The sequence below is a fragment of the Rhizobium sp. P2_G9 genome, from assembly GCF_056403475.1.
The window spans coordinates 1-53,421 of sequence record NZ_JBFUFK010000050.1 but is presented as its reverse complement, the minus strand read 5'-3'; the positions used below and the strand labels follow the sequence as shown (position 1 = coordinate 53,421).

Sequence of the window (53,421 nt, the reverse complement as noted above, 5' to 3'; positions counted from 1 at the left end):
CCTCTGGGGCCAGGCCGGCGCCGACGTTTTCAGCTTCGGAACGGGCAATGGGCGCGACGACATCATGGACTTTTCTCTGCGCCAGGGAGACCGTATCGATTTGTCGCAGGTCAGCGGCATCACCGGGTTCCAGGATCTCGTGCAGCATCATCTCTACGACTCCAACGGCAGCGCCTATATCGTCATTGATGGCAAGGACGACATCCTGATCCGCAATGTCGATCCCAACCACCTGACCGAGGCCAATTTTATTTTCTGAGGTCGTTTGATCTCAATCTCGGTTCTCGCACGGTCGCAGCCTTGCGCGGTTTTTTCTCGCGCGAGAAACTTAGCTATTGATCTAAGTGTTTTCTCACTCTATAGTTAGCCATATGGATAACTATGGTGCCAATCTCGATTCCGTCTTTCACGCGCTTGCCGACCCGACACGCCGGGCCGTCATTCAGCGGCTCGGCGCGGGTGCGGCAACGGTGAGCGAACTGGCGGAGCCATTCGACATGGCTTTGCCGTCGTTCATSAAACATATCGGGGTGCTCGAAACATCCGGATTGATCCTGTCCAAAAAGATCGGCCGCGTCCGGACCTGCACGCTCGAACAGAAGCGGCTGGCAGCGGCCGAACGCTGGTTCAACGAGCAGCATGCGCTCTGGAAGAGCCGATATCAGAATCTCGACAACCTCCTCGAAACATTGAATGGAACAGACAATGAAAGCTGACCTGCAATTCGACTTTCTCCCGAACCCGGAAATGAGCGTCCTCACCGTCAAGCGTGAATTTGCCGGAAAACGGCAGCTCGTCTGGGATTGTCACACGAAGAGCGAATTGCTCGACCGGTGGTTCGCGCCGAAACCGTTGACCACGAAAACAAAACATATGGATTTCCGCGAGGGCGGATATTGGCTCTATGCGATGGTCGAGCCGGGCGGTCAGGAATATTGGGGACGGTTGGATTACCAGGCAATCCGCCCGATCGACAATTACCAGGCGCTCGACGGATTTTCCGACGAGACCGGGGCGTTGAACCCCAATCTGCCGAGGGCGCGTTGGGATGTGACCTTCACGGATGCACCGGTCGGCACGCTCGTCTCCACGGTCGTGGCCTATAACTCGCCAGAAGACCTGCAGAAGGTAATCGACATGGGCATGAAGGAGGGCTTGACCTCCACCCTCGAACGCCTGGACGAATTGCTGCTGGTACTTAACCCGCAGGCCTGACTGGTGCTCATCCCGCGACTTCGAGGCCGGCACTGTCCGGCCTCATCGACATCATCAATGTCAATGCAAGCCGGTTTGAATGCGGCTGCCTACCACCCCTCCTCCAGCACCTTCGCCAGCATGTCGGCGAAGAAATCGGCGCTTTCGCGTGTCAGACACATGGGCGGCTTGATCTTCAGTACGTTGAGGTGATCGCCGGTCGGCTGCATGATCACACCGAGGTCGAGCAGGCGGTTACAGATCGCCTCGGTTTCCTGCGTCGCCGGCTCCAGCGTGGTCCGATCGCGGACGAATTCAAGGCCGAGATAGAGGCCCATGCCGTGCACCGCGCCGACCAGCGAAAAACGCTGGCCGAGCGCTTCGAGGCGGCCTTTGAGATAGTCGCCGACTTTGCGGGCATTTTCCTGCAGGCCTTCTTCCATGATGGCGTCGAGCACGGTCAGGCCGACGACACAGCTCACCGGGCTACCGCCGGCAGAGGAGAAGAAATAGCCTTCTCGCTCCAGCGAGTCGGCGATGGCGCGGCTGGTGATGACAGCGCCGAGCGGGTGACCGTTGCCCATGCCCTTGGCGATGGTGATGATGTCGGGCACCACGCCCTGCTCGTCGAAACCCCAGAAATAATGGCCGAGCCGGCCATAACCGACCTGCACCTCGTCAGCGATGGCTACACCGCCGCGGTCGCGTACCAGGCGGTAAACTTCCTTGAGATAGCCTTTCGGCAACGGGATGCCGCCGGAATTGCCATAAACACTTTCCGCTATGAAGCCGGCTAACTTCTCGCCTTTCGCGTCAATCTTGTTCAGCGCCGCCTCGACGTCGGCGATATAAGCGGCGGCCGAATCCGGTCCGCGATGCGGGCCGCGATAGGTATTGGGCGACGTGACCGGATGAACCCAAGCCGGCCGCGTGGTCCGCGCCTGCGGGTTATCGGCGATCGAGGTCGAAACCGCGTCGCTTGCCACGGTCCAGCCGTGATAGGCCTCGAGCAGGCTGACGGTATTGCGGGCGCCCGAATGCGCCCAGGCGAGGCGAAGCGCCAAATCATTGGCTTCGGAGCCGGAATTGACCAGGAAGACGGTGTTCAGCCCTTGCGGCGCCAAGTCCGCAAGGCGCTTGGAGAATTCGGCGATGCCGGCATAGTGGAAGCGCGAATTGGTGTTGAGCAGACTCCATTGCCGGCCGACTGCCGCCGCGAGCTTTTCGTGACCATGGCCGAGGATCGCGACATTATTGACCATGTCGAGATAGGTACGGCCGTTCATGGCATACATTTGCTGGCGCCAGCCGCGCTCGATCTGCGGTGGATTCTTGTAATAGTTCTTCTGCGGCCGGGCGAAATACGCCTGGCGGGTTTCGAGCAGCGTGTCGCTGTCGAGCGGTAGCGCATCGAAATCGGCGCCGAAAAGCGCTGATGGCGAAGGGCAGATCGCCGACCAGGCGCGCGCATGGTGCGGAGCGGCGAAGCGCGGCGGCGTCAGGCTCTTGTTGCGGCAGAATTGCACCTTGAGCACGCCACCGACCGCCACCGTGCCGATATCGGCGCCGGCATCGAGCATGTGGCCATCGTCGCCGGCTATGTCGATGCCGTCGATTACAAGCGAAAGCTCCCTGCCATCGATCCTGAGCCGATTGCCCTCGCCCTGCGCCACGCCGGCGAAGGGCGCGAACAGCATCACGCCTTCGGGCAGGCGCGCCTCGATATGCAATGCATAGCTGGTCGGCGCCGTCGCCGAATGATGCAAGGTGCGTGACAGGCGATATTCGCCATAGCGGGTGATGGCGCAGCCGGTGCGCCGGGCCGCTTCCTGCAGGAGCGTGGCATCGATGTCCGGCTCCAGCCAGTTGCCGCTCTGGAAATGCGGACCGAGCGGATCGAGGCGCACGATCTCGAACAGCGTGGGGACGATCTCCGGGATCAGCCGCTGCATTGCCGGCAGCGGCTTGTTTTCCGCCATGCCGAGCGCATCGAGTATGGCGGCCTGCATGACGACCATCGGCAAGGAAGTCGCGACGTCGAAGATCATCCGCTCATGGGCGATGTTGCCCGCGGCATAGTCATTGTCCGGTTCCAGGGCGACCTGATATTCGCCCGAACCCACCAGCACGCCGGCGCGCTCGACGATCAGCGGCCACAGCGCCTTTGCCTCGGCAATGGTCAGCGGATGAACGGCATGGAAAGCGCGAACCGCCGGCAGGATATAGAAAGCGTCGCCATCGGAATGATGCAGCAAGGCGGCGCAGCAGACCGCGAGATCGGCCACCAGCCAGCCTTGCATCAGATCGCCGAAATCGATGACGCCGACGGGGATCGGATTGCCCTTGGCATCCGCCAGAGCCACGACATTGTCGTCGGTAATGTCCTGATGGATCGGCTGCAGCCGCAACTCGTCGCGCAGCGGCGCCACAATCCGCTCCGCTTCTTCCATTGCCGCCATGACCCGAGCGGCCACCATCCCATCCGGAACGGCGGCAAGGAGCTTGTCGGCAATTGGCAGCGCCTGCCGCAAATCCCACTGGATCTGGCGGTCGAGGCCCGGATGGCTGAAGCCATGCAATCCCCGCGCCATGCGGCCGCAGATATCGCCGAGCGCTGCCACCGTGACTTCGGGCAGGAATTTTCGCTTCGTCAGCGGCTCGCCATCGAGATAGTCGAGAAGCCTGACCTGGCAAGGCTGGCCGGCAATGTCGAGGCTGAGGATTTCGGTACCGGATTTCGCCGCATGGACCTGCGGCACGAGAGGGGCACCTTTTGCCCCGGTGAGATGCTGCATCGCGGCGTTCTGCGCTTCCAATTCCGTTGGGTCATAGGCGGCGTGGCAGATCTTCAGCACATAGCGGCGATCGCCGGTATCGATGCGGAAGTTGCGGTCCTGATTGCTGCCGAGCTCGACGATCGTGCCGCTCAAGCCATATTGGTCGCGAAGAATTGTCTCTACGTCGCCAATTACGACGTCCGGTCTCGGCAAATCCGCGCGGCCCACAGCGCTCGTTTCCAGCATGACACGATTTCCCCATGTTTCCCGGGTGAAATTCATAGTGCGTGGCGATGTGGAGAGCAACCTCTCTGCTGCGGGTGCGAAGGCCGGCTTGCAAGCCGGGCGCACTGGCAATAAATTTACGAAATGCGCGGTAGTTTCGCGCTTGGGCAGCCCAGTCAGAAAGTTCATGGAAGCAAAGCCTCGGCGCAGACTTGGTATCCTGATCTTCTGCTTCGTCTTTCTGGCGGTTGCGGGCGCTATCGGCGCGACCGTATTGCTGGCCAACAATGGCCGCCACCTGCACACGCTGATGCGCTCCCTGGGCATCAAAATCGTGCAGCCGCAGCCGGATTCAATCCCGGAGCCGCCGCGTGTCGTCGACAAATTCCGCGGTCATCGGCTGAAGGACATTCCCGTTGAGCTCGACGCCTATCTCTTCCAGCATGTCGTGAACGGCCGTGAGAGTACGCTGCTGCGCAACATGCGGCGCAATGGCGAGACACTTTGCGGGCTCTTCGACCGGCTGGGTTTCAAAATGTCGAGTTGGCAGCCAGGCAGCTTCGCCAAGACGCTGAACGAATGCTATAGCGAAGTCGACATGCCGAACAGTGCCGACCCGAACAGCCCGTCCTCCTTCTTCCTGATGATCAAAGGCGAGCAGGACGGCACACTGGTGTCGGCGCGGGTGAAATTCATCTTCAACGATGCAGCAAGCCGCACCAAGCTGACCGAAATGACCGCGCGGGTGCTCGAGGAATTCGCCAAGGCGACGGCCTGGGGCGAGATCGAGGCGGAGAAGAACAAGCTGATCGCGCTGAAGCCCTTCACCAGCGACTTCAATGGCGTCAACATCCGCTTCTCCCCGGAATTCGGTGGCGTCGGCCGTTACAATCTGATCTTCAGCCGCGCGGGCAAGCTCACGCCGGCAGAAAAGCGTACACAGAACTATTTCGACCGGTCGTCCTTCTTTCCGCTGACGCCGGAATTTGGCGGCCCGGCGATCAAGGACGAGCCGAAGCCGGTTCCGGCCGCCGCAGACACGGATGCGGATACCGAGCAGAAACCCAATTGAGCCTGGGCGTCATCCGTGCATCCTGGCGCCCTTGCTGACCTTGTCGGCAATTTTCTTCGGCGCGCGGAAGGCGATGCCGACGAGCCTGGCGTCTTCGGGTGCGAACTGGCCGAAGACCTCGCGATTGGCCACGTCGTGGCCAGTGGCAAACATTTCTTCGACATAGGCCGAAGCGGTGAGCTCCTGCTCCAGGCAGCGGCGCTGGGCATTAGCGAGTACCGATTGATCGCCGGCCAGCACCACGACCGGCTGAATGCTCATCGGATTGTAGAGATGGCCGGCGCGGTCGCGATAGGGCTCGCCGATCAATCGCGGATTCTGGGCGATGATGCCACTCATCAGGAAAGCGGTCACGTTCAGCTCTTGCCAGGCCTGCAGGTTGTCCCGCAAAATGACGACGATCTTGGTATCGAACACAAATGCACCTATTTCAAATCGATGAACGATCCCAGAACTAGACAAGAGGGCGAGACCGGTCTTGAACGTTTGTGCAAGGCGTCGGAACGCGAGCACATCGTGCATGACGCGTCGCTGCCCGGTTTCGAGCGGATGGAGGCGGAATTCGAAGGTGCTGCCTTCGCACCGCACCGGCACGACACCTATGCGTTGGGGATCACGCTCAAGGGTGTGCAGACGTTTCAGTACCGCGGCGAACGGCGCGTCAGCCTGCCGGGCAATGCCATCATCCTGCATCCCGACGAAGTGCATGACGGCGGCGCCGGCAATGAGGAAGGGCTGAAATACCGCATGCTCTATCTGGAACCCTCGCTGCTGGCACCGGCGCTGATGCAATCCGGCCAGCCCCTGCCCTTCATCGGCAATCCTGTCGTTGATCATCCGCCCCTGACCCGGTTGCTGCTGTCGGTGTTGTCGAGCATGGGCGACCGGCTCGACGCGATGGAGATGGATGGTTTTCTGGCGCTCGCGGCCCCGATCCTGTCGGAACTTTCGACTGGGATGACGAAGCCAGCGGGCACACTGCCGATCCGGGAAATGCAGCGCGTTCGAGACTTCCTTGCCGCGCATTGGGACGAGAACATTTCCTCAGTGCGCCTCGAAACCATTGCCGGTCTGGATCGCTTCGCGCTTGCCCGGCATTTCCGTTCGCTTTACGGCACCACGCCGCACAGGTTCCTGGTCATGCGGCGGCTGGCGGCGGCGCGAGAGAAGATTTCCGCCGGGTCGACGCTTGCCGATGTTGCGGCCGATACCGGCTTCGCCGACCAGGCCCATTTCAGCCGCCATTTCAAGAAGGCATTCGGGCTGACACCGGGGCGCTGGGCGGAGCTGGCGCGGGCCGGGCAATAGCGCGGACAGCGTTGCAATCTCCGCTTCCCTTTCCGGCGAAAACCGCATAAGAACCCGCAGCATGACACATTCGCGGCTTTGGATCATATTCCGAATTATCAGCCCGGCCTTTGCAGCCTGATCGGCTCAGAGCAAAGGTCCGGGCCTTCTGGCGTTTTGCCATACGAAGCCGAAAATCCCGATTTCCAAAATCATTGCGTGTCGTCTGAACACGCTTCATCCACGGTATGACCATGAACGACGCTGCCGAGAAGAACGACTATTCCTCGACCCTCTACCTGCCGCAGACCGATTTCCCCATGCGTGCCGGCCTGCCGCAGAAGGAGCCGGAGCTGGTTCAGCGCTGGCAGAAAATGGACCTCTACAAGAAGCTGCGCGCCTCTGCCGCCGGCCGCGAGAAATTCGTGCTGCATGACGGCCCGCCCTATGCCAACGGCAATATCCATATCGGCCATGCGCTCAACAAGGTGCTGAAGGACGTGATCACCCGCTCCTTCCAGATGCGCGGCTACGATGCCAATTACGTACCGGGCTGGGACTGCCACGGCCTGCCGATCGAATGGAAGATCGAGGAGGCCTATCGCGCCAAGGGCAAGAACAAGGACGAGGTGCCGGTCAACGAATTCCGCCAGGAATGCCGCGAATTCGCACAGAACTGGATCACCACCCAATCGGCTGAGTTCCGCCGGCTTGGTGTCGAGGGTGATTTTGAGCGCCCCTATACGACGATGAATTTCCACGCCGAAGCGCGCATCGCCGGCGAACTGTTGAAGATCGCCATGGTGGGCCAGCTCTATCGCGGCTCCAAGCCGATCATGTGGTCGGTGGTCGAGCGCACGGCGCTGGCCGAAGCCGAGGTCGAATACCAGGAATATGAGAGCGACACGATCTGGGTGAAATTTCCGGTCATGGCCGGGCCGGAAGGCTTTCTCGGCACCGCCGTCGTTATCTGGACGACGACGCCCTGGACGATCCCCGGCAATCGGGCGGTCTCCTATTCGTCGCGCGTCGAATATGGCCTTTTTGAAGTGACTGCCGCAGAGAACGATTTCGGCCCCCGGCCGGGTGAAAAGCTGATCTTCGCCAAACGCCTGGCAGAGGACTGCGCAACCAAGGCCAAGCTGACGCTGTCGCTGAACCGAGATGTCAGTGCGGCGGAGCTTGCGGCGATCACCTGTGCGCACCCGTTCAGCGGTCTGGGCGGCGGCTATGAATTCGCTGTTCCGCTGCTCGACGGCGATCATGTCACCGATGAAACCGGTACGGGCTTCGTCCACACCTCGCCCAGCCATGGTCGCGAAGACTTCGATATCTGGATGCACAATGCCCGCGCGCTCGAAGCACGCGGCATCTCGTCCAAGATCCCGTTCACCGTCGACGATGGTGGTTTCTTCACCGACGATGCTCCCGGCTTCGGTCCCTCTGCCGAAGGCGGTGCCGCGCGCGTCATCGACGACAACGGCAAGAAGGGCGATGCCAACAAGCGGGTCATCGAGCAATTGATCGCCCACCACGCCCTCTTCGCCCGCGGCCGCCTAAAGCACGAATATCCCCATTCCTGGCGCTCCAAGAAGCCGGTGATCTTCCGCAACACGCCTCAATGGTTCGTCTACATGGACAAGGATTTCGGCGACGGCACGACATTGCGCAGCCGCGCGCTGAAAGCCATCGACGACACCCGCTTCGTGCCCGCCGCCGGCCAGAACCGCCTGCGCGCCATGATCGAGCAGCGTCCGGACTGGGTGCTGTCGCGCCAGCGCGCCTGGGGTGTGCCGATCTGCGTCTTCGCCGACAAGGAAGGCAATGTGCTCAGGGATCCGGAGGTCAATGCCCGTATTCTCGAAGCTTTCGAGAAGGAAGGCGCCGACGCCTGGTTTGCCGAAGGCGCCAAGAGCCGTTTCCTCGGCAATGCGCATGACCACGAAAAGTGGATGATGGTGCGCGACATCCTCGATGTCTGGTTCGACTCGGGCTCGACGCATACGTTTACGCTCGAGGATCGCCCGGACCTGAAATGGCCGGCCGATGTCTATCTCGAAGGCTCCGACCAGCATCGCGGCTGGTTCCATTCGTCGCTGCTCGAAAGCTGCGCCACGCGCGGCCGCGCGCCCTACAACGCCGTCATCACCCATGGCTTCACCATGGACGAGCATGGCCGCAAGATGTCGAAATCGCTCGGCAATACGGTCGTGCCGCAGGACGTGATGGCCCAGTCGGGCGCCGATATCCTTCGGCTTTGGGTGATGAACACCGACTATTGGGAAGACCAGCGGCTCGGCAAGACGATCCTGCAGACCAATATCGACAACTACCGCAAGATTCGCAACACGATCCGCTGGATGCTCGGCACGCTGGCCCATGACGGCGGCGACGAGATCGCTTACAGCGAGTTGCCGGAACTGGAAAAACTGATGCTGCACAGGCTGGCCGAACTCGACCAGGTGGTTCGCGACGGCTATGACGAATTCGACTTCAAGAAAATTGCCCGCGCATTGACCGATTTCGCCAATGTCGAATTGTCGGCCTTCTATTTCGACATCCGCAAGGATTCGCTTTATTGCGACGCGCCGTCGAGCCTGCGCCGCCGTTCGGCGCTTTACGTGGTGCGCAAGCTGTTCGACTGCCTGGTGCTGTGGTTTGCGCCGATGATGCCGTTCACCATGGAAGAGGCCTGGCTGTCGCGCGATCCAAAGGCGGAATCGGTGCATCTCGAACAGTTCCCGACAATTCCGGCGAACTGGAAGAACGAAGCTGTTGCCGAGAAGTGGCGGAAGATCAAGGCGATCCGTCGTGCGGTCACCGGCGCGCTCGAAATCGAACGTGCCGCCAAGCGCATCGGCTCGTCGCTCGAAGCAGCCCCCGTCGTCCACATCACCGACGCCACTTTGTTCGAGGCGCTGGAGGATGTGGATTTCGCCGAAATCTGCATCACCTCCGACATCACGGTGACGCTGGGCGAAGGCCCGTCCGAGGCCTTCCGCGCCGATGACGTCGCCCATGTGGCCGTGGTGCCGGTGCTCGCTGAGGGCAAAAAGTGCGCCCGCTCCTGGCGGATCACCAGCGATGTCGGCTCCGATCCGGACCATCCCGACGTGTCGGCCCGTGATGCCGCGGCACTGCGGGAACTGGCGAAACTCGCAGCCGCGTGAGCAGAATCTGGGAATAACCGCTATCCAGAGCCATAAATCGGGCCTGAAAACGGCCCGATTGTTACGCCTCATAGGATTTATGATCCGCGGCGAATTGCGTTTTTTCCCCATCTCGGGTAAAAGGCTGCCTGAAAATGGCCGGATTTCTGCGGCAACCGCAGGATTGGGACATTAACTATTTCACGATTTGCCGGAAGGGCTTTGGCGGAATGAGCGAAAAGTATCGCGTGGCAGGCACAGTGATCGTGCTTTCGGCTCTGGCTCTGAGCGCGTCAAGCTGCATGGGCCCGAGATACGGTACGGACAAGACCGCCACGGCGCAGCTGGTGGACGACATTGGCGATGCCGCATCGCTCTCGCCGACGAAGAAGCCGGTGGCGCTCGCCTACCAGCCGCGCGGCGCGCTGGTGAAGCCATCGGACGACACACTGGTCGTGCCGGAAAAGAACATGGCGAGCAAGGACAATCCGCAATGGGTGGAGAGTCCCGAGGAAACCCGGACACGACTGAAAGCGGAAGCCGACGAGAATGCCAGCAACGGCAATTATCGCTCGCCGCTCTCGACCTCCGTGACTGAGGGCAAGGTGCTGTCACCCGAACAGCAGCGGACCGCCTTTCGCGAAGCGCGTAAGATTCAGCAGGGCCGTTATTCGGACCGCCGCCTGTTCATGAGCGACCCGCCGCTTGACTACCGCCAGGTCGAGCCGGACAAGCTGACCGACCTCGGCAGACCGGAGGCCGAGAAGGAAAAGGAGCGGCAGAAGCAGGCCGCAATTGCAGGCACCGGCGTCCATTGGTGGGAAGTCTGGAAGTGATGTTGCGCGGCCGCCGCAAGCTAGCGGCCGCATCCATCGCTTTCCTGTTGCCTGTCTATATCGGCGCGGCTCGCGCCGAGCCGCTTTCTCCGCGAAAATATATCATTCAGATGTCGAGCAGTCAGGTCGACAGCGGCTATGCGTATTATCTCGTGCCGCCGCTCGCCAAGGTCTTCGACGATGCCGGCTTCACCGCAATGCGCGGGCCGGGTGCCGACGTCGCGGTCAATATCCTCACCAATTCAGATGTCGGCCAGTGGATGAGCACCGCCAAGGGGCGGGAATGGCTCTATACCGTGAAGATTACTGTCGGCATCAGCCCCGAAAGCTATGACATTCCCTATGAGGGCACGCCGCAATTCGGTGCGGAAATTTCGCTCATCACGCCGAACGGCGACCGCGAAGACGAGCTTGCCTGTCTGATCACTCTTGCCGCCAGAACCGCGATCGCCCAGTACCAGCCGAAAGGCCTCTACAAGAGGTCCGGGCAGGAATGCCTGCGCAAGCAATGATGACGCAGGCCACCGATCTATTTGATGATTCTCTACTTTGGTGATGACCTGTTAACGGACTGTGCTTAGCGTGCGGCCATGTTCGGAATTAGCAAGAAAACGGCGATCAAGGCGAGCGTTGCCGCATTCGTGTCGATGGCGATTTCGCTTTCGGCGGCGCTGATTCTCGTGCCCATTCTTGGCGGTCATCCGGATGGTCCCGGCTTCTGGATGAGCGTCGTCTGTCCGCTGGCGATCGCCTGGCCGGCCAGTGCCYACCAATTCCATCAGAATGAAAACATGCGTGCCGCGCGCGATGCCGTCGCCGTCATGCCTGCGGAACTCGAGCGCCTGCACCTGGAACTGACCGCCGCGCATGAAGAACTCAGGCAAAAATCGCGCATCGATGCGCTCACCGGCGGGCTCAACCGCGAAACTTTCCTGGCGGAGTTGGAAAAACGCAGCGCGTCAGCCCAATCCTCGGCGCTGCTGATCGCCGACGCCGATCATTTCAAACGCATCAACGACACGTTCGGCCATCAATGCGGCGATGCCGCCTTGCGCGGTATCGGCAACGCCATCGCCGCGACACTGCGTCCGAGGGATTTTTGGGGCCGCATCGGCGGCGAGGAATTCGCCATATTCCTGAGCGGCACCGACGCCCAAACGGCGCTGGCGATCGCCGATATGATCCGGCTCGCCACACTCGCCGTCGACCTCCAGGCGGATGGTGAAAAAGTACCGCTGAGCATCAGCATCGGCGGTGCCTTTGCCGCCTCCGGCTTCGAAAGCCGCACGCTGATCGCCAGCGCCGACCGCCGCCTCTATCGCGCCAAGCGCGCTGGGCGCAACCGCATCGCCTTCGAAGACGATACCGAGGAAGAGGCGGCCTGACCGGACTCAGTCGCGCCGGTTGCGGAAGAAATCCTTGAGGATTTCGCCGGCCTCGATCTCGGAAAAGCCGGAATAGACCTCAGGGACATGATGGCAGGTCGGCGAAGCATAGAATTGGACGCCGCTTTCGACGGCGCCGCCCTTGGGATCGGAGGCGCCGTAATAGAGCCGGCGAATGCGGGCAAAGGAAATCGCCGCCGCGCACATGGTGCAAGGTTCGAGCGTCACGTAGAGATCGCAGTCCACCAGCCTTTCGCTGCCCAGCATCTTGGAGGCTTCGCGGATCACCTCGATCTCGGCATGCGCCGTGGTGTCGTTGGCTTGCCGGGTGCGATTTCCAGCGCAAGCGAGCACGGTTCCGTCACACACCACAACTGCGCCGACCGGCACTTCGCCGCGCTCGGCGGCGGCCCGCGCCTCGGCTATTGCGATCTTCATGAACTGATTTGGCAGCGCCAAGCCGTATTTCCTCTTAACCCGGTGTCAATCACCTGATAGGAGACGAACAAATAAGAGGCAATAGAAATGAAAGACACCAGGAAACAGGGCGATCGCGACCGTAAGTCCGCAAGGACGGACGGCAAGCCCGCGAGGTCAGGCAAACCGATCAAGAAGAAGGCGTTTGCGGCCAAGCCGCGCGAAAAAAACCCTGCCCATGAGACTGTCGTTGGCGAAGGCGAGCGCATCTCCAAGATCATGGCGCGGGCTGGCGTCGCGTCACGGCGCGACTGCGAGCGGATGATTCTCGCCGGACGCGTTTCGCTCAACGGCACGGTGCTGACCACGCCGGCCATCAACTGCACGGTCGCAGACAAGATCGAGGTCGACGGCAAGCCGATCAGTGCCATTGAGCGCACGCGGCTGTGGATCTACTACAAGCCGGCTGGATTGGTGACGACCAACCATGATCCCGAAGGCCGCCCCACTGTGTTCGACAACCTGCCCGCGGACCTGCCGCGGGTGATCTCCGTCGGGCGCCTTGACATCAATACCGAAGGCCTGCTGCTGCTGACCAATGACGGCGGCCTCGCCCGCATGCTGGAACTGCCGACCACGGGCTGGCTCCGGCGTTATCGCGTCCGTGCGCATGGCGCCGTCGACCAGGAAAAGCTCGACAGCCTCAAGGAGGGCATTGCCGTCGACGGCATCTTCTACGGTGCGATCGAAGCGACATTGGACCGTGAGAAGGGCCACAATGTCTGGATTACCATGGGGCTGCGCGAAGGCAAGAACCGCGAGATCAAAAACGTGCTCGGCGCGCTTGGGCTGGACGTCAACCGGCTGATCCGTATCTCCTACGGGCCGTTTCAGTTGGGCGAACTCGAAGACGGTCAGGTCGTCGAGGTCAAGAGCCGGACGTTGCGTGAACAACTCGGGCCGCGGCTGATCGAGGAGGCGAACGCCAATTTCGAGGCGCCGATCAACAACCAGCAGAAGCCGAAGGATGAGGAAGAGCCGGAGGCCGGCGAACGGCCGAAGCGCGAAAACCGCGACGACCGGCCGAAACGCGAGGGGCGTGAAGAGCGTCCCCGGCGGGAAAGCCGCGAAGAGCGGCGCGAACGCGATCTGGCCCGCATCGACACCAAGCGGCCGGTGCAGAAGGCGCGGCAGGACGGCGACCGCCGCCATGCGCATGACGATGACGACCGCAAGCCAAAGCGGCCGCCACTCGGCACGAGCCGCACCGCCAATGTCTGGATGGCGCCCGGCGCCCGCCCGGTCGCGCAGAAGAAGGCCAAAGAGGAGACCGCTGCCGCCGAGCCCAAACGCCGTATCCTGCGGCTGAAGAAGGATGCGACATCGGAAGTCGCACCCACCGGCGAGTCGAAACCGAAACGCGCCCAGCGCGCGTCCGGCCCGAAACAGGCCGAGCGCAACGGACGGCCTGAACGCAAGGAGCGTAGCGCCAAGTGGGAAGGGACTAAGCCCGAGGGAAACAGGCCCGCGAAACCGAAGTCCGCGGCGGCAACACGTTCTGCCGAAGGCGAAGGCGGCCGTTTCCGCGGCAAGCCATCATCCGAAGGCAAGCCCAATCGAGGCAAGGCATCAGCCGAGGGCAGGCCGGAGCGCGGCAGGCCGCCACGCCCTGGCAAGCCGGAAGGCGCCAAGCCGCCGAGAACAAAGCCGGCAAGGCCGCGGCCGGAAAACACCGGTTCCGACCGAGGCTCCAGCGGTGACCGAAAGGATGGCGGTGCGAATCGTCGGCGGTGAATTCAGGGGCCGGTCGCTAGCCACGCCGAAGAGCCAAGACATCCGCCCGACGACCGACCGCACGCGCGAGAGCCTGTTCAACATCGTGAGCCATGCCTATCCGGACGTGCTCGACGGTAGTCGCGTGCTCGATTGCTTCGCCGGTACGGGCGCGGTGGGCCTGGAAGCCCTGTCTCGCGGCGCCGCGGCGGCCGTGTTCGTCGAGACCTCGGTGGAGGGCCGCAGCCTGCTGCAGGCCAATATAGAGGCGCTCGGCCTGCGGGGCCGCGCCCGCATATTGCGCCGTGATGCCACCCAGCTCGGTGCAATCGGCACGATGAGCCCGTTCCAACTCGTCTTCGCCGATCCGCCCTATGGGCATGGACTGGGCGAGAAAATGTTCGCCTCCGCCCAGGCCGGCGGCTGGCTCGCCGATGGCGCCTTGGCGATCCTCGAAGAGCGTGCCAATGTCGAGCCCGAGGTCGGCAGCGCCTTCAGGCCCATCGATACACGCGAATTCGGCGACACACGGATGCATTTCTATCGCTATTCGGCAAAGAGCTGAGAGGTTTCCGATGGACCAAAGCCATGCCCCCTCTTCCCCGACGATCGCGATCGCCTTTGGCGGTGGCGGCGCGCGGGGCATCGCGCATATCCATGTCATCGAGGCGCTGGACGAACTCGGCATCACGCCGGTGATGATCGCCGGCTCGTCGATCGGCGCGATCATGGGCGCCGGCATGGCGGCGGGCATGGCCGGTGCCGAAATCCGCGAATTCGTGCTGGCTACCGTCGGCAATCGCCGCGAAGTGATGAACCGGCTCTGGTCACTCAGGCCATCGAGCATCCAGGAAGTGATGTCGAACGGCTTCCGCGTCGGCCACTATAACCTCGAACGCATCCTCAAGGCCTTCCTGCCGGAGGCCGTGCCCGAAACCTTCGACGGCTTGAAGATTCCGCTCAGCGTCACCGCCACAGACTATTATGGCCAGCGCGAGGTCAGCATTCATAGCGGCGACCTGTTCAAGGCGCTTGCTGCGTCGGCGGCGATTCCTGCCGTGTTCATGCCGGTGAAGCTCGAAGGCCGGGTGATGATCGATGGCGGCATCTTCAACCCGGTGCCCTTCGACCATCTTGTCGGCAAGGCCGACATCGTCGTCGGCGTCGATGTGGTCGGCGGCCCGGAGGGCGACGAACAGCAGATCCCCAACCGCATCGACAGCCTGTTCGGCGCCAGCCAGCTGATGATGCAGTCCATCAACGCGGAAAAGCTCCACCGCCATTCGCCCGACATCTTCCTGAAGCCGGCGATCGGCAAGTTCAAGGTGCTCGATTTCCTGCGCGCGGCCGAGGTGCTGGAAAGCTCGGCTGCGATCAAGGACGAATTCAAGCGGGCGCTCGAGGCGCAGATCGAGCTGCGCACCCGGACGCCGATACGCTGATCAGGGCCGGTTACGCAGCACGTCGCGGATGTCGGTCAACAGCACGACCTCCTCGGACGGGCCTTTGGGGGCTTCTTCCTTCTTCGGCATCAGGCGGTTCACCGCCTTGACGAGCAGGAAGATGACCCAGGCGACAATCAGGAAATTGACGACCTGGTTGATGAAACTGCCATAGGCGAACACTGCGCCCTGCTTTCGCGCTTCAACAAGCGAGTCGGCCGTCACGTTGGCGGACAGCGGGATGAAATGGTTGGAGAAATCGATCCCACCCGTCAGCCTCCCGAGAATTGGATTGATCAAATCGGTCGTTAGCGAGTTGACGATCGCCGTGAAGGCCGCGCCGATGACCACAGCGACGGCGAGATCGAGAACATTGCCACGCGCGATGAATGCCTTGAATTCCTGAATCATGGTCCACTCTCCTGCATTGTTCGTCCGCATCCGTCCCGGACAATACAACCCTAGCAAAGCTTTTGCCGGATGCCAGCCGGTATTTCGGTTTTTTGAGATGTAGCCGACGAAAGCATGGCTTCCCTTATGCCGATGAATGCGTTTATCTTTGTCCGTCGCGCATATCCCGCGCCTCGCTTTTCACATGCCGGCGCTGAAGCTGCTGACCGCTTCCGGGCGGCATGACTGGGGAGGGTCTATGCTGCCAAGCTGGGTCATTTTCGGCTCGGCGATCGCCTATCTCGTGCTTTTGTTCGCTGTTGCCTCGATCGGCGACCGGCGGACGCGGGCAGGTGGCGGTGCGGGCCGCGGCCGGCCCGTGGTCTATGCGCTGTCGCTCGCCATCTACTGCACCTCCTGGACCTATTTCGGCGGCGTCGGCCTGGCGGCAACGCGCGGGCCGGAATTTCTGGCGATCTATACCGGGCCTATCCTGGTCTTCACGCTCGGCCTCCCCGTCCTGAAGCGCATCAGCAGCATTGCCAAGGCCGAGAAGCTGACATCGGTCGCCGATTTCATCGCCGCACGCTATGGCAAGAATCCGGTCGTGGCGATGATCGTGGCGATCATCGCGCTTGCCGGCGCCGTGCCCTATATCGCGTTACAGCTCAAGGCGATCTCCAGCTCGGTGGCAGCGCTGGTCGACACGACGCATTATGCCATCGGTATCGACAATCACCAGCTCGTCGACCTGCCGCTCATCGTGTCGATGACCCTTGCTTTCTTCGCTGTTGTTTTCGGCACAAGGCATGCCGACGCGACGGAACACCAGAACGGGCTGATCCTCGCGATCGCGACCGAATCGGTGGTCAAGCTGCTGGCGATCGTGACCGTCGGCATCACCGTCCTCTACGTGCTGCACAATGGGCCAAGCCATCTCCTCGAACGCGTCTGGAGCCATGGCCCGGCCGCCAATGCGCTTGCCTACCATACGTCGACGATGCGCTGGATCGTCGTGACCATGCTGTCGGCCGCTGCCATCATCATGCTACCGCGCCAGTTCCACGTCACCATGGTGGAGAACCGCAGCCCAGGCGAGCTCCGGATGGCGGGCCTGTTCTTCCCGCTCTATCTGGTCGCAATCAACCTGTTCGTGCTGCCGATCGCGCTTGCCGGCGTGCTTCTGTTCAACGGTGCATCCGGGGCTGATCTCTTCGTGCTGACGGTGCCGCTGCATGCCGGACTGCCGGTCGTGACGCTCATTGCCTTTATCGGCGGCTTTTCGGCGGCCACCGCCATGGTCATCGTCGAATCCCTGGCGCTGGCGATCATGGTTTCCAACGATATCGTCATGCCGATCCTCTTGCGCCGCAATCTGGTCGGCGCCATCGGCCCGGCAAGCGAGGATCTCGGCCGCCTGGTGCTGGCCGTCCGGCGTGGTTCGATCTTCGCCGTGCTGCTCCTCGGCTATGGCTACTATCGCTCGACCAGTTCCGAAAGCGGGCTCGCCTCGATCGGGCTCATCGCCTTTGCGGCGATCTCACAGATGGCGCCGGCGCTGCTCGGCGGGCTCGTCTGGCGCCGAGCCAATGCGCGCGGCGCCATCGCCGGTCTGGTGTCCGGCTTTACCGTGTGGATCTGGATGCTGTTCATCCCGAGCCTGGGCGGCGCCGACACTTCGAAGGATGCCGGCGCGATCCTGGATGCCATCCTGCCGACCACCGATTTCTTCTCCGGTCCGAACAGCGATCCCTTCGTCAATTCCGCGCTGCTCAGCCTGATGGTCAATGTCGCCTTCTTCATCGCTGGCTCGTTGACGCGCAACGCCAATCTGATCGAGCGCCAGCAATCGGCTGTGTTCGTCCCCGTGAGCGGCACGCCGCGGCCGCTGATGCGCAGCTGGCGTACCAATCTCACCGTCGGCGAACTCAAGACCACCATCGGCCGCTATCTCGGCGAGGAGCGGATGCAGCGCTCCTTTGCAAGCTACGCATATTCCGGCGGCAAGAATCTCGACGACCATCGCTTTGCCGACACCGACCTTCTGAAATTTGCCGAGCAATTGCTGGGCTCGGCGATCGGCTCGTCATCGGCACGGCTGGTTCTGTCGCTCAGCGTGCGGCGTCTCGACGAATATCCCGCCGAGACGGCGCTGTTGCTCGACCAGGCGAGCGAGGCGCTGCAATATAACCAGGGTGTGCTGCAGACGGCGCTATCGCAGATGGACCAGGGCATTGCCGTGTTCGACGGCGAGAACCGGCTGGCGATCTGGAACCGGCGTTTCCGGACATTGCTCGACCTGCCGGAAGCCGCCGGCCAGGTGGGCTATCCGCTGTCGGCCATCATCAGCCTGCTCGCCGAGCGCAGCGACATTACCGCCGATGGCGAGACCGAGACGATGGAGAAGATCCTGACGCCGGACACGCCCTTCCTGCTGATGCTGGACGGCGGAGCGCGGATCCTCGAACTGCGCTCCAACCCGATGCCGGACCGCGGCATCGTCACCACTTGCACCGATATCACCGAACGGGTGCAAGCAAGCAAGGCGCTGGAGGAAGCCAACGAGACGCTGGAACAGCGAGTCGTGGCGCGCACGCGCGAACTCACCCATGTCAACACCGCGCTTGCCGAGGCACGTGCGACGGCCGATGAGGCCAATCTCGGCAAGACGCGTTTCTTTGCCGCGGCGGGCCACGATATCCTGCAACCGCTCAATGCCGCACGGCTCTATTCCTCGGCGCTGGTCGAGCGGCTCGGCCATTCGGCCAACAGCGACCTCGTGCTCAATATCGATTCGGCACTGGAATCGGTCGAGACGATCCTCGGCGCGGTGCTCGACATTTCCCGGCTCGACACCGGCGCGATGAAGCCCAGTATCACGACCTTTGCGCTCGACGAATTCCTCAGGCGGATCGAAACGGACTATCAGCCGCTTGCCGCAGCGCGCGGGTTGAAACTCACCGTGCTGCCGAGCCGTCTGAAGGTGAAATCCGATCCGATGCTGCTTCGCCGGCTGGTGCAGAATCTCGTTTCCAATGCGATCAAATATACCGTCACCGGCAGGATCGTCGTCGGTGTGCGGCCACGCGGCGGCGAGGCCTGGATCGAGGTCCATGATACCGGCATCGGCATTCCCGCCTCGAAGTTCAAGACCGTGTTCAAGGAGTTTTCGCGGCTCGACGAGGGCGCGAAGACGGCGGCAGGCCTGGGGCTCGGGCTCTCGATCGTCGACCGCATTGCCCGTGTGCTCTCCCACAAGGTCGAGCTGCAGTCGACGCCTGGCAAGGGCACGCTGTTGCGGGTGCGGCTCACGCGCGACCTCTCCGGCACCGTGCCGGTGGCGTTGGAAACACGGGCGGCCGCAAGCGGCATCGACCGCCGGCTGGATGGGCTCCATGTGCTCTGCATCGACAATGACGAGACGATCCTGGACGGCATGAAGACGCTGCTCGAGGGCTGGGGGTGCCGGATCACTCTGGCAAAGGACTTGGGCGACATGGCCGACATGGTCCGGCCGGATATCGTCATTGCCGACTATCATCTCGACACCGGCACCGGCATCGACGCCGTCGGTGGCTTGCGGAACCGCTTCGGCCCCGTTCCGGCCGTGTTGATCACTGCGGACCGCACGGCCGAGGTCCGTGCCAGCGCCGAACGCGAAGGCATGGTGCTGCTCAACAAACCGGTCAAGCCGGCAGCACTCCGGGCCGCGCTCAACCGATTGTCAACAGCTGGAAAGGCGGCGGCCGAATAGCGGGCTTTTCAAGCGGCAGAGAATCCGCGAAAATAGCGCCATGCAAATCAAGCTGCTTTCCGAAACCCTGGTCAATCAGATCGCCGCCGGCGAGGTCATCGAACGGCCGGCGAGTGCGGCCAAGGAATTGATCGAGAATGCCATCGACGCCGGCGCCAGCCGCATCGAGATCGCCACTGCCGGTGGCGGCAAGGCGCTGCTCAGGGTGGTCGACAACGGGTCGGGCATGGCGCCCGACGATCTCGATATGGCCGTGCGCCGGCACTGCACCTCCAAGCTCGACAAAGGGCTCGATGAAATCCGCACGCTCGGCTTCCGCGGCGAGGCGCTGCCCTCGATGGGGTCGGTGGCCAAGCTCTCGATCACCAGCAGGCTTAGAGACGCATCGGAAGGCGCGGAGATCGAGGTGATCGGCGGCCGCGCCTCGGGTGTCCGGCCGCGGGCGGCCAATGCCGGCACGATTGTCGAAGTGCGGGACCTGTTCTTCGCCACACCGGCGCGGCTGAAATTTTTGAAGACCGAAAAGGCGGAAGCCGGCGCAATCACCGAAATTGTGCGGCGCATGGCGATTGCCTTCCCGCATGTCCGCTTCACGCTGTCGGGCAGCGATCGGGCGACGCTGGACTTCGCCGCCACCGGCGACGATCGCCTCGCCCGCATCGCCCAGGTGATCGGCAAGGATTTCGAAGACAATGCGATAGCACTCGATGCCGAGCGTGAGGACGTGCGGCTCACCGGCTTTGCCGGCATTCCCGTCTTCAATCGTGGCAATGCGGCGCACCAGTTCGCCTTCGTCAATGGCCGTCCGGTGAGCGACAAGCTGATCGTCTCGGCAATCCGCGGCGCCTATGCCGAGACGGTGCCCAGCGGGCGCTATCCGGTGGCGGTGCTCGACATCGCGCTCGACCCGGCACTGGTCGATGTCAACGTGCATCCGGCCAAGTCCGACGTGCGCTTCCGCGATCCCGGCCTGGTGCGCGGCCTGATCGTCGGCGCGATCCGCGAGGCGCTGACGCGCGACGGCGACCGTTCGTCGACGACGGCAGCGCGGGCGATGACGGCAGCTTTCCGTCCTGGCTTTCGGCCGCAGCCGGCGCAGAACTGGACGCCATCCGCTTCGCCCTTCCGGCCCTTCACGCCCGCACCGCAAACCGGCTTCGGCGAGCCGCCGCAGGCAAGCTTCGACGTGATCGCCACGCCGTCGGCCCGTGCGGACGCGGCGCCGGCGCCGGAAGTCCGCATCGCCGAGGTCTTCACCCATCCGCTGGGTGCTGCACGCGCGCAGGTGCATGAGAACTACATCATCGCCCAGACCGAGGACGGCATGGTGATCGTCGACCAGCATGCAGCGCATGAGCGGCTGGTGTTCGAAGACATGCGCAAGGCCCTGGCCGCCAAGTCCGTGCCGTCGCAGGCGCTGCTTATCCCGGAAGTCGTCGACCTGCCTGAGGAGGATTGCGACCGGCTGATGGAGCATGGCGAGGCCCTCGCCCGGCTCGGCCTGCATTACGAGCGCTTCGGCCCTGGCGCCATCCTGGTGCGCGAAACACCAGCCATGCTGGGCGAGGTCGATGCGCCGGCACTGATCAAGGAGCTCGCCGACGAGATCGGTGAATGGGACACATCGGCCAGCCTGCACGCACGGCTCGAACATGTCGCCGCCACCATGGCCTGCCATGGCTCGGTACGCTCCGGCCGGCGGTTGAGAGTCGAGGAGATGAATGCGCTGCTCCGGCAGATGGAGGCGACGCCAGGCTCCGGCCAGTGCAATCACGGCCGCCCGACCTTTATCAAGCTGAAGCTTTCGGACATCGAGCGGCTGTTCGGGCGAAGCTAGAGCCAGAAATGCCTTGGAAACCACAAGCGTGCGCCGATTTGCAATCTCAACATCACGGCTGTATATCGCGTTGAACGTATTAGAGGATTTTTGGAATGATGAACCGGTTTGAAGGCAGCGGCGGCCGCGAAGCGAAAATCCGCTATCTTGACGGTGATTTCCAGATTCTGCTCCCCGGCGGCTATGTGATTTGCGCCATAACCGGCAAGCAGATTCCGATCGATGAGCTCAAATATTGGAGCGTCGACCGGCAGGAGCCTTATGCGGATTGCGGCGCCTCGCTGGAGGCGGACAAGCGGGCCGGCGTGCTGCCGACACAGAAGTAAGATTCAGCCGGCATCCTCCGAGATCGGCTCGAAGTGGATGCGCAGCTTGTGGCCGGTTGCTTGCGCATAGCGTTCCAGAGTACGGGTTGAGGGCTTTGTCCGGCCGCTTTCGAGACGCGAAACCGCGCTTTCCGTTGTACCCATCCGGCTAGCGATTTCGGCCTGTGACAGGTGAGACCGCGCGCGAGCTTTGATCATTTCCTTGATCAGGGCAAATTCATCTTCGAGCGCATCATAAGCCGCCCGGTATTCAGGGTCCTCTGCCATATGCTTGGCGTGCAGGTCTTCGGCGCGGATCGTTTTCATTCGATTTCCTTTGCTCTTTTCCTCGCAAGCGCAATTTCCTTCGGCAGAGTCTTCTGCGTCTTCTTGATAAAAATCCGAACGATCACGACGCGCTGTCCTGTGACAGCAATATAGATTGCCTGGCAATCCGGTCTTTGCCCGTGATCCGCAGTTCCCACAGCTTGTCGCCAAGTGGCTTCACCCAATCGCGCGGCAAGCCGAACAGACCGTCTTCCCGGATCACATCTGCCATCCGTCCAAGCCGGGCCTGCATGTCGGCCGGCAACTTGGCTTCTTCTTCAACGGCGCTGGGAAGATATTGAACGATCCACATACAGGACTTAGCAAAAATGTTAAGTTTCGTCGAGCTTTTTCGTATTGGGGACGCTAGCTGCCCTTCCGCGCCCCTCGCTTCCGCGCCGCCGCGATCGCCTGATCGATAATCAGCCCGGGCGTTGCGCGCGAGTCGAAGGCCATCTCCACCTCGATCACCTTCGCCTTATCGAGGAGCTCGGCGGCGTGGCCATGATGGCCGATCAGGCGGACCGCGTCCTTGGCGGTGGTGACGATGTCGAGGCTTTCGCGCTCGGCTGTGGCGAGTATGTCGGCGATCTCGTCCTCGCTCAGATGCTGGTGGTCGCCGAAAGGGCGGCTTATGGCGATGATGCCGCCAAGCTCTTCCACCGTACGGAAGAACTTTTGCGGATCGGCGATGCCGGCGAAGGCCAGTACCTTGCGGCCCCGGATCTCCGGTGCGTCGACAGGTCGGATCGTTGCCTCGAGCACCGGCTTGCCGGAGCGGGCGGCGAGGCGGATGAAGGGATCGGCGGCATTGCCCCGACCAACCTTGAGCAGGGCGGTGGCGAATTTGAGCTGCAATGCCGTGGGCGCGCGCACCGGTCCAGCGGGGACGATATGGCCGTTGCCGATGCCGCGCATGGTGTCGATCACCATCAGCGCATAATCGAAATGCAGCCTGGCGCTCTGGAAGCCATCATCCATGATGATCAGGTCGCAGCTCTCGTTGACCAAGCGCTGCGCGCCTTCGACGCGTTTGCGGGAGATGACGGTGAGCGCCTCACGAGCGATCAATAGCGGCTCGTCGCCGACATCCATGGCGCGATGATGCGAGGGGTCGACAATGATGGTGCGATCCATGCTGCCGCCATAGCCGCGGCTCAGCACGCCGGCCTTCAGGCCCTTGGACTTGGCGGCCTTCGCCAGCGCGATGACGGTCGGCGTCTTGCCGGCGCCGCCGACGGTGAAATTGCCGACGCAGATCACCGGAACCGGCATTTGCAGCCGCTTCGCCCGTTTCATGTTGCGGCTGGCAACCGCGGCATAGATCCATGACACCGGCGTCAGGAACCAGGCCTGCAAACCTGCTTTTTCCCACCAGAAGGGTGGTGCTTCCGAAACCATCCGCCGCGCCTCGCCGCCTCGCGAAGTCCCTTGACCAACTTTTAACGATATTGCGGGGCACAGAACGCGAAAAGCTTAGACAAAGCAAGTGCTTTGGCAATCTATGCTTTATTCCGCAGCCTTTGCCGCCAGTCGATCGAGCAGGGCTTCGAGATCATCTATGCTGCCGAGCACATAATCGGCGTCCGGCGCCAGCGCTTCTTCGCCGCTGGTGCCGGTCAGCACGCCGATGGCAAGCCCCGCTTTGGCATTGCGCGCCATGTGCAGGTCGTGGGTGTTGTCGCCGACCATGGCGATCTCGGCGAGATCGATGCCCTGGCTCGCGGCGAAACCATCGATCATGCCCGGATTGGGCTTGACGCCGTGGCCGCTGTCATAGCCGGCGATATAGTCGAGATAGGGCATGATGCCGACGCGGTCGGCGATGGCGCGGATCGAGGCCTCGTTGTCGGAGGAGGCTATGCCGAGGCGCAGGCCTCGTCCTTTCAGCCGCTCGAAAAGCACCGGCAAATCGGTAACGGGCACGGCATTGGCCGCACCCTCGACATAGAGGCGGTCGAGATGCGTGGTCAGTTCCTCGGGCTCGAAAGGCGCACCGGCATTGGACATGGCCAGCGCGATTTCGCTCGGCGCGGCAGCGGCGAACAGGCTGCCGGAAGACACCTTGCCGGTGAGCGGATCCATGCCGCAGATAATCATCAGCCGGTCGGCCAGGAATTCGTCGCCAGCAGCGGCGAACAGCGAGGCGCGGCGGTTGACCGGCTCCCAGCTCTTGTCGAAATCGAGAAGCGTGCCGTCCTTATCAAACAGGATGCCGGTGATCTTCATGGAGCTCCTACGCGCCGTTGGTGCCGTTGCGCGGCATCAGCCGCGCTTTCATGGTGAGGGGATTGATATAGGGTTCGAGGCCACGCACCGTCGCGGTCAATGCGCCGCGCATCTGGTGGACGGTCTGCAGGCCAGCATCGATCATCTGGTAACGGGCCGGCTCGTTGGTGAGCAGGAAGTAGACGCCCTTGGCCAGCATTTCGGCATCGCGGACCATGCGGGCCGAGCCGTTGCGGGCGAGCATCTGGTAGCTCTCGCGGAAATTGCCGACATGGCCGCCGGAGAGGATGGCGCAACCCATCATCGCCGGCTCCAGCGGGTTCTGTCCACCCTCGGCGGTCAGCGAACGTCCGACGAAGGCGACCTCGGTGAGCGTGAGGTAAAGGCTCATCTCGCCGATCGTGTCGCCGAGATAGACGTCCGTATCGGCAGCGATGGAATCGTTGCGGCTGCGGCGGGCAACCTTCAACCCGTCTTCCACGAGCATTTCCTCGATCTCGCCGGCGCGTTCCGGATGGCGCGGCACGATGATCGACAAGAGATCGAGCCGGCCCTTGAGCGCCTTCTGCACTTGTGCAGCGGCCTTCTCCTCACCGTCGAAAGTCGAGATCGCCGCCCAGGTCAGGCGGTCGCCGATCTGCTGCTTGAGGCGATTGAGGGCGAAGGGATCGGGATCTGCCATGCCGCTGTCGGCTTTGAGATTGCCCGAGACCAGCACCGGCAGGGCGCCGAGTTCCTGGAAGCGGGCGGAATCGAGTTCCGATTGCGCGATCACCAGCGCCAGGTTCTCGAACAGCGCCGAGGCGATATTGCTTGCCATCGACCAGCGGCGGAACGAGCGGTCCGACATGCGCGCATTGACGAGCACTTGCGGGATATGCCGGTGACCGAGCTCGACAATGGTGGTCGGCCAGATCTCGGATTCGGCAAACAAAGCCAGGTCCGGCTGCCAGTATTCGAGGAAGCGGCGCACGACCGGCCGGAGGTCGAGCGGCACATATTGGTGGATGACCTCCCCTTCGAGACGGGAATGCGCAACGGCGGCAGAGGTCACGGTGCCGGTGGTCAGCAGCACGGTGATGCCCCGGCGCGAGACTTCCTTGATCAGCGGCACCATGGCATTGGTTTCGCCGACGCTTGCCGCATGCACCCAGACGAGCGGCCCCTCGGGGCGGGCGGCGCTGGGATAGCCATAGCGTTCGGATTTGCGCGCCCTGTCCTCCTTGCCGCGCGCCGTGCGCCAGGCAACGAACGTGCTGATCACCGGATAGGCGACGACACCGCCCCAGCGATAGAGGGAGAGCGCCAGGCGCGCGCGCCAGTTACTCATGACCCCAGCTCCTTGATCCGTGTCGCGTACGGCACGGCGATCACGCCAACGCCGTCACGTCGGGTTCGAGCAGCTTGTGCATGTGGACGATGAAATAGCGCATATGGGCATTGTCGACCGTCTGCTGCGCCTTGCTCTTCCAGGCGGTGAGCGCTGCGGCATAGCTCGGATAGATGCCAACAATGTCGAGCTTTTCGAGATCACGGAATTCGGTGCCGCCGAGCTTGACGAGCTCGCCACCGAAGACGAGATGCAGGAGCTGCCTGGGTGCTGTGTTCTCAGTCATTGTTCTTGCCTTCAATATAGCTATCGGCGCCGTTATGGGCATGGAATTGCGGCAATCTCGCGCAAAGGTCAATGGGTTGGGCGAGCTCAAGGCCGAGAAGTGGGGGAAAAGTGAGGGTTTGAACCGGACGGGCCGATCCTCCGCGATGCAATCGGCTCGCTCCACGCAATCCAGACGGGTCGGCGCGTCGGCGGAGACGGTCAAGGACCACTTCGCCGATGGGCGGTTTCGCCGGTGAATTACAGAAAAGAGCGCCCGTCGGCCTCGCGGGAGAGAGGCAGCTGTTCCCAGTGCGGGCCGAAATTTGGTATATTAATTCTATAAAAAATATGTATTTATGAAATCCTCTTTGTCATTCGTCGCCACAACGGCCGACGCTTGAACTCAGGGGAGTGAAACCATGCGCTTTAAGGCAATTCTCGGAGCTTTCGGACTGATCGCCTCCGTCCTGACCGCCGCCCATGCAGATGACACCAAGAAAGTTGTCATCGCCTATCAGACCGGCGCCGTGCCCTATCTAGTCGGTATCGCCAATGGTGAACTGGCCAAGAAGACGGGCTGGGACATCGAATTTCGCCGCTTCAATTCCGGCGCCGATATCTTTGCCGCGATCGCGTCGGGCGACGTGCAGCTCGGCGACGTCGGGTCGAGCCCTTATGCCGCGTCGGTGAGCCGCGACCTCGACGTCAAGGGCATTTACGTCACCGCCGGTGCGGGCGACAGCGAAGGTCTTGTCGTGCGCAAGGATATCAATTCGGCTGCGGATCTGAAGGGCAAGAAGTTCTCTGCGGCTCCTGTCTCCACAGACCATTATCAGCTGCTCGCCTATCTCAAGCAGCAGGGCCTGACGGAAAAGGACGCCCAGGTGATCGCCATGCCGCAGCCGCAGATCGTCGCGGCCTGGAAGCGCGGCGACATCGATGGCGCCTTCGTCTGGGATCCGGCGCTGTCTGAACTGAAGAAAGATGGCAAGGTGCTGATCACCTCCGGCGAAGTGTCGAAGCGCGGCGCACCGGTGTTCAGCGCGCTGGTCGTCACCGGTGACTTCGCCAAGAAGAACCCCGAATTCCTCACCAAATATGTCAGCCTGATCGACAGCTACTATGTCGATTTCAGCAAGAACCCCAACAATTGGGGTCCGAGCTCGGACAATATCAAGCTGATCGCCAAGCTGCAGGGCGGCACGCCCGAGGAAAACTACGGCTGGCTGAAGACCACTGTCGTCATCCCTCTTCAAGACCAGGTCACTGACGCCTGGCTCGGTGGCGGCGACAACGGCAACGTCGCCAAGACGCTGAAGGCCACGGCGCATTTCCTCAAGGATCAGCACAAGATCACCGCGGTCAAGGACAGCTACACCGCATTCGTCGATCCCCAATTCGCCAAGGCGGCGCTCGCTTCCAACTAAGACCTGAACGATGACAGCGGCGGCTCCACGACAGGGGCCGCCGCGCATTCAAAAGGACAAGGCCCATGCTTTCGATACGCAACGCCACCATGACATTCGACGCTGCCGACAGCTCGACCGTTCACGCGCTGGACAATGTTTCCTTCGACATCCCGCCGGATTCGATCGTCGTCGCTCTCGGGGCCTCAGGCTGCGGAAAATCGACGCTGCTCAATGCCATTGCCGGCTTCCAGCCTTTGACCGAAGGCCAGATTCTGATCGACGGCGCACCGGTCGACCGGCCGGGTGGCGACCGCGGCGTCGTGTTCCAGAAAGACACGCTGCTGCCCTGGGCCAACGTCATCGACAATGTCGCACTGGGCTTGAAATATCGGGGTATTCCCAAGAGCGAGCGGCATCGCCAGGCGCGCGAATTGCTGAAGCTCGTCGGGCTCGCCGATTTCGAGAACAAGCCCCCTTACGAACTCTCCGGCGGCATGCGCCAGCGCGTCGGCATTGCCCGCGCGCTCGCCACCGATCCGAAGATCCTGCTGATGGACGAACCCTTCGGCGCGCTCGACAGCCTGACCCGCGAAACCATGCAACAGCTGCTCGCCTCGATCTGGGCGCAGACGAAGAAGCAGGTGTTTTTCATTACCCATTCGATTGAGGAAGCGCTGACGCTCGGCACCCATATCCTGGTCATGTCGCCGCGGCCGGGCCGGATTGTCGCCCGCTATGAAGCAGATTTCGTCCGCCAGTTTGCCACGACCGGGGATATCGGACCGATCCAGGCCGATCCGCGCTTCGTCGCGCTTCGGGAAGAAATCCGATCGCTGATCCACAGAACCGACAGCCGGCACGCACTGCAAGCGGCTGCCTGACCCATTCCCATCGCCACTTACGAGGATATCGAAATGAGCGCAGTGATCGACTCCGCAGTGCCCATCACCGAAAAGAAACCGGAGCGGGTGCGGACGCCACGTGCGGCCGGCAAGATTGGCGGCACATTCGCCATCAGCTCCGCGACGCTGCTCGGACTGATCGGGCTCTGGCTGGTAGCGACGCATTTCCGCCTCGCATCGCCGCTCTTCCTGCCATCGCCCGCGGAAGTCGCCACGCAGTTCGTCGCCGTTGCCAATGACGGCTACGCCAATGGGACACTTCTCGAACATATCCTCGCCAGTCTCGGCCGGGTCGGGGTTTCGCTCGCTTTCGGCATTGGCTTCGGTATTCCGCTGGGCCTGCTGATGGGCATCAACCGCTGGGCCAAGGGAATTCTCAGCGTCCCGATCGATATCTACTGGGGCCTGCCGCCGCTTGCCTACCTGCCTTTGCTGATCATCTGGCTCGGCATCGGTGAGGCATCGAAGATCCTGCTTCTCAGCCTCTCGGCCTTCGCGCCGATCTGTTTTGCCGCGCAGGCGGGCGTGCGCTCGGTGCCGCAGGAGAGGGTCAACGCCGCTCGCTCGCTCGGCGCCAATACGGTGCAGATTTTCACCTCGATCGTCCTGCCCTCGGCATTGCCGGAAATCCTGACCGGCGTCCGCATCGCCATCGGCGCGACGCTGTCGACACTGGTCGCCGCCGAACTGATCGCCGCCCAATCCGGCGTCGGCTACATGATCATGTCCGCCGCCAACTTCCTCGCCACCGACGTCGTCTTCGTCGGCCTGATCATCATCGCTGTCTTAGCCTTCGCCTTTACCGCAGGAATGCGCTGGCTGGAGCGCCGGCTGGTGCCCTGGAAGGGCAAGCTTTAGTCCTGGACGGGAGGAACGACCATGAGCACTTCGACCAAACCCCTGGACATGTACTGGTACCTGCCGACGCATGGCGACGGGCCTTATCTCGGCAGCGAGGAACGACAGCGTGCGCCGAGCTTCGGCTATATGCGCGACATCGCGCAGGCCTGCGACCGCCTCGGCTTCAAGGGCGTGCTGCTGCCGACGGGCAGCTCGTGCGAGGATGCCTGGGTTACGGCCTCGGCGCTCATTCCGCTCACCGAACGTCTGCGTTTCCTGGTGGCTCTGCGTCCCGGAAGCGCCACGCCCGCCATGTTTGCCCGCCATGCCGCGGCCATGGATCGGATATCCAACGGACGGGCGCTGTTCAATGTCGTCACCGGCGCCGATCCCACCGATCTTGCCGGAGACGGCAACAAGCTCGGACACAGCGAGCGCTATGAGCAGACCGACGAGTTCCTGACGATCTGGCGACGCATCCTGTCGGGCGAGGACCCGGATTTCGATGGCAAGTACCTGTCGTCGCACGGCAAGGGGCTTTCCTTCCCACCGGTGCAAGGCCCCTACCCGCCGATCTGGTTCGGCGGATCGTCCGATGCGGGCATTGACGTAGCCGCCAAGCATGCCGACGTTTATCTAAGCTGGGGAGAGCCGGTCGACCAGCTCGGCGAAAAGCTCAACCGCGTCCGCGAGCGCGCGCTTGCGCATGGCCGCAGGATCAGGTTCGGCCTGCGCATCCACATCATCGTGCGCGAAACGGAAGAAAAAGCCTGGGCTGCCGCCGACGATCTCATCAGCCGGGTGACGGACGAGCAGATTGCCGCGGCGCAGAACCAGTTCCAGAACGTGTCGCAATCCGTTGGCCAGAAGCGCATGTCGGCGCTGCACCAGGGGCGGCGTGATCAGCTGGTCATCGCGCCGAACCTATGGGCAGGTCTTGGCCTCGTTCGCGGCGGCGCCGGAACCGCTCTGGTGGGCAGCCCCGAAAACGTCGCCGCGCGGCTCCGAGAATATCAGGCGATCGGCATCGAGACGATCATCACCTCCGGATATCCACATTTGGAAGGGGCGTTCAGCGTGGCGGAATTGCTCTTCCCGGTGTTAGGAATTGCCGGCGAGGAGACGCACAGCCTCAGGGCGGAGAACCAAACCTTGGAAAGCGGTCTGAAACCACGGCGCATCGCGTGAAGGGAGCGGCGCGTAGGGCGCTGATTTCTCGATCCACGACGAAGTTTCATGATGCCCATGCGGGTTTAGTCGCCATGCGAGTGTTTGGCGAGCCTTGTCTGTGGTGGCACATTCATCGGCTTCAAACAGCGCAAACGTCCGCCGGCGAATCGCGTGTATTGCGCCCTACACTCCCACCCCAGCCAACGCTCCCGACACTCGCGCATGCGCTGCATCGCTCGCAGCGATCAGCACATCGTGCGTCGGAGATTTCGCATTGTATCTCGGCGCCCGACCTGTCGTGTCGGTCAATTTTCCGCCGGCGTTCCGGAGAATCAGATCCGCTGCCGCTAAGTCCCAATCGTGGGAATTCGGCATCACCAGCGTCGCGTCCATCCGTCCATCGGCGATCATTGCCAGCCGATAGGCCAATGACGGGATGCGGCTGAGGCGATCGATGGCATCGCGGGTTTCAGGCGCCAGCCGGTTGATCATCTGGTCGGCGGCGCTGAGGCGGAAGCGGCCGGTCGGAGCGGGGTCGGCAACGCGGATAGGCATGCTGTTCTTCTTCACCATGCCGTCGGCGGTGGCGATGTAGAGTTCGTCGAGCGAAGGGGCGTAGAGGACACCGGCGATTGGGGCACCGTTTTCGGTGACGGCAGCGCTGACGCACCAGGTGTCCTTGCCGGCCATGAAGGCGCGGGTGCCGTCGATCGGGTCGATGATGAAGACGCGGGCGTGCGTCAGGCGGGCGGGATCGTCCTCGCTCTCCTCCGACAGCCAGCCGTAATCCGGATAGACACCGAGCAGGCGCTCGCGGAGGATATCGTTGGCGGCGTGGTCAGCGGCAGTGACCGGCGAGGTGCCGCCGTTTTTCCAGAACACTTCGACATCGTTGCGGAAGAAGCGCATCGCCTCGCGGCCGGCCATGAGCGAGGCCTCGACGAGGGCGTCGAGCACCGAGGCATGGTCGTCGGATGCGGTCGTCATCAGCGTCACTTGCCTGCCAGCGTCATGTTCTCGATCAGGATCGTCGGCGCTGCTGTTCCATATTTGCGATCGACATCGTTGGCCGGCACCATGGACAGGAACATGTCCTTGAGATTGGAGGCGATCGTCACTTCCGAGACCGGATAAGTCAACTCGCCGTTTTCGATCCAGAAACCGGTGGCGCCGCGCGAATATTCGCCGGTGATCATGTTGACGCCATGGCCGATCATCTCGGTGACGTAAAAGCCGTTCTTCACCGACTTGATCAGATCCTCGGGTGCGATGTCGCCCGGCTCCAGCGCCAGGTTGGTGGAGGTCGGCGAGACGGCAGTGCCGCCGCGAGCGCCTCGGCCATTGGTCTTGAGGCCGAGTTCACGGGCAGCCGATGTGGCTAGGAACCAGTGCTTCAGCACGCCATCCTCGACCATCAGCAGGCGCTCGCCCTTGACACCTTCGCCATCGAAGGGGCGCGAGGCGGGGCCGTTGACGATCAGTGGATCGTCGCTGATCGTCAGGCCGGCACGCAGAATCTGCTTGCCCATCATCTCCTGCAGGAAAGAGGTCTTGCGGGCGATGGCCGCACCGTTGATAGCGCCGGCGATGTGCGAAACCAGACCGCGGGCGACGCGCGGATCATAGATGACGGTGAGGCCGGAACCGGTGTCGGCCTTGCGCGGATTGAGGCGCTTGACGACGCGCTCACCGGCGCGGCGGCCGATCACATCGGCGGGTTCGAGTTCGGCGAAATGCAGGCGGGAATCGCCGTCATAGTCGCGCTCCATCTTCGTGCCTTCGCCGGCGATGACGCTGACGCCGTGGCCAAACCTGGTCGCCATGTAGCTGCCGGAAAAGCCGTCCGAGGTGACCAGGACAAGACCGCCTATGGAGGCGGAGGCGCCGGCACCGGAGGAATTGGTAACGCCGCTGACGGCCAAAGCCGCAGCTTCGGCTGCGAGCGCGGCATCTGTCAATTCGGCGGAGGAAACATCGGTCGGGTCGAAAAGATCGAGATCTGGATGATCATGCGAAAGATCGGCTGGATCGGCGAGGCAGGCGAAAGGGTCTTCCGGCGAGGCCTTGGCCATGGCGACGGCGCGTTCGGCGAGCGTTTTCATGTCGAAGCCGGGATTGGCCGAGACGCTGGCGACTTTCTTGCCGATGAAGACACGCAGCGAGAAATCGTCGCTTTCCGAGGACTCAGTCCCCTCGACCTTGCCCAACCTGACGGAGACGGAGCGCGAATGCGAACGCACGACCACCGCGTCCGCCGCGGTGGCGCCGGCTTTGACGGCGAGATCGACCAGTTCGGAGGCGCGGGAGAGAAGTGACGAGGAATCAATGGGCTCGGACATGGGAGACCTTTCTGCTGGACTTCATTTATTGTGCGCTTGCAAAATCATCAAGGGTCGCACTAACTAAGTTTGAATTTCGATCAGCCTCAGGAAAAGCATGTCGCAGCCTCACGCCCTGTTCAGCGAAGCCATTCTGCTCCTGGGCGGAGCAGTCGTTTCTGCGCCTTTGTTCAAGCGGCTCGGATTGGGCACGGTGCTGGGATATCTCGCCGCCGGCGTGGTGATCGGGCCTATCGCCAAACTGATCACCGGTGGCGGCGAGATCCTGTCGGTTGCCGAACTCGGCGTTGTCTTCCTGCTGTTCATCATCGGCCTGGAGCTGAAGCCGGCGAGACTCTGGCAGATGCGGCGGGATATTTTCGTGCTCGGGGCGGCGCAGGTGGTTGTGTCCGGCGGCGTGCTGTCGCTGATCGCCTGGCTTTCCGGCATGATCACCTGGCAGGGCGCGATCGTCGCCGGCTATGGACTATCGCTGTCATCAACGGCGTTTGCACTGCCGATCATGGAAGAGCGCGGCGTGCTCAACACACCGGGCGGCCAGCGGGCTTTCGCCATCCTGCTGTTCCAGGACCTGGCGATCGTGCCGCTGCTCGCGGTCGTCGCCTTCCTCGGTCCGGATGGCGAGCAGGGCGGTGGTTTCAGCTTCCAGGGCGCGGGCATCGCCATCGCCGCCATTGCCGCCTTGATCCTCGCCGGCAAATATCTGCTGACGCCCCTGTTCGCCATCATTGGTCGCACCGGCGCCCGCGAAGCGATGATCGCCGCCGCCCTATTCGTCGTGCTGGGTGCCGCGACACTGATGGAGCTTGCCGGGTTGTCGATGGCGATGGGCGCCTTCATCGCCGGCCTGATGCTGGCCGAATCCTCGTTCCGGCATGAGCTGGAAGCGGATATCGAGCCGTTCCGCGGCGTGCTGCTCGGCCTGTTCTTCATGGCAGTCGGGCTGTCGCTGCAACTGGATGTCATCCTCAAGAATTGGCCGATCATCGTCATCGCCGTGCCGCTGGTCATGGCGGCCAAAGCGCTGGTCATCTACGGTCTGACGCGGCTTGCGGGGTCGCCGCACAACAGCGCCCTGAAGATCGGCTTTCTCCTGGCGCAGGGCGGCGAATTCGGCTTCGTGCTGTTCACTACCGCGGCCAGCGCCATGGTCTTTTCCACGACCACATCCTCGCTGTTGATTGCCATCGTCACGGTGACGATGGCTCTGACGCCGCTGGTCGCCAACATTCCCAAGCTGTTCATCGTGCCGGAAAAGGCCGAGCAGCTGGACGAAGATTTCGATGGCGCCGGCGCCGACGTGTTCATGATCGGCTTTTCACGCTTCGGCCAGATCGCCGCGCAGATCCTGCTTGCCGGCGGCCGCAGCGTCACCATCATCGATCACACGGCCGACCGTATCCGCCAGGCCTCGACCTTCGGTTTCCGCATCTATTTCGGCGACGGCACACGCAAGGATGTGCTGGAGGCTGCCGGCATAAGGCAGGCCAAGATTGTCGCCGTCTGCACGCATACGCGCGAAACCACGGATCGCATTGTCGAACTCATCCAGTCCGAATATCCCAATGTCCGGATTTTCGCTCGCGCCTACGACCGCATCCATTCGCTGGAACTCAGAGCCAAGGGCGTCGAGTTTGAACTGCGCGAAACGCTGGAATCGGGGCTGCTGTTCGGGCAGAAAACGATCGAAGCACTCGGTGTTCCACCCGAAGACGCGATCGCCATCCGCGACGACATTCGTGAACGCGATGAAGCGCGGCTGCAATTGCAACAGGTGCAAGGCATCACCGCGGGCCGTGAATTCCTGCTCAACCAACCGGTCGTGCCGGAACCGTTGCTCAAACCTCGGCAGGAAGCGGCGGAATAGCCGGCTCAACCGCCGGTTTTTTGTCTTTCTGCAAGCAAATCATGCCAGATTAAATCAGAGTTAAGTTTCTGCTGCAATAAATCATACATCTTGAAATGATTGCGGAAACCGGCATTCGGTCTTCCTGCAGGCTCGAGTCGCAGGCTGGCGCGGCTCTGACGGGCCCGCCGGGTTTCGCTTCAGGCCGATGCCAGCATGCATCCAAGAGAATCGTGCCTGTGAAGGCAGGGAGCCGTAATGGGCGACGCAGCCTCCTTCGACGCCATCATGCAGTACAGTCTTCTGGAGGTCTTCTGCGAAGCCCTTGGCGCCGCCGTCTTCGTCACCGACAAGCTGGACGAAGTGAGCTTTGCCAGCGTCCGGCTCATGCATCATTTCCCGATCCGGGAAGCCCAATTCGCGCCCGGCACACGCGCCCGCGATCTCTATGGTGCGCTTTACGATGCCGGCTGCCGCTTCGGCTATTCCGGCGGCTTCAAGGACAAGAAACGCGAGGACTGGATCGCCGAGCGCGTCGCGTCGGCTTGGAGGGAGAGGGTGGATGCCATCGAGCCCTCCGGCCCGGATCGCTGGTTCCGCGTGATTAGCCGCCGCTTTTCGTCCGGTCTCGGCTTCACCATCATCCAGGATGTCACCGAGCACAAAAAGAAGGAACAGCAGTGGCGGACCGATCACGAGCGTGTGCGCATGACCGAGGAAATCCTCGACGCGCTGCCCGTCGCCATCGCCGTCAAGGACCGTAACCTCAACTTTGCCGCGGTCAACCGGCAATTCTGCAGGAATTTGAACGCAGCGCCGGATGCGATCCTGGGCTCGAGCGTCTGGGACATATTCGAACCGACCCTTGCCGGCTCGCTGGAGGAAGCCGACTGGCATCTGCTCGCCACCGGCGAGGACAGGGAATCGATCATCAAGCTTGATCGGCCCGAGGGGCAGTCGCAGACCGTCCTGCACCGCGCCCGCCGGATCGGCAAGGCAGGCAGCCACTACATCGCCATGAGTTTCGACGAGTTGCCGTTCGAAAAATTCGCCGGCTCGGGGAGTGCTGCGAACCCCGATCTCGTGCTTGCCTTCGGCGGCGAGGAAGGCATCGTCGCGACACAGGGCGACGGGCGCAATCTCATCGGTGATGCGGCACGACTGGAGAAGAGCCACAAGGTCGTTTATGTAAGTGCCGGCGCGGAGGAAGCCGACACCGTCCGGCGAGCGGCAGCGCACAATATCGAACTCTGTGTCATCCGCACCGAAACGGAATTCAGCGCCTTTCTCGCGGCCATCGTCGAAGCCGGCATCAAGATCGACCTGGTCGTGATCGAGCCGGGCAATGATTTCGCCTTTGCCGCGCTCGCAGCCAGATATGGCGTTCGCCACCGCACGCTGCCGCCCGGCACGGACGCCATGGAAAACATCATCGACGCCTTCGATCGCAAATCGCGGCCGGCCTCGGCGACCGTGCGCCAGTCGGCGCCGGTCGAACCCCGCGTCGAACCGCAAACCATCGAAGTGCTTGCGGTCGAGGACAATCCCGTTAACCGGCTCGTTATCGAACAGATATTGGAAAATCTCGGACTGGACTTTCTGGTGGTGAGTGAGGGCGAGAAGGCGATCGAGAAGATCGCCGAATTCAAGCCCAATATCGTGCTGGTCGACGTGACGCTGCCAGACATGGAGGTTTCCGAGTTCATCCCGAAGCTCAAGCTGCTGACAAAAGAAGCTTATGTCAAAATGCCGGTGATCGGCATGATATCGAGAGACAGCGCCGAACAGCGGCAGGCCTGCAAGCAGGCTGGGATGGCGGATGTCATCTCCAAACCCCTGAGCTCGGAGGCCGTGGATCGGATGCTCCGCAAACATTTGCTTCAGGATGTTGAGAGATCCGGCCAGATAGCGATGCCAGCAGCATAATCCTGATTTTTTCACGGGGACGTGCATTTTTTGACATGTGTCAGGGAAAACTCGTTGCCGGAAGAAAGGCAATTTTTAAGACTTTCGCGGCACTCTTTGGGATTGAGGGAAAAGCCAAACAGGGAATGCGGATATGACGCTAGCTGACGGGGGCACAACGGCAGCAAGTCAGAGCGAATTGCACGCCTTGGCGTTCACCGACCCGCTGACCGGGCTCGGCAACCGCCACCGGCTGAGGGATAAGGTTCGGCAGCTCATTGCGGACCGCTCCGCCGATCCCGCGCCTTTCACCATCGGTTTTGCCAATCTCGATGGATTCAAGCCGATCAACGACCTGTTCGGGCCGTCCTCGGGTGACCAGATTCTTTGCCAGGTGGCGCATCGGCTCAAGGCCTGCATACCCGACGGGGCTACCGTGGTCCGCTACGAAGGCGACGAATTCGCCTTCCTTTTGCCGCTCGTCTTCGAGCGCCGCAGCGCTGAAAAGATTGGCGCGATGCTCAAGGAAGTGCTGTCGGCGCCTTACGATCTGGGCGATCGCAATGTGCGCCTTTCCGCCTCGTTCGGCTTTGCCATCCATCCATTTGCCGGCGACGAATTCGAGGACCTGCTCAAGAGCGCCGAGACCGCGCTCTATCGTTCCAAGCGCCGCGGTCGCGGCCAGATCACCGTCTATTCGACTGAGATCGCCGAGCAGATGAAACGCTCCACGCAGCTCGAACAGGCCTTGCGCAACGCCATCATCGCCAATGACGTCGATGTGCATTTCCAGCCGATCGTCGACCTGCAGAATGATCGCGTCGTCGGTTTCGAGGCGCTGGCGCGCTGGATCGACAAGGATCTGGGTTTCGTCTCCCCGGCCGTGTTCGTGCCGCTGGCCGAAGAGCGCGGCTTTATCGACGCGCTGTCGGAGGCGCTGCTGCGCAAGGCGGCGGATGCCGCACTGTCCTGGCCGAAGGAACTGTTCCTGTCGTTCAACCTGTCCTCGGCGCAGCTGATGGACCCGTCGACGGCGTTCAACATTCTCGCCATCATCAACCGCACCGGGCTCGATCTCCGGCGGCTGGAACTCGAAATCACCGAGACGGCGATGATGACCGATCCGGACACGGCGCAGAAGATCGTCTCGGAGCTGCGTGCGGCGGGTGTCAGGATCGCTCTCGACGATTTCGGCACCGGCCAGTCGAGCTTGAGCCGCCTGCGCGACTTCAGCTTCGACAAGGTCAAGATCGACCGTTCCTTCGTCTGCCGTATCACCACCGATTCGGCCTCCGATCACATCGTCAAGGCGATCATCACCATGTGTCGCGGCCTCGAACTCGAAGTCGTCGCCGAGGGCATCGAGGATTTCACCGAGGCGCTGAGACTGAAGGCGCTGGGCTGCGGCATGGGCCAGGGCTATTTCTATGGCCGGCCGGTGGATGCCGAGGCAACACTCGATTATATCGCGCGGAAGTATATCGACGCCGACACGGCCGGCGAAATGAAGACTGCCTGATCGACAACCGCGATCAATCGCTGCGGGTTTCGAAATCCAACGTCGAGTGGCCGTGGCTGACATGACCTGAGGTCGAGCTGACGCCCATGTCGTAGCGGAGCTGGCCTTTTATCCGCGCGCAAGTGTGCGTGCCCGGAAGCTGGAAGAAACCGCTGCCATAGGCATCGCAGGCACTGACATTCTGCTCGCCGCCCAACTGGTTCGGGTCAGCGACGATCGCGTCCGTGGCGCGGGCGCCGGGCGCGATTGTCAGGGTGATCACTGCACCCAAAAGAACACGCTTGATGACCATATGACTCTCCGGGACCGGTCGACACTCGCATCTACATGCCGAAATGCGGCGAACTGACGGCAATTTCAAGGCGCTTGACGCCGACTATATCGGATGCGGCAAAATGCAGCGAGGGCACTGTTGACGCCGGTCCCTGCGATGCGCAAGTTTGCCGTGACAGAGGGATCGGCACATGTCTTCTTCCACCCATGCCGCCAGCAATGGCGGACATTCATCTCCCGTTGCGGCGCAACCGGCCGACATCCGACGTCTCTTTCCCTCGCAAGGCGGCGCCTCGGCGTGGTCCGCTTCGGCAGCCTGTTCGGCGCGGCAGTCACGGGCTTTTATTTCTTCTACAATCTGGCCTTGGCCGGGACGGATCCGATCTATCGGCTGCCGCTCCTGTTTGCGATCGAGATCGTCTTCTTCCTGCTTTTTCTCGCGGCAGCACTGATGGCGCGACGTTTGCGCAGGGWGAGCTCCTATTTCCTGTTGATCACCATCTGCCTGATCTGTGTGATCATGGCGGCGCTGTTCGGGCGATCGGGCGGAAGCCCGCTCTTCTTGCTGCTCCTCGGACCATTGTCAGCGCTAGTATTCGTGGTGAAGCGCCCCTACGGCATGTTGGCATGGTCGCTGTTGGCCACCGTATTGCACCTTGCATTGCAATTTCTCATCCCGGCCCAACCTCTGCCCCATAGCTTCGCCTTCGAGCAGATGCTCAATCCGTTTGCCGGCGACTTCGTCCTGACGCAGCCCGATATCAACTACATCATCAATATCTTAGCGATCGAGTTCGGGCTCGGGTGGTTTACTTATCTTGCAATGCATTGGGCGGGAGCTGCGGAAGAGGCATTGCTGCGTGAATATGCGCGTTCCGAACTCTTGCTGAAGAATCTGTTGCCCACGAGCATCGCCAACCGGCTGAAAGAAAATCCAGGCACCGTGATTGCGGAACAATTCGATTCGATCAGCATCCTCTTCGCCGATGTCGTCAACTTCACTCCGGCCTCCGCGCTGCGCAGGCCGGAGGAGATCGTCGGCTTTCTGGGCCGCCTGTTCGGACAATTCGACATACTCGCCGAAAAGCACGGACTGGAAAAGATCAAGACGATCGGTGATTGCTATATGGTGGCCGGCGGCATGCCGGAAAGGTCGGACGGCCATGCACAATCGATGGCCGATATGGCGCTGGAGATGATCGAGGTTTCCGAGCAGCTGATGGCCGATTTCGACGAGCAATTGTCGATCCGCATCGGTCTGCATGTCGGCCCGGCCACGGCCGGCGTCATCGGCCATAACAAGCCTTATTACGACGTCTGGGGTGACACGATCAACATCGGGTCCCGGATGGAAAGTTTTGGCGTGCCGGGGCGAATCCAGATCACGCCGGAGGTGCGCGACATTCTGGGGGCGAATTACAATTTCGAACATCGCGGCGAGGTCGAGATCAAGGGCAAGGGGCCGATGAACCTTTACTTCCTGGTGGGCAAATCACAGGCCGCCGAGTAGCCGGTCGCTGTAGAACAGTTCATCGCGGCCGGCGCCTTGCACCAGAAGCCAATCTCTCACTTTGCGGGCGGGGCCGCTCAATTCCCGCGATTTGGGCCAAACGACGTAAAAGGCCGCACCCGTCTTCAGCACGTGGTTGCCGACCGGAACCAGTGTGCCGGATTTGACCTGCGCGTCGATCAGGTGCTGCCAGCCGAGCGCAATCCCCTCCCCCGACAGCACGGCCTGGATCACCAGCACATAGTCATTGATGATCAACGGCCGGTATGGTTGCCGAAAGGGTATGCCGGCGCTTTCGAACCATTCCTTCCAGTCGCAGGCCTCGCGCACCGGCTCCTCCAGGTGAATGAGCCTGAGATCGGTCATCTGCAAAAGCGACGGAGGCCCGCCAAGCGCCTCGACAAAGGCGGGGCTCGCCACCGCATTGACCACTTCCGGCGCCAACAAAGCCGCGTGATATTGCGGCCATTCGGATGGATCGCCGCCACGAATGCCGAGCGGGATCGCCTCTTCCTCAAGGTCGAGATCACGGACCGACGTTTGGATGCGAAGATCGATATCGGGCAGGTCTTCGCGCAATTGGGTGATGCGCGGCAGCATCCACATCGAGGCGAAGGCGGTCGAGGCGGCGAGCGTCACATTGGTTTCACGGCCCTTGGCGCGGATCGCTTCCGCCGATTTCTGGATACGCGCCAGTCCGGCGGAGACGTCGGCATGGAAGCGGGCACCGGCCTCCGTCAGTTCGACATTGCGGTGGCTGCGATGAAAAAGCGGAACGCCGAGTTGGTCCTCCATCGCCCGGACAGCATAGGAAACGGCAGCCTGCGTCATGCCGAGTTCCTCGGCGGCGCGGGTGAAATTCTCGTGTCGGCCGGCGGCTTCGAAGACGACCAGAGACGAGGCGGAGGGCAGCAGGCGTTTCAGGCTTAGCATAAGCTCACCTTATAGCTTCCCTCAAAAAATATGAAGGATACATTTGCAAATTTCGTCGCTAGTCTTCCTCCAGCAACAAGGGAGTTTATGCCATGTCCGTCGCCGCCGAAGAATCCGTCCAGGAACCCAAAACCCGGCGTGAACGCGGCAAGCGCCGCGACCCCGCAGCCAAGCCGCTCGGCGTGCCCTATATCGTCAGAGGCATTCCCACCTATGACATCCTTGGCGAGGAAGCGTTGCAGCGGATCGAGCGAACCGGCGAGCGCATCCTGGCGGAAATCGGCATCGAATTTCGCGACGATCCGGCAGCGCTCGACCTCTGGAAGAAGGCTGGCGCCAATGTGCAGGGCGTGCTGGTCACGTTCGAGCCCGGCATGCTCAGGGAAATCCTGAAATCGGCGCCGTCGTCGTTTACGCAACATGCGCGCAATCCGGCCAACAATGTCGTGATCGGCGGCAAGTCGGTCGTCTTCACGCCCGCCTATGGTTCGCCCTTCGTCATGGATCTCGACAAGGGCCGGCGCTATGGCACGATCGAGGATTTCCGCAACTTCATCAAGCTGGCGCAATCGAGCCCCTGGCTGCATCATTCCGGCGGCACGATCTGCGAGCCGGTCGATCTGCCGGTCAACAAGCGGCATCTCGACATGGTCTACAGCCATGTCAAATATTCCGATCGCTGCTTCATGGGCTCGGTGACCGCCGAGAGCCGCGCTGAAGATTCGATCGAGATGGCACGCGTCGTCTTCGGCCGCGATTTCGTCGACAAGAACTGCGTCATCCTCGGCAATGTCAATGTCAACTCGCCGCTCGTCTGGGACGGCACCATGACAAAGGTGGCCCGCGCCTATGCCCGCGCCAACCAAGCCGCCGTGATCGTGCCTTTCATCCTTGGCGGCGCCATGGGCCCGGTAACCAATGCCGGCGCGATTGCCCAGAGCTATGCCGAGACCATGGCCGGCTGTGCGTTGACCCAGCTCGAACGCAAGGGCGCGCCGGTGATCTTCGGCAATTTCCTGTCTTCCATGTCGCTGCGGTCGGGTTCGCCGACCTTCGGCACGCCGGAGCCGGCGATCGGCTCGATGGTGATCGGTCAGCTGGCACGTCGTTTGAACCTGCCGCTGCGCTGCGCCGGCAATTTCTCCAATTCGAAGCTGCCGGATGCACAGGCGATGCAGGAAGGCGTGATGTCGATGATGTCGGCCGTCCACTGCGGCGCCAATTTCATCCTGCATTCGGCGGGCTTCCTCGACGGGCTGCTGGCCATGTCCTACGAAAAATTCGTCATGGACACGGATTTCTGCGGCGCCCTGCATGCCTATCTCAAAGGTGTGGAATTCGACGACAATGCGCTCGCCTATGATGCCTTCGAGGAGGTCGGTCCGGGCAGCCATTTCCTCGGCTCGCAACACACGCTGAGGAACTACCAGACAGCATTCTGGGACAGCGAGCTCTCCGACAACGAGCCGTTCGAAAAATGGAGCGAAGAAGGCGGCTCGACCGACATGGCGACGCGTGCGAACCGGAAGTGGAAGCGGGTACTGGAGAATTACGAGGCGCCGGCGCTGGATGAAGGCTTGGACGAGGCGTTGCGCGCCTTCATGGACACGCGCAAGAGCGAGATGGCGGATGCATGGCATTGAGCCTCTCGATATGAGGGCATAGCCTCTTCTATCTGCCGGGCGTATCACTCCCGGGAGATAGGCCGCGCTCGGAGCATTGTCGCTGCTCTGAGCGCATTCATGGAGCTAACAGGAGCTTCAACATTTCTTATGGGATTTCGCGCGGAATTCAGGCTATCAGGAGGGCACGCACCTGGAGCCTGCAATGACCTTTCTCGACAGCCTCAATCCCCATGCTCGTCTCGCGCCCGATAGCGGCATCGTCGAAATCATCACCTATGCACGCGGACGCGACAATCTGATCCCGCTCTGGGCCGGCGAAGGCGATGCGCCGACGCCGCAGTTCATTTGTGATGCGGCGATCGCGTCGATGCGGGCCGGGCACACCTTCTACACCTATCAGCGCGGCATTCCGGAACTCAGGCAGGCGATTTCCAACTATTATGCCCGCAATTTCGACCGGCACGTGCCGACAGACCATTGCTATGTCGTCGGCTCCGGCATGCAGGCAATCAAGCTCTCCATCGAGGCGACCCTGAAGGCCGGCGACGAGGCGATCTTCCTGACGCCGGCCTGGCCGAATTTCGACGGCGCGCTGGGCGTGTCGGGCGGCAAGCCCGTGCCGGTGAAGCTCGCCTTCGCCAATGGCCGATGGTCGCTCGACGTGGATGCGCTGGCCGCGGCGGTCACGCCAAAGACCAAGGTGCTGTTCATCAACACGCCGTCCAACCCGACCGGCTGGACGGCCACGCATGACGACCTCAAGGCCATCCTGGCGCTCGCCCGCAAGCACGGTCTCTGGATCATCGCCGACGAGATCTATGCGATGTATCATTTTCCCGGCGGCCGGGCGCCCTCCTTCCTCGACATCAGGGAGGAAGGCGACAGGATCCTGTTCGTCAATTCCTTCTCCAAGAACTGGCTGATGACCGGCTGGCGCGTCGGCTGGATTATCGCGCCGCCGGAACTCGGCCAGATCATCGAGAACCTCGTGCAATATTCGACTTCAGGCGTCGCCGAATTCATGCAGCGCGGCGGCGTGGTGGCGCTCGAACAGGGTGATGATCTCGTGCGTGCCAATGTCGAGAAGGCGCGGACCTCGCGCGACATCCTCTGCGATGCGCTGATCGCCACCAACCGTGTCGAAACGCGCAAGCCGGATGGCGCCATCTACGCTTTCCTGAAGATCGACGGTGTGACCGATTCCAGGGTCACAACGCTCGATATCGTCGACAAGACCGGTGTCTGCATGGCGCCCGGCACAGCTTTTGGCCCGGGTGGCGAGCAGTTCATCCGCGCCTGCTTTCTGCGCGATCCGGCGCAGGTGCAGGCGGCAGCCGAGCGGCTGGTGGAGTATGTGAAGCGGCTGTGAGACTAAACGTCGTCATCCGTCACTGAAGATGCAGCCATTGCTTCGCTGAGCAGCGTATTCCAATCATCCGGAGGATTGCCGCTGTCCAGCATCTTGCCGAAGACCTTATACACGTCCGTCTTGCTGTCATAGGCGCGCTTGGTGTTTTCGTCATTCACCCAAGCAAGAACTATGACCCGGTCTTTTTCGCTATATCTGAAAAACAACCGATATTGCTGCAGAAACTTGCCCCGTCGCCAATGCGCATATCCATCCCCCAAAGTGCCGCCTTGGCGAAATTTGGGATCGGCCGGATTGGAAGGAATGTCCTCGAACGCCATCCTCCGCATAGCGGCCAGAAGCTTGGCGGGTCGAGAAGACGTATAGTTTGCAGGATTTGTCAAACGCGCCTTTTTGGCGTCATTTATGACCTTGAGATATTGCGCCCTGAAACTCGGATGGGGAAATATCTTCCAACCATTGACGATCCAATCACTCATCTTCGAGCGGTGCGTCCATATCGACTTCCACACCGGCGACGAGTTCATCGACTTCGTCCATCAAAGCCTTGTCGAAAGGAACAAGGTTCTGCGGGTTATTGACGATATCCTTCTCCAGAAATGCAAGGAAGGCCGCGATCGCAGGGTCCTCCTCGCTCTCCTCCTGTTTCGGCTCAATCAGCACAGTGCCATCCGCCAATGCCTTAAAGACGACGGCTCCCTTGTGAATGCCAAGCATCTTCCGGATCGCGGCAGGCACTGTGGTCTGGCCGCGCTCGGTGATGGTCGCTTCGATTTCCAGTATCGGACGGACATTCATGACGGCACTCCTGCGCTAGACTGCAAATGTAATGCAAATGCATTGTCCGAGCAAGATCGAGATTCGCTTGATCAGCGGCGATAAATTCCTATTCAATTGCCAATAGAAAATGACCGGGCGAAGTCTCCGTTTCTCACCGCATCAGGAACTCCCTCGTCAACTGCCTAGCGCGATGCAGCCGCGCCTTGACCGCCTCGCGCGTTAGGCCCAGCGCCATTGCGATTTCCTCGATCGTCAATTCCTTGACGTCGCGCATCAGCGCGACGTCCCGGTAATGCGCCGGAAGTGATTCGAAGGCCGCTGCCAGATCAAGGCGCAAATCCGTGTCGGAGCGGTCCAGCCCGAACACCTGATCGTCATCGGCTATCGGCCGATTGAGACCCGCCTTGCGCGCCAGGCGAATGCATTCGCGCGTGACGACCTTGCCCAGCCAGGCAGGAAAGGCGAGCAATGTGCGGATGGCCCCGACATGCCGGAACAGCAGCCACAAAGCTTCCTGTGCAGCATCTTCGGCATCCGACGCCGTCCGACAGGCGGTGCGGGCGTAGCGGCGGATATCCGGCTGGGCGAGCTGCAACAGGCGCGCAATCGCGTCCCGGTCGCCGAGCTGCGCTGCATAGAAGATGTCCGCCGGGACAGCTGCGCGCGTCACATGCCTTTCCTTCTGTCGATGCCTGCCATGGCGCACATTGGGCAATAGCCGACGATGCCGGTCAGTGCGAGGACCACGCCGCTTGCCGCGACCAGGATTGCAAGCCAGCCGAAGAGATAAACGAAGGCGGCCACGGCGGCGACGAGGCCAGCTGCGATCCGGACGACCTGTTCGAGACTGCGAATATTCTTTCTGTAGAACGCCATTGTAACCTCCTGGATATGGCAGAGCAAATCGCTCCGATGCCAAAGAGGCGGGCGTAGCCCAAAAGGATTCGCTGTCATCCGAATTTTCTCATCGCGAGAAGCATATGGTCCCCGCTTATCCCGCAGGCTCGACGTCTCTGGACAGCGGATGTGGTCTGCGCCGAAATCTTTATCTTTGCGTGCGATCGTCACCTCCAGATACCGGAGCAACGACTGCGTGATGCGGCTTATTTCGAAATGCAAGTTTACGATTCTTTATACGCTACTGATATTCGCTTTGGCCGGCGTAAGGCTGGTATGGGACTCATATACATGGAATGACTTTGGTAGGGGCGCCAGCCACGTCCTTCCACAGATGTCGAACGACAGTTTGTTCACTTGGCTGATCGGCCTTGTTTTCGCACTGTTCATCGTACCTTTGACCATGCTTGCTTATTGGGCCTTGTTGGCGATGCTGCTGGTATCCCCATTCTTGCTGCCTATGGCAATCGCCGGCGACATTCTTGCCAACCGCGCATCGAAGCTATGGTTGCTGCTGCCTGTGCTCTTTTTTGCAATGATCCTTGCCGTATCGAAAATCTATGGATTGTTCTGGCTCTCGCTGGCCAGCGCCCACACATGACTTCTGCTCATCTCGGACTCTAGGTCCGCGAAAGCTTCGCCCGCCAAGATCGTCAAATCTGATCCCGCCTGACCGGCGGGGCACGATTCGACGTCTGTGGAGAAGTGATGAAGGCGGTGATCCTGGCAGGCGGACTCGGCTCGCGATTGGCCGAGGAGACGCAGACGCGGCCCAAGCCGATGGTCGAGATCGGCGGCCGGCCGATCCTTTGGCATATCATGAAGATCTACTACGCCCATGGCATCCGCGATTTCGTGATCTGCTGCGGCTTCAAGGGCTACATGATCAAGGAATATTTCGCCAATTACGGACTGCATATGTCCGACATCACCTTCGACCTCTCCGCCAACCGGCTGCAGTTCCATCGGCAGAACGCCGAAGCCTGGCGGGTGACGCTGGTCGATACCGGCGAGAATTCGATGACCGGCGGGCGCCTGAAGCGGGTCGCCGCCTATCTCGATCCGGACGAGGATTTCTGCTTCACCTATGGCGACGGCCTCTCCAACACCAATATCGCCGAGACCATCGCCTTCCATAAGAAGCACCGCAAGCTCGCAACGGTGACGGCTGTCCGGCCGCCGGCCAGGTTCGGTGCGCTGCGCTTCGAAGGCGACGACGTGACCGGTTTCGTCGAGAAGCCGGAAGGCGAAGGCGGCTTCATCAATGGCGGCTTCTTTGTGCTCAAGCCGCGTGTCATCGACAAGATCGACGGCGATCATACCAGTTTCGAGGCGGAGCCGCTCGGCGAGCTCGCCCGCAACGGCCAATTGAAGGCCTGGTTTCACGAAGGGTTCTGGCAGCCGATGGATACGCTGCGCGACAAAATCCAGCTCGAAAATCTCTGGGCGTCTGGCAACCCGCCCTGGAAAGTGTGGTGAACATGCAGAGTTTCTGGCGCGACAAACGAGTGCTCGTCACCGGTCATACCGGCTTCAAGGGGGCATGGCTGACGCTCTGGCTCAACCGGTTGGGGGCTGAGGTGCACGGCCTGTCATTGGCACCGAAAGATGACAGGCCATCGCTGCATCGCATGCTTGTCTATTCCGACAACAAGCCCGGCGAGATCGTCGATATCCGCGATCGGCTGGCGGTGCAGAACCGGGTGCTGAAGGTCAAGCCGGAGGTGGTCTTCCATCTTGCGGCGCAGCCCCTGGTGCGCGTCGGCTATCGTGAGCCGGTGGAGACCTTCGAGACCAATGTGCAGGGCACGATCAATCTGCTCGATGCCTTGCGGATCGCACCCGACCTGCGCTCGATCGTCGTCGTCACCACCGACAAGGTCTACGAGAATGCCGAGCTCGGCAAGCCGTTCCGTGAAGAAGATCCGCTCGGCGGCCACGATCCCTATAGCGCTTCGAAGGCGGCGGCGGATGTCGTCTCGATGAGCTATCGCCGCTCCTTCTTCCTGCCACGCAATATCGGCATTGCGACGGCGCGCGCCGGCAATGTCATCGGCGGCGGTGACTGGGCAGAGGATCGGCTGGTGCCGGACGCGATCCGGGCGCTCGAAACCGGCCGGCCGCTGGAAATCCGCCGGCCCGAATCGGTGCGGCCATGGCAGCATGTACTGGAACCGCTCTGGGGTTATATGCTGCTCGCCGAAGCGTTATGGCACGCGCCGTCGACAGGTTCGGCCTATAATTTCGGTCCCGATCCGTCGAGCACGACCACGGTACGGCAACTCCTGGAACGCTCGTCTTCTCACTTCGATACCTGGGACTTCATCTGGGGCAGCGACGACGAAGGGCCGCACGAAGCCGGCTTCCTGACGCTCGACAGCGGCAAGGCGGCGCGCGAACTCTCTTTCGAGCCGCGCTTCTCGCTCGACGAGACGATCGCCCGCACCTGGGGTTGGTATAAGGGGCTACATGCCGGCTATCTGGCGCGGGAACTCTGCGTCGCCGATATCGAAGCCTTCGAGGCCATGGCGCCGGCGGAAACGAAAAAGGCGGCGAGCGCATGAGCGGCCGTTTCCAATCCACGCGCACGCCGATCGAAGGCCTGATCCTGCTCAAGCGCCAGAAGCTGGCCGATCAGCGCGGGCATTTGAGCCGCCTGTTCGATTCCGAAGGCATGGCGGGGTTTGGTTGGCTGGGCGGTATCGCCCAGGTCAACGAGACAGTGACCTTGCAGAAAGGCACGGTGCGCGGCTTTCACTACCAAAAGCCGCCCTTCGCCGAGGCCAAACTGGTCACCTGCCTGCGCGGCACGGTGTTGGATGTAGCCGTCGACGTCCGCAAGGGATCGCCGACCTTTCTCTGGCACTATGCGGCCGAACTTTCCGCAGACAACATGCATTCGCTGCTGATTCCGGAAGGCTTTGCCCATGGTTTCCAGGCGCTGACCGACGATGTGCAACTGCTCTATGCCCATTCGGCGCCATTCCGGGCCGAGTCCGAGGGCGGGCTCAATCCACTCGACAAGGTGCTCAACATTCCCTGGCCGCTGCCCGTCGCCAATCTCTCGCCGCGCGACCAGAACCATCCGCTGATCGATGCCCGGTTCGAGGGGATTGCCGTATGAAATGCCGCCATTGCGGGGGCGAGGATTTCTGGCCGTTTCTTGACCTCGGCACCGCGCCACCGTCGAATTCCTATGTCGCCGCAGATGCGCTGGCGGCACCGGAACTCTGGTATCCCCTGATCATCCGCACCTGTTCGAATTGCCTGCTCACCCAGACGGAGGATTTCGCTGATCGTGAAACCTTCTTCTCAGAGAGCTATGCCTATTTCAGCTCCTTCTCGACCTCGTGGGTCAACCACGCCAAAACCTATGTCGAGACCGTGGCGGAACGCTATCAACTGGATGCCAAGTCACGCGTGGTCGAGATCGCTGCCAATGACGGCTATCTACTCCAGTTCGTCAAAGCGCGGGGCATTGCTTGCCTTGGCGTCGAGCCGACAGCCAGCACGGCTGCGGCGGCACGCGAAAAAGGCATAGAAATCGTCGAGGAATTCTTCGGCACGGCGCTGGCGAAGGAACTCGTGGCGAAGGGCTGGCAGGCCGACCTCATGGCCGCCAACAACGTGCTCGCGCATGTCCCTGACATCAACGACTTCGTCGCCGGCTTCGCGATCCTGCTGAAGCCCGAAGGTGTGGCAACCTTCGAATTTCCGCATCTCATCAACATGGTGGTCGAGAGTCAGTTCGACACCGCCTATCACGAACACTATTCCTACCTGTCGCTCACCGCGGTCGACCGGGTCTTCGCGGCCAATGGGCTGAAGGTCTTCGACGTGGAGACGACACCCTGGCATGGCGGCAGCCTCCGCGTCTTTGCGTCGCGGGCGGATGCCGCGTTAAGGCATAGGCAAGGATCGGTGGATAGCGTGCTCGATGCCGAGCGGCGAGCCGGAATCGGAGAGCAGGCGTTCCATGCCGGTTTCCAGGCTAGCGCGCGGCGGGTGCGAAATGATTTCGTCGCCTATCTGATCGAATGCGAGCGCAAAGGTCTCAAGGTCGCCGCCTATGGCGCAGCGGCCAAGGGCAACACGCTTCTGAATTTTGCCGGCATCAAGCCGGACCTCATCGCCTTCGTGGTGGACAAGAACCCGGCCAAGCAGGGGTTTTATCTGCCTGGAAGCCGCATTCCGATCGTCGACGAAGCGCGGCTCAAGGCCGACAAACCGGACAGAGTGGTGATCCTGCCATGGAATATTCAAACCGAGATCACGAACCAGCTTTCCTATATCAGAGACTGGGGTGGGAAGTTCGTGACGGCGATACCGGCACTGAGGGAGCATTGACGCCCGAGACGACCGACACCGGCGCGAAGACGCCGATCAAGGTTGCGGACGTCAGCCGGGCGACGACGCGTCCGGCGGCCGATGACTGACAGACCCCAGCTCTCCATCTGCGTTCCCTCGCGCAACCGGCAGGAGACGTTCCGGCAGACGATCCTTGATCTGATCGCCAATCCGCGCCCGGACGTCGAATTCGTGTTTGCCGACAATTCCGACGAGCCGTCGATCATGAACGGCTTCATGGCCGGCATTGCCGATCCGCGCGTCCGCTATCTGCCGTCCGAACCCGAAACGCTGCCGATGCAGGACAATTGGGAGCGGACGATTGTCGCGGCATCCGGCGACTGGATTTGCTTCATCGGCGACGATGACTATGTCGATCCAGATATCGCCGATATCATTGCCGGCATCATTCGCCATGCGCCGGGAACCGAGGCGGTCGCCTGGAACAAGCCGGGCTTCAAGTGGCCGAGCTATCGCCCATTCCCTGGCAATCTCTCCATTTCGCTCGGCAATGACGTCAGGCACGTCAATCGGTCGGCTTTGGTGAAACGCATGTTCCGCTGGGAGGGGGCAAGCTTTGTCCCCGCCATGCCCTTCACCATCTACCATGGCGCAGTCTCGCGGCAGACGATCGAGCTGGTCCGGCGGTTTAGTGGCGGACGCACATTCGAGCATCCGACGGTCGACTATGATTTCGGCAACAAGCTGTTGTTCGCCGCCAGGAATTTTGTCTTCGTCAGCCGGCCGCTCTCCATCCAAGGTGCCACCGAGAAGAGCAATTCCTCTGCCATCGGCCGTTTTGCCAAGGCGATGGAGAATTACGAAACCTTTGTCCGCGAAAAGGGCAACCGCTTCGAGAGCGGCGCGGCAATGGAGGGTTTTCCGTTCAAATCCAATCTCGGCGTCGCCGCCTCGATCATGTCGGGACAGCACTGGTTCAAGACGACCTACAAGATTGCCGTGGACGGCTGGGAAGAGAATTTCATCCGTGCCCTGGCGCGCGAATGCAGCCGCGCCATCGAGCCGAAAGAATTCGAAATGCATGCGGAGCTCTGCCGCCGCGCAATCGCGCGACTGGAAGGTGGGCGCTATCTTCCGGTTTTCGAGCCGCGGTTCCTTGGCCAGCAGGCCGGCATGTTCACCGGGCTCAGGGATGACAACCTCTACATCAACGAGAGCATCGCTGACTGCAGCACGCCGGCCGAACTGTACCACGTGCTGCAGTCTCTGCTGGAGCCAATAGCCGGTCTTCGCTACGCACTCGACCAGGCGTCGCAGGCCGAGGCGGCATGAGGTCACCGGACAGGTTCACAAAAGCCTTTGCCGCTACGGTTCCGTCAACGGAGCCCGATCATGCTGTCTGACGTCCCAATCCTGTCCATCTGCGTGCCGTCGCGCAACCGGCAATCCTATTTCCAGCAGACGATCGTAGCACTCACCGCATCGCCCAGGGCCGATGTCGAATTCATATTCGTCGACAATTCCGACGATCCGTCGATCATGGACGCCTTCATAAAACCCTATCTCGCCGATCCGCGGGTCCGCTACGTCCCCTCCGGCGACATCGCGCGCTCGATGCTGGACAACTGGCAGACGGCGATGGAAGCGACGACGGGGCGCTGGGTGACCTTCATCGGCGACGACGACTATGCCGATCCGGAAATCGCCGGCATGATCGCCCGCATCGAGGCCGCGCGGCCGGGCGTCGAGGCAATCGACTGGAGCAAGCTGTTCTATACCTGGCCGGATGGCGACACGCCGCCCTCGGGCCATTTCATCATCCTCGACGATAAGATCCGCGACGTGCCGCGTGAACTGCTGGCAGACCGCGCCTTCCGCTGGAAGGATGCGAAGCAAATCCTGATGTGCGGCTTCTCGATCTATCACGGCGCTGCCTCACGGGTGCTGATCGATCGGATCACGGCGCGTTATGGCGGCCGGTTCTTCGAATTTCCCGTCGTTGACTATGAGAGCGTGTTCAAGATCATCATGAACGGCAAGCGCTTCGTGCAGATCAGCCGGCCGCTGTCTGTGCTCGGCGTCAGTCCGCTGTCCAATTCGGCGGCGCTGAAGGACCTGAAAGAGCAGGAGCGCAAGCAGGAACTGTTCGACAAGGAGCTCGACAAGCCGGTCGACCAGATGGCCTGCTTTGCCGATTTTCCGTTCAAGAGCCGCTTCGGCATCGCCGCCAGCATCGGCATGGTGCATCACTGGTTCGCCAAGCGGCACGGGACGCAGTTTTCCGGCTTCGAGGAGAATTTCGCCCATTCCTGCGAGGGGCAATGCTGTGGGATCACCAACCGCGAGGACTATGACATCGTCGTCGCGCGCTATCGCGGCGCCTTCGGCAAATGGCGCGGCGGACGCTATCTCAAGCATTTCCGGCCGAGTTTCTCGCCGGAGAAGAAAGTGATCCCGTTCTCCGGCGTCGATGACGGCAAGCTCTACGTCGCGGCCGATTCTGAATTTGCGCCGACCTGCCTGGCTTACTACCAGCTCGTCTCGTCGGCGCTGGCCAACCTAGCCGATCTTGTGATCGACGCCGATGCGTCCGCCCTGCCGGAGCGGAAACGCGCATAATGAAACATTCATCTAAAAGGTTTGTTGGCAAAGTGGGTCTAGGCTTGATGACCGACATGCTGACTGATTCGAAATCGAGGTAGCCGGACCATGCTGACCTTCCAGCAAGCCAAAGACCCGAACTATATGGCGATCCGGGCGAAAAACCTGACGGCCTCGCTGCAGGCACGGAAAATCCTCACGCTCGTTGTCGAAGCAGCCTCGTCCTGCAATCTCAAATGCACATTCTGCGACGCCCATTCCGGCCGCGCACCGAAATTCCGCGAGCATGCCGGCCTGATGCGTGACGAGACCTGGCAAAAGCTGGTCGATGACCTCAAGATCTATACCGCCGCGCGCGGGCCGCTTTCGATGATCCAGTTTCATGGCAATGGCGAACCGCTGCTCAACAAGAAGCTGCCGGCGATGATCGCCCGTATCAAGCGCGAAGGCTTTGCCAAGACGACGCGCATCATCACCAACGGTATCCTGCTCGACGCCAAGAAGGCCAATGAGCTGATGGATGCCGGGCTGGACGAGATCCATATCAGCGTCGATACGCTCGACCGCGAGAAATACAATACCGTCAAAGTCGGCGACTATGCCGAGCGCGTGCTCGCCAATCTGCTGGCTGTCATCCCGATCATCGAGGAGCGGCGTCAGACCAGCCTCTACATCAAATATTTCCAGGCCGAGGAAGACAATTCCTATGGCATTTCGCAGGCGGATTCGGATTCGGTGTTCAACACCTTTGCCGAAGCCGCGCGGAACTCAGACTTCGTCCATCTGAAGCAGCAGCCGCTGGTCGATGTCGGCAAGGGCATGCTGGATGGCAAGGACGGCATGGCCGCGCCTTGTGAAATCCCCTTCTACCTGCTCTATGTCATGCATAGCGGCAAGGTATCGGCCTGCTGCTCGGATGTGTTCAGCGGTCTGACGGTCGGTCATCTCACCGAGGAATTGCCGCCGACGAAGAGCCATATGGGCAATTCGCTGCTGGAAGTCGTCGATTCCGTGGCGCTTTATGAAATCCGTCGCAAGCACCTCAACGGCCGCTGCGGCGACATAAAACTCTGCGCCGGCTGCGGCAACCGCACCGCGGTAGACCTTTCGCAGCTGCCGGGGGATACGATCGACGTGCTCAACCGCGCGATCCTGCCGCCGGCGCCGCTGGTGGCGGCGGAGTAGGCACAGTCAGGGGC

Annotated in this window: 50 protein-coding genes and 1 pseudogene; 33 read left to right on the top strand and 18 right to left on the bottom strand. The window is 61.7% G+C overall.

The window, feature by feature from the left end:
* The 3 genes from AC1DYF_RS32475 to AC1DYF_RS32465 all read left to right on the top strand — a co-directional run.
* Positions 1–259, top strand: a 259-nt coding sequence (locus AC1DYF_RS32475) for a type I secretion C-terminal target domain-containing protein (protein ID WP_477881976.1), incomplete at its 5' end; no start/stop codon positions are given.
* 112 nt (positions 260–371) lie between these two features.
* On the top strand, positions 372–716 hold the full coding sequence (locus tag AC1DYF_RS32470) for an ArsR/SmtB family transcription factor (RefSeq protein ID WP_477881974.1): 345 nt from the start codon (positions 372–374) through the stop codon (positions 714–716).
* Positions 706–1,215, top strand: coding sequence for an SRPBCC family protein (locus tag AC1DYF_RS32465; protein WP_477881972.1), 510 nt, complete (start codon positions 706–708; stop codon positions 1,213–1,215). The genes AC1DYF_RS32470 and AC1DYF_RS32465 overlap by 11 nt, the downstream gene beginning before the upstream one ends.
* 89 nt (positions 1,216–1,304) lie before the next feature.
* Here the strand turns inward: AC1DYF_RS32465 and AC1DYF_RS32460 are convergent, their stop codons facing one another.
* Positions 1,305–4,217: an aminotransferase gene (locus AC1DYF_RS32460; RefSeq protein ID WP_477881970.1), complete on the bottom strand. Its 2,913-nt coding sequence runs from the start codon at positions 4,215–4,217 to the stop codon at positions 1,305–1,307.
* A gap of 166 nt (positions 4,218–4,383) precedes the next feature.
* Between AC1DYF_RS32460 and AC1DYF_RS32455 the strand changes: the two genes are divergently transcribed.
* Complete coding sequence (locus AC1DYF_RS32455) at positions 4,384–5,268, top strand: DUF6030 family protein (protein WP_477881968.1); 885 nt, start codon at positions 4,384–4,386, stop codon at positions 5,266–5,268.
* 9 nt (positions 5,269–5,277) lie between these two features.
* Here the strand turns inward: AC1DYF_RS32455 and AC1DYF_RS32450 are convergent, their stop codons facing one another.
* Positions 5,278–5,685: a DUF2000 family protein gene (locus AC1DYF_RS32450; protein ID WP_477881966.1), complete on the bottom strand. Its 408-nt coding sequence runs from the start codon at positions 5,683–5,685 to the stop codon at positions 5,278–5,280.
* 99 nt (positions 5,686–5,784) lie between these two features.
* Between AC1DYF_RS32450 and AC1DYF_RS32445 the strand changes: the two genes are divergently transcribed.
* The 5 genes from AC1DYF_RS32445 (at position 5,785) to AC1DYF_RS32425 (ending at position 11,925) form a co-directional block, all read left to right on the top strand.
* Complete coding sequence (locus tag AC1DYF_RS32445) at positions 5,785–6,576, top strand: AraC family transcriptional regulator (protein ID WP_477881964.1); 792 nt, start codon at positions 5,785–5,787, stop codon at positions 6,574–6,576.
* Positions 6,577–6,809: 233 nt separating this feature from the next.
* Positions 6,810–9,725, top strand: coding sequence for an isoleucine--tRNA ligase (gene ileS, locus AC1DYF_RS32440; protein WP_477881963.1), 2,916 nt, complete (start codon positions 6,810–6,812; stop codon positions 9,723–9,725).
* A gap of 209 nt (positions 9,726–9,934) precedes the next feature.
* Positions 9,935–10,540 carry a hypothetical protein gene (locus AC1DYF_RS32435; RefSeq protein ID WP_477881961.1) on the top strand — a complete coding sequence of 202 codons (606 nt, stop codon included), beginning with the start codon at positions 9,935–9,937 and terminating at the stop codon, positions 10,538–10,540.
* Positions 10,537–11,052, top strand: coding sequence for a hypothetical protein (locus AC1DYF_RS32430; RefSeq protein WP_477881959.1), 516 nt, complete (start codon positions 10,537–10,539; stop codon positions 11,050–11,052). The genes AC1DYF_RS32435 and AC1DYF_RS32430 overlap by 4 nt, the downstream gene beginning before the upstream one ends.
* A gap of 78 nt (positions 11,053–11,130) precedes the next feature.
* On the top strand, positions 11,131–11,925 hold the full coding sequence (locus AC1DYF_RS32425; RefSeq protein WP_477881957.1) for a GGDEF domain-containing protein: 795 nt from the start codon (positions 11,131–11,133) through the stop codon (positions 11,923–11,925).
* Positions 11,926–11,931: 6 nt separating this feature from the next.
* Here the strand turns inward: AC1DYF_RS32425 and AC1DYF_RS32420 are convergent, their stop codons facing one another.
* The gene (locus AC1DYF_RS32420) at positions 11,932–12,363 is read right to left on the bottom strand and encodes a nucleoside deaminase (RefSeq protein WP_477881984.1); all 432 of its coding nucleotides are present in this window, start codon (positions 12,361–12,363) and stop codon (positions 11,932–11,934) included.
* Between the two features lie 87 nt (positions 12,364–12,450).
* On the opposite strand from AC1DYF_RS32420, the gene AC1DYF_RS32415 reads away from it, so the two are divergent.
* The 3 genes from AC1DYF_RS32415 to AC1DYF_RS32405 are packed head-to-tail and all read left to right on the top strand — an operon-like array spanning position 12,451 to position 15,557.
* Positions 12,451–14,136, top strand: coding sequence for a pseudouridine synthase (locus AC1DYF_RS32415; RefSeq protein ID WP_477881955.1), 1,686 nt, complete (start codon positions 12,451–12,453; stop codon positions 14,134–14,136).
* Complete coding sequence (gene rsmD / locus AC1DYF_RS32410) at positions 14,117–14,680, top strand: 16S rRNA (guanine(966)-N(2))-methyltransferase RsmD (RefSeq protein WP_477881982.1); 564 nt, start codon at positions 14,117–14,119, stop codon at positions 14,678–14,680. Before AC1DYF_RS32415 ends, rsmD begins: the two co-directional genes overlap by 20 nt.
* A 10-nt stretch (positions 14,681–14,690) precedes the next feature.
* Positions 14,691–15,557 carry a patatin-like phospholipase family protein gene (locus AC1DYF_RS32405; RefSeq protein WP_477881954.1) on the top strand — a complete coding sequence of 289 codons (867 nt, stop codon included), beginning with the start codon at positions 14,691–14,693 and terminating at the stop codon, positions 15,555–15,557.
* Here the strand turns inward: AC1DYF_RS32405 and mscL are convergent, their stop codons facing one another.
* Positions 15,558–15,968, bottom strand: coding sequence for a large conductance mechanosensitive channel protein MscL (gene mscL / locus AC1DYF_RS32400; RefSeq protein WP_477881952.1), 411 nt, complete (start codon positions 15,966–15,968; stop codon positions 15,558–15,560).
* A 238-nt stretch (positions 15,969–16,206) separates the two neighbouring features.
* Here mscL and AC1DYF_RS32395 point away from each other — a divergent pair, with 238 nt between their 5' ends.
* The 3 genes from AC1DYF_RS32395 to AC1DYF_RS32385 all read left to right on the top strand — a co-directional run bounded on the left by AC1DYF_RS32395 (position 16,207) and on the right by AC1DYF_RS32385 (position 21,864).
* Positions 16,207–19,701 (top strand): PAS domain-containing hybrid sensor histidine kinase/response regulator, encoded by a 3,495-nt coding sequence (locus AC1DYF_RS32395; protein WP_477881950.1) that lies wholly within the window; start codon positions 16,207–16,209, stop codon positions 19,699–19,701.
* A gap of 40 nt (positions 19,702–19,741) precedes the next feature.
* On the top strand, positions 19,742–21,538 hold the full coding sequence (gene mutL, locus AC1DYF_RS32390; protein WP_477881948.1) for a DNA mismatch repair endonuclease MutL: 1,797 nt from the start codon (positions 19,742–19,744) through the stop codon (positions 21,536–21,538).
* Between the two features lie 98 nt (positions 21,539–21,636).
* Positions 21,637–21,864, top strand: coding sequence for a DUF2093 domain-containing protein (locus AC1DYF_RS32385; RefSeq protein ID WP_477881980.1), 228 nt, complete (start codon positions 21,637–21,639; stop codon positions 21,862–21,864).
* A gap of 3 nt (positions 21,865–21,867) precedes the next feature.
* Here the strand turns inward: AC1DYF_RS32385 and AC1DYF_RS32380 are convergent, their stop codons facing one another.
* The 6 genes and pseudogenes from AC1DYF_RS32380 to AC1DYF_RS32355 form a co-directional block, all read right to left on the bottom strand.
* The gene (locus AC1DYF_RS32380; RefSeq protein ID WP_477881946.1) at positions 21,868–22,170 is read right to left on the bottom strand and encodes a helix-turn-helix domain-containing protein; all 303 of its coding nucleotides are present in this window, start codon (positions 22,168–22,170) and stop codon (positions 21,868–21,870) included.
* Positions 22,167–22,402, bottom strand: a pseudogene (locus AC1DYF_RS32375) (type II toxin-antitoxin system RelE/ParE family toxin). Before AC1DYF_RS32375 ends, AC1DYF_RS32380 begins: the two are co-directional and overlap by 4 nt.
* Positions 22,403–22,536: 134 nt before the next feature.
* Complete coding sequence (lpxK, locus tag AC1DYF_RS32370; protein WP_477881944.1) at positions 22,537–23,571, bottom strand: tetraacyldisaccharide 4'-kinase; 1,035 nt, start codon at positions 23,569–23,571, stop codon at positions 22,537–22,539.
* Positions 23,572–23,679: 108 nt separating this feature from the next.
* Entirely contained in the window at positions 23,680–24,399 is a 720-nt protein-coding gene (locus tag AC1DYF_RS32365) for an HAD family hydrolase (protein ID WP_477881942.1), read from the bottom strand.
* A 7-nt stretch (positions 24,400–24,406) separates the two neighbouring features.
* Positions 24,407–25,729, bottom strand: coding sequence for a lipid IV(A) 3-deoxy-D-manno-octulosonic acid transferase (waaA, locus tag AC1DYF_RS32360; protein ID WP_477881940.1), 1,323 nt, complete (start codon positions 25,727–25,729; stop codon positions 24,407–24,409).
* A gap of 40 nt (positions 25,730–25,769) precedes the next feature.
* Complete coding sequence (locus AC1DYF_RS32355; protein WP_477881938.1) at positions 25,770–26,015, bottom strand: DUF4170 domain-containing protein; 246 nt, start codon at positions 26,013–26,015, stop codon at positions 25,770–25,772.
* Positions 26,016–26,415: 400 nt separating this feature from the next.
* Here AC1DYF_RS32355 and tauA point away from each other — a divergent pair, with 400 nt between their 5' ends.
* The 4 genes from tauA to ssuD all read left to right on the top strand — a co-directional run bounded on the left by tauA (position 26,416) and on the right by ssuD (position 30,335).
* On the top strand, positions 26,416–27,423 hold the full coding sequence (tauA, locus tag AC1DYF_RS32350; protein ID WP_477881936.1) for a taurine ABC transporter substrate-binding protein: 1,008 nt from the start codon (positions 26,416–26,418) through the stop codon (positions 27,421–27,423).
* 65 nt (positions 27,424–27,488) lie between these two features.
* Positions 27,489–28,286 (top strand): taurine ABC transporter ATP-binding protein, encoded by a 798-nt coding sequence (locus AC1DYF_RS32345; RefSeq protein ID WP_477881935.1) that lies wholly within the window; start codon positions 27,489–27,491, stop codon positions 28,284–28,286.
* A 33-nt stretch (positions 28,287–28,319) separates the two neighbouring features.
* Positions 28,320–29,165 carry an ABC transporter permease subunit gene (locus AC1DYF_RS32340; RefSeq protein WP_477881933.1) on the top strand — a complete coding sequence of 282 codons (846 nt, stop codon included), beginning with the start codon at positions 28,320–28,322 and terminating at the stop codon, positions 29,163–29,165.
* A 21-nt stretch (positions 29,166–29,186) separates the two neighbouring features.
* Positions 29,187–30,335 carry an FMNH2-dependent alkanesulfonate monooxygenase gene (gene ssuD, locus AC1DYF_RS32335; RefSeq protein WP_477881931.1) on the top strand — a complete coding sequence of 383 codons (1,149 nt, stop codon included), beginning with the start codon at positions 29,187–29,189 and terminating at the stop codon, positions 30,333–30,335.
* A gap of 165 nt (positions 30,336–30,500) precedes the next feature.
* Here the strand turns inward: ssuD and AC1DYF_RS32330 are convergent, their stop codons facing one another.
* Positions 30,501–31,304, bottom strand: coding sequence for a 3'(2'),5'-bisphosphate nucleotidase CysQ (locus tag AC1DYF_RS32330; protein ID WP_477881930.1), 804 nt, complete (start codon positions 31,302–31,304; stop codon positions 30,501–30,503).
* Positions 31,305–31,309: 5 nt separating this feature from the next.
* Positions 31,310–32,656, bottom strand: a complete 1,347-nt coding sequence (locus tag AC1DYF_RS32325) for a TldD/PmbA family protein (RefSeq protein WP_477881928.1) — start codon at positions 32,654–32,656, stop codon at positions 31,310–31,312.
* A gap of 97 nt (positions 32,657–32,753) precedes the next feature.
* On the opposite strand from AC1DYF_RS32325, the gene AC1DYF_RS32320 reads away from it, so the two are divergent.
* The 3 genes from AC1DYF_RS32320 (at position 32,754) to AC1DYF_RS32310 (ending at position 37,926) form a co-directional block, all read left to right on the top strand.
* A complete protein-coding gene (locus tag AC1DYF_RS32320; protein WP_477881926.1) occupies positions 32,754–34,523 on the top strand; it encodes a monovalent cation:proton antiporter-2 (CPA2) family protein in 1,770 nt (589 codons plus the stop codon).
* A 237-nt stretch (positions 34,524–34,760) separates the two neighbouring features.
* Positions 34,761–36,428 carry a response regulator gene (locus AC1DYF_RS32315; RefSeq protein ID WP_477881925.1) on the top strand — a complete coding sequence of 556 codons (1,668 nt, stop codon included), beginning with the start codon at positions 34,761–34,763 and terminating at the stop codon, positions 36,426–36,428.
* Between the two features lie 133 nt (positions 36,429–36,561).
* Positions 36,562–37,926: a putative bifunctional diguanylate cyclase/phosphodiesterase gene (locus AC1DYF_RS32310; protein ID WP_477881924.1), complete on the top strand. Its 1,365-nt coding sequence runs from the start codon at positions 36,562–36,564 to the stop codon at positions 37,924–37,926.
* A gap of 13 nt (positions 37,927–37,939) precedes the next feature.
* On the opposite strand, the gene AC1DYF_RS32305 is transcribed toward AC1DYF_RS32310, so the two are convergent.
* Entirely contained in the window at positions 37,940–38,218 is a 279-nt protein-coding gene (locus AC1DYF_RS32305; RefSeq protein ID WP_477881923.1) for a porin, read from the bottom strand.
* Between the two features lie 120 nt (positions 38,219–38,338).
* Here AC1DYF_RS32305 and AC1DYF_RS32300 point away from each other — a divergent pair, with 120 nt between their 5' ends.
* Complete coding sequence (locus tag AC1DYF_RS32300; protein ID WP_477881922.1) at positions 38,339–39,709, top strand: adenylate/guanylate cyclase domain-containing protein; 1,371 nt, start codon at positions 38,339–38,341, stop codon at positions 39,707–39,709.
* On the opposite strand, the gene AC1DYF_RS32295 is transcribed toward AC1DYF_RS32300, so the two are convergent.
* On the bottom strand, positions 39,692–40,642 hold the full coding sequence (locus tag AC1DYF_RS32295; RefSeq protein WP_477881920.1) for a LysR substrate-binding domain-containing protein: 951 nt from the start codon (positions 40,640–40,642) through the stop codon (positions 39,692–39,694). The genes AC1DYF_RS32300 and AC1DYF_RS32295 overlap by 18 nt on opposite strands.
* Before the next feature lie 92 nt (positions 40,643–40,734).
* On the opposite strand from AC1DYF_RS32295, the gene AC1DYF_RS32290 reads away from it, so the two are divergent.
* Positions 40,735–42,285 (top strand): trimethylamine methyltransferase family protein, encoded by a 1,551-nt coding sequence (locus AC1DYF_RS32290; protein WP_477881919.1) that lies wholly within the window; start codon positions 40,735–40,737, stop codon positions 42,283–42,285.
* A gap of 184 nt (positions 42,286–42,469) precedes the next feature.
* Entirely contained in the window at positions 42,470–43,636 is a 1,167-nt protein-coding gene (locus AC1DYF_RS32285; protein ID WP_477881918.1) for a pyridoxal phosphate-dependent aminotransferase, read from the top strand.
* Between the two features lie 2 nt (positions 43,637–43,638).
* Here AC1DYF_RS32285 and AC1DYF_RS32280 read toward each other — a convergent pair whose 3' ends face one another.
* The 4 genes from AC1DYF_RS32280 to AC1DYF_RS32265 all read right to left on the bottom strand — a co-directional run bounded on the left by AC1DYF_RS32280 (position 43,639) and on the right by AC1DYF_RS32265 (position 45,292).
* Positions 43,639–44,115, bottom strand: coding sequence for a type II toxin-antitoxin system YhaV family toxin (locus tag AC1DYF_RS32280; RefSeq protein ID WP_477881917.1), 477 nt, complete (start codon positions 44,113–44,115; stop codon positions 43,639–43,641).
* Positions 44,108–44,434: a type II toxin-antitoxin system PrlF family antitoxin gene (locus AC1DYF_RS32275; protein ID WP_477881915.1), complete on the bottom strand. Its 327-nt coding sequence runs from the start codon at positions 44,432–44,434 to the stop codon at positions 44,108–44,110. The genes AC1DYF_RS32280 and AC1DYF_RS32275 overlap by 8 nt, the downstream gene beginning before the upstream one ends.
* A 133-nt stretch (positions 44,435–44,567) precedes the next feature.
* Positions 44,568–45,086, bottom strand: coding sequence for an RNA polymerase sigma factor (locus tag AC1DYF_RS32270; RefSeq protein ID WP_477881913.1), 519 nt, complete (start codon positions 45,084–45,086; stop codon positions 44,568–44,570).
* On the bottom strand, positions 45,083–45,292 hold the full coding sequence (locus tag AC1DYF_RS32265) for a YgaP family membrane protein (RefSeq protein WP_477881911.1): 210 nt from the start codon (positions 45,290–45,292) through the stop codon (positions 45,083–45,085). The genes AC1DYF_RS32270 and AC1DYF_RS32265 overlap by 4 nt, the downstream gene beginning before the upstream one ends.
* A gap of 148 nt (positions 45,293–45,440) precedes the next feature.
* Here AC1DYF_RS32265 and AC1DYF_RS32260 point away from each other — a divergent pair, with 148 nt between their 5' ends.
* The 8 genes from AC1DYF_RS32260 to AC1DYF_RS32225 all read left to right on the top strand — a co-directional run bounded on the left by AC1DYF_RS32260 (position 45,441) and on the right by AC1DYF_RS32225 (position 53,407).
* Complete coding sequence (locus AC1DYF_RS32260; RefSeq protein ID WP_477881909.1) at positions 45,441–45,914, top strand: hypothetical protein; 474 nt, start codon at positions 45,441–45,443, stop codon at positions 45,912–45,914.
* A 107-nt stretch (positions 45,915–46,021) separates the two neighbouring features.
* A complete protein-coding gene (gene rfbF, locus AC1DYF_RS32255; RefSeq protein ID WP_477881908.1) occupies positions 46,022–46,792 on the top strand; it encodes a glucose-1-phosphate cytidylyltransferase in 771 nt (256 codons plus the stop codon).
* A gap of 2 nt (positions 46,793–46,794) precedes the next feature.
* Positions 46,795–47,877, top strand: a complete 1,083-nt coding sequence (gene rfbG / locus AC1DYF_RS32250) for a CDP-glucose 4,6-dehydratase (RefSeq protein ID WP_477881978.1) — start codon at positions 46,795–46,797, stop codon at positions 47,875–47,877.
* A complete protein-coding gene (locus AC1DYF_RS32245) occupies positions 47,874–48,437 on the top strand; it encodes a dTDP-4-dehydrorhamnose 3,5-epimerase family protein (protein WP_477881906.1) in 564 nt (187 codons plus the stop codon). The genes rfbG and AC1DYF_RS32245 overlap by 4 nt, the downstream gene beginning before the upstream one ends.
* Complete coding sequence (locus AC1DYF_RS32240; protein WP_477881905.1) at positions 48,434–49,660, top strand: methyltransferase domain-containing protein; 1,227 nt, start codon at positions 48,434–48,436, stop codon at positions 49,658–49,660. The genes AC1DYF_RS32245 and AC1DYF_RS32240 overlap by 4 nt, the downstream gene beginning before the upstream one ends.
* Before the next feature lie 81 nt (positions 49,661–49,741).
* Entirely contained in the window at positions 49,742–50,953 is a 1,212-nt protein-coding gene (locus AC1DYF_RS32235) for a glycosyltransferase family 2 protein (protein WP_477881904.1), read from the top strand.
* Positions 50,954–51,013: 60 nt separating this feature from the next.
* Positions 51,014–52,240, top strand: coding sequence for a glycosyltransferase family 2 protein (locus tag AC1DYF_RS32230; RefSeq protein ID WP_477881902.1), 1,227 nt, complete (start codon positions 51,014–51,016; stop codon positions 52,238–52,240).
* A gap of 90 nt (positions 52,241–52,330) precedes the next feature.
* Complete coding sequence (locus tag AC1DYF_RS32225; protein ID WP_477881900.1) at positions 52,331–53,407, top strand: radical SAM protein; 1,077 nt, start codon at positions 52,331–52,333, stop codon at positions 53,405–53,407.
* Positions 53,408–53,421: the final 14 nt, after the last annotated feature.

Excerpts from the sequence above, each read along its gene's own strand:
- AC1DYF_RS32235 (WP_477881904.1), top strand. The coding sequence starts at position 49,742 with ATGACTGACAGACCCCAGCTCTCCATCTGCGTTCCCTCGCGCAACCGG.
- AC1DYF_RS32265 (WP_477881911.1), bottom strand. The coding sequence starts at position 45,292 with ATGGCGTTCTACAGAAAGAATATTCGCAGTCTCGAACAGGTCGTCCGG.
- AC1DYF_RS32330 (WP_477881930.1), bottom strand. The coding sequence starts at position 31,304 with ATGACGACCGCATCCGACGACCATGCCTCGGTGCTCGACGCCCTCGTC.
- AC1DYF_RS32305 (WP_477881923.1), bottom strand. The coding sequence starts at position 38,218 with ATGGTCATCAAGCGTGTTCTTTTGGGTGCAGTGATCACCCTGACAATC.
- AC1DYF_RS32290 (WP_477881919.1), top strand. The coding sequence starts at position 40,735 with ATGTCCGTCGCCGCCGAAGAATCCGTCCAGGAACCCAAAACCCGGCGT.
- AC1DYF_RS32275 (WP_477881915.1), bottom strand. The coding sequence starts at position 44,434 with ATGAATGTCCGTCCGATACTGGAAATCGAAGCGACCATCACCGAGCGC.
- ssuD (WP_477881931.1), top strand. The coding sequence starts at position 29,187 with ATGAGCACTTCGACCAAACCCCTGGACATGTACTGGTACCTGCCGACG.
- AC1DYF_RS32245 (WP_477881906.1), top strand. The coding sequence starts at position 47,874 with ATGAGCGGCCGTTTCCAATCCACGCGCACGCCGATCGAAGGCCTGATC.
- rfbF (WP_477881908.1), top strand. The coding sequence starts at position 46,022 with ATGAAGGCGGTGATCCTGGCAGGCGGACTCGGCTCGCGATTGGCCGAG.
- tauA (WP_477881936.1), top strand. The coding sequence starts at position 26,416 with ATGCGCTTTAAGGCAATTCTCGGAGCTTTCGGACTGATCGCCTCCGTC.
- AC1DYF_RS32380 (WP_477881946.1), bottom strand. The coding sequence starts at position 22,170 with ATGAAAACGATCCGCGCCGAAGACCTGCACGCCAAGCATATGGCAGAG.
- AC1DYF_RS32315 (WP_477881925.1), top strand. The coding sequence starts at position 34,761 with ATGGGCGACGCAGCCTCCTTCGACGCCATCATGCAGTACAGTCTTCTG.
- AC1DYF_RS32415 (WP_477881955.1), top strand. The coding sequence starts at position 12,451 with ATGAAAGACACCAGGAAACAGGGCGATCGCGACCGTAAGTCCGCAAGG.
- rfbG (WP_477881978.1), top strand. The coding sequence starts at position 46,795 with ATGCAGAGTTTCTGGCGCGACAAACGAGTGCTCGTCACCGGTCATACC.
- waaA (WP_477881940.1), bottom strand. The coding sequence starts at position 25,729 with ATGAGTAACTGGCGCGCGCGCCTGGCGCTCTCCCTCTATCGCTGGGGC.
- AC1DYF_RS32320 (WP_477881926.1), top strand. The coding sequence starts at position 32,754 with ATGTCGCAGCCTCACGCCCTGTTCAGCGAAGCCATTCTGCTCCTGGGC.
- AC1DYF_RS32345 (WP_477881935.1), top strand. The coding sequence starts at position 27,489 with ATGCTTTCGATACGCAACGCCACCATGACATTCGACGCTGCCGACAGC.
- AC1DYF_RS32310 (WP_477881924.1), top strand. The coding sequence starts at position 36,562 with ATGACGCTAGCTGACGGGGGCACAACGGCAGCAAGTCAGAGCGAATTG.
- AC1DYF_RS32225 (WP_477881900.1), top strand. The coding sequence starts at position 52,331 with ATGCTGACCTTCCAGCAAGCCAAAGACCCGAACTATATGGCGATCCGG.
- AC1DYF_RS32395 (WP_477881950.1), top strand. The coding sequence starts at position 16,207 with ATGCTGCCAAGCTGGGTCATTTTCGGCTCGGCGATCGCCTATCTCGTG.
- AC1DYF_RS32280 (WP_477881917.1), bottom strand. The coding sequence starts at position 44,115 with ATGAGTGATTGGATCGTCAATGGTTGGAAGATATTTCCCCATCCGAGT.
- AC1DYF_RS32405 (WP_477881954.1), top strand. The coding sequence starts at position 14,691 with ATGGACCAAAGCCATGCCCCCTCTTCCCCGACGATCGCGATCGCCTTT.
- AC1DYF_RS32295 (WP_477881920.1), bottom strand. The coding sequence starts at position 40,642 with ATGCTAAGCCTGAAACGCCTGCTGCCCTCCGCCTCGTCTCTGGTCGTC.
- AC1DYF_RS32340 (WP_477881933.1), top strand. The coding sequence starts at position 28,320 with ATGAGCGCAGTGATCGACTCCGCAGTGCCCATCACCGAAAAGAAACCG.
- AC1DYF_RS32420 (WP_477881984.1), bottom strand. The coding sequence starts at position 12,363 with ATGAAGATCGCAATAGCCGAGGCGCGGGCCGCCGCCGAGCGCGGCGAA.
- AC1DYF_RS32230 (WP_477881902.1), top strand. The coding sequence starts at position 51,014 with ATGCTGTCTGACGTCCCAATCCTGTCCATCTGCGTGCCGTCGCGCAAC.
- AC1DYF_RS32260 (WP_477881909.1), top strand. The coding sequence starts at position 45,441 with ATGTGGTCTGCGCCGAAATCTTTATCTTTGCGTGCGATCGTCACCTCC.
- AC1DYF_RS32385 (WP_477881980.1), top strand. The coding sequence starts at position 21,637 with ATGAACCGGTTTGAAGGCAGCGGCGGCCGCGAAGCGAAAATCCGCTAT.
- AC1DYF_RS32365 (WP_477881942.1), bottom strand. The coding sequence starts at position 24,399 with ATGAAGATCACCGGCATCCTGTTTGATAAGGACGGCACGCTTCTCGAT.
- ileS (WP_477881963.1), top strand. The coding sequence starts at position 6,810 with ATGAACGACGCTGCCGAGAAGAACGACTATTCCTCGACCCTCTACCTG.
- lpxK (WP_477881944.1), bottom strand. The coding sequence starts at position 23,571 with ATGGTTTCGGAAGCACCACCCTTCTGGTGGGAAAAAGCAGGTTTGCAG.
- mscL (WP_477881952.1), bottom strand. The coding sequence starts at position 15,968 with ATGATTCAGGAATTCAAGGCATTCATCGCGCGTGGCAATGTTCTCGAT.
- AC1DYF_RS32435 (WP_477881961.1), top strand. The coding sequence starts at position 9,935 with ATGAGCGAAAAGTATCGCGTGGCAGGCACAGTGATCGTGCTTTCGGCT.
- AC1DYF_RS32285 (WP_477881918.1), top strand. The coding sequence starts at position 42,470 with ATGACCTTTCTCGACAGCCTCAATCCCCATGCTCGTCTCGCGCCCGAT.
- AC1DYF_RS32240 (WP_477881905.1), top strand. The coding sequence starts at position 48,434 with ATGAAATGCCGCCATTGCGGGGGCGAGGATTTCTGGCCGTTTCTTGAC.
- AC1DYF_RS32355 (WP_477881938.1), bottom strand. The coding sequence starts at position 26,015 with ATGACTGAGAACACAGCACCCAGGCAGCTCCTGCATCTCGTCTTCGGT.
- AC1DYF_RS32460 (WP_477881970.1), bottom strand. The coding sequence starts at position 4,217 with ATGCTGGAAACGAGCGCTGTGGGCCGCGCGGATTTGCCGAGACCGGAC.
- AC1DYF_RS32455 (WP_477881968.1), top strand. The coding sequence starts at position 4,384 with ATGGAAGCAAAGCCTCGGCGCAGACTTGGTATCCTGATCTTCTGCTTC.
- mutL (WP_477881948.1), top strand. The coding sequence starts at position 19,742 with ATGCAAATCAAGCTGCTTTCCGAAACCCTGGTCAATCAGATCGCCGCC.
- AC1DYF_RS32325 (WP_477881928.1), bottom strand. The coding sequence starts at position 32,656 with ATGTCCGAGCCCATTGATTCCTCGTCACTTCTCTCCCGCGCCTCCGAA.
- AC1DYF_RS32465 (WP_477881972.1), top strand. The coding sequence starts at position 706 with ATGAAAGCTGACCTGCAATTCGACTTTCTCCCGAACCCGGAAATGAGC.